The sequence below is a fragment of the Streptomyces sp. YJ-C3 genome (assembly GCF_053891275.1).
The window spans coordinates 8,783,059-8,835,979 of sequence record NZ_CM132685.1; the positions used below are offsets into that span (position 1 = coordinate 8,783,059).

At 70.3% G+C, this 52,921-nt stretch carries 62 protein-coding genes, 1 tRNA gene and 1 pseudogene (1 of these 64 cut by a window edge); 29 read left to right on the plus strand and 35 right to left on the minus strand.

Annotated elements, in window-relative coordinates; translation table 11 throughout:
- The first annotated feature begins 88 nt into the window (after positions 1-88).
- Complete coding sequence (locus ACVHNB_RS39895) at positions 89-1,105, plus strand: hypothetical protein (protein ID WP_456227042.1); 1,017 nt, start codon at positions 89-91, stop codon at positions 1,103-1,105.
- 120 nt (positions 1,106-1,225) lie between these two features.
- Here ACVHNB_RS39895 and ACVHNB_RS39900 read toward each other — a convergent pair whose 3' ends face one another.
- From ACVHNB_RS39900 to ACVHNB_RS39945, 10 genes are all read right to left on the minus strand, one after another.
- On the minus strand, positions 1,226-2,149 hold the full coding sequence (locus tag ACVHNB_RS39900) for a hypothetical protein (RefSeq protein ID WP_456227043.1): 924 nt from the start codon (positions 2,147-2,149) through the stop codon (positions 1,226-1,228).
- A 53-nt stretch (positions 2,150-2,202) separates the two neighbouring features.
- Positions 2,203-2,640 (minus strand): hypothetical protein, encoded by a 438-nt coding sequence (locus ACVHNB_RS39905; protein ID WP_456227044.1) that lies wholly within the window; start codon positions 2,638-2,640, stop codon positions 2,203-2,205.
- A 17-nt stretch (positions 2,641-2,657) separates the two neighbouring features.
- On the minus strand, positions 2,658-2,843 hold the full coding sequence (locus ACVHNB_RS39910) for a hypothetical protein (RefSeq protein ID WP_456227045.1): 186 nt from the start codon (positions 2,841-2,843) through the stop codon (positions 2,658-2,660).
- Between the two features lie 69 nt (positions 2,844-2,912).
- On the minus strand, positions 2,913-3,164 hold the full coding sequence (locus ACVHNB_RS39915; RefSeq protein WP_456227046.1) for a hypothetical protein: 252 nt from the start codon (positions 3,162-3,164) through the stop codon (positions 2,913-2,915).
- A 141-nt stretch (positions 3,165-3,305) separates the two neighbouring features.
- On the minus strand, positions 3,306-5,492 hold the full coding sequence (locus ACVHNB_RS39920) for a cell division protein FtsK (RefSeq protein WP_456227047.1): 2,187 nt from the start codon (positions 5,490-5,492) through the stop codon (positions 3,306-3,308).
- An 81-nt stretch (positions 5,493-5,573) separates the two neighbouring features.
- Positions 5,574-5,957: an RRQRL motif-containing zinc-binding protein gene (locus tag ACVHNB_RS39925; protein WP_456227048.1), complete on the minus strand. Its 384-nt coding sequence runs from the start codon at positions 5,955-5,957 to the stop codon at positions 5,574-5,576.
- Positions 5,957-7,063 carry a conjugal transfer protein gene (locus tag ACVHNB_RS39930; RefSeq protein WP_456227049.1) on the minus strand — a complete coding sequence of 369 codons (1,107 nt, stop codon included), beginning with the start codon at positions 7,061-7,063 and terminating at the stop codon, positions 5,957-5,959. Before ACVHNB_RS39930 ends, ACVHNB_RS39925 begins: the two co-directional genes overlap by 1 nt.
- Entirely contained in the window at positions 7,060-7,659 is a 600-nt protein-coding gene (locus ACVHNB_RS39935; RefSeq protein WP_456227050.1) for a hypothetical protein, read from the minus strand. The genes ACVHNB_RS39930 and ACVHNB_RS39935 overlap by 4 nt, the downstream gene beginning before the upstream one ends.
- Positions 7,656-8,105, minus strand: a complete 450-nt coding sequence (locus ACVHNB_RS39940) for a Pycsar system effector family protein (protein ID WP_456227051.1) — start codon at positions 8,103-8,105, stop codon at positions 7,656-7,658. Before ACVHNB_RS39940 ends, ACVHNB_RS39935 begins: the two co-directional genes overlap by 4 nt.
- Positions 8,102-8,395, minus strand: coding sequence for a hypothetical protein (locus ACVHNB_RS39945; RefSeq protein ID WP_456227052.1), 294 nt, complete (start codon positions 8,393-8,395; stop codon positions 8,102-8,104). The genes ACVHNB_RS39940 and ACVHNB_RS39945 overlap by 4 nt, the downstream gene beginning before the upstream one ends.
- A gap of 502 nt (positions 8,396-8,897) precedes the next feature.
- On the opposite strand from ACVHNB_RS39945, the gene ACVHNB_RS39950 reads away from it, so the two are divergent.
- The 4 genes from ACVHNB_RS39950 to ACVHNB_RS39965 all read left to right on the plus strand — a co-directional run bounded on the left by ACVHNB_RS39950 (position 8,898) and on the right by ACVHNB_RS39965 (position 11,936).
- Positions 8,898-9,254: a GntR family transcriptional regulator gene (locus tag ACVHNB_RS39950; RefSeq protein WP_456229002.1), complete on the plus strand. Its 357-nt coding sequence runs from the start codon at positions 8,898-8,900 to the stop codon at positions 9,252-9,254.
- A gap of 233 nt (positions 9,255-9,487) precedes the next feature.
- Entirely contained in the window at positions 9,488-10,504 is a 1,017-nt protein-coding gene (locus ACVHNB_RS39955) for an AAA family ATPase (protein WP_456227053.1), read from the plus strand.
- Positions 10,501-11,088, plus strand: coding sequence for a guanylate kinase (locus ACVHNB_RS39960; RefSeq protein ID WP_456227054.1), 588 nt, complete (start codon positions 10,501-10,503; stop codon positions 11,086-11,088). The genes ACVHNB_RS39955 and ACVHNB_RS39960 overlap by 4 nt, the downstream gene beginning before the upstream one ends.
- Complete coding sequence (locus ACVHNB_RS39965) at positions 11,085-11,936, plus strand: DUF1932 domain-containing protein (RefSeq protein WP_456227055.1); 852 nt, start codon at positions 11,085-11,087, stop codon at positions 11,934-11,936. Before ACVHNB_RS39960 ends, ACVHNB_RS39965 begins: the two co-directional genes overlap by 4 nt.
- Here ACVHNB_RS39965 and ACVHNB_RS39970 read toward each other — a convergent pair.
- Complete coding sequence (locus ACVHNB_RS39970) at positions 11,933-12,577, minus strand: HAD family hydrolase (RefSeq protein ID WP_456227056.1); 645 nt, start codon at positions 12,575-12,577, stop codon at positions 11,933-11,935. The two genes, ACVHNB_RS39965 and ACVHNB_RS39970, sit on opposite strands and share 4 nt — an antisense overlap.
- Positions 12,578-12,712: 135 nt before the next feature.
- Between ACVHNB_RS39970 and ACVHNB_RS39975 the strand changes: the two genes are divergently transcribed.
- Positions 12,713-13,558: an SLATT domain-containing protein gene (locus ACVHNB_RS39975; RefSeq protein WP_456227057.1), complete on the plus strand. Its 846-nt coding sequence runs from the start codon at positions 12,713-12,715 to the stop codon at positions 13,556-13,558.
- A 256-nt stretch (positions 13,559-13,814) separates the two neighbouring features.
- On the opposite strand, the pseudogene ACVHNB_RS39980 reads toward ACVHNB_RS39975, so the two are convergent.
- Positions 13,815-14,168, minus strand: a pseudogene (locus ACVHNB_RS39980) (tyrosine-type recombinase/integrase); the annotation flags it as partial.
- 282 nt (positions 14,169-14,450) lie between these two features.
- On the opposite strand from ACVHNB_RS39980, the gene ACVHNB_RS39985 reads away from it, so the two are divergent.
- On the plus strand, positions 14,451-14,753 hold the full coding sequence (locus ACVHNB_RS39985; RefSeq protein WP_428953699.1) for an immunity 53 family protein: 303 nt from the start codon (positions 14,451-14,453) through the stop codon (positions 14,751-14,753).
- 778 nt (positions 14,754-15,531) lie between these two features.
- On the opposite strand, the gene ACVHNB_RS39990 is transcribed toward ACVHNB_RS39985, so the two are convergent.
- On the minus strand, positions 15,532-15,948 hold the full coding sequence (locus tag ACVHNB_RS39990; RefSeq protein ID WP_428953698.1) for an STAS domain-containing protein: 417 nt from the start codon (positions 15,946-15,948) through the stop codon (positions 15,532-15,534).
- Positions 15,949-16,410: 462 nt separating this feature from the next.
- Between ACVHNB_RS39990 and ACVHNB_RS39995 the strand changes: the two genes are divergently transcribed.
- On the plus strand, positions 16,411-17,097 hold the full coding sequence (locus ACVHNB_RS39995; RefSeq protein WP_428953697.1) for a sensor domain-containing protein: 687 nt from the start codon (positions 16,411-16,413) through the stop codon (positions 17,095-17,097).
- On the opposite strand, the gene ACVHNB_RS40000 is transcribed toward ACVHNB_RS39995, so the two are convergent.
- The 3 genes from ACVHNB_RS40000 to ACVHNB_RS40010 are packed head-to-tail and all read right to left on the minus strand — an operon-like array spanning position 17,080 to position 20,335.
- A complete protein-coding gene (locus tag ACVHNB_RS40000) occupies positions 17,080-18,975 on the minus strand; it encodes a propionyl-CoA synthetase (protein WP_456227058.1) in 1,896 nt (631 codons plus the stop codon). The two genes, ACVHNB_RS39995 and ACVHNB_RS40000, sit on opposite strands and share 18 nt — an antisense overlap.
- 40 nt (positions 18,976-19,015) lie before the next feature.
- On the minus strand, positions 19,016-19,342 hold the full coding sequence (locus ACVHNB_RS40005) for a cupin domain-containing protein (RefSeq protein WP_428953695.1): 327 nt from the start codon (positions 19,340-19,342) through the stop codon (positions 19,016-19,018).
- A gap of 42 nt (positions 19,343-19,384) precedes the next feature.
- Positions 19,385-20,335, minus strand: coding sequence for a LysR family transcriptional regulator (locus tag ACVHNB_RS40010; protein ID WP_456227059.1), 951 nt, complete (start codon positions 20,333-20,335; stop codon positions 19,385-19,387).
- Positions 20,336-20,499: 164 nt separating this feature from the next.
- On the opposite strand from ACVHNB_RS40010, the gene ACVHNB_RS40015 reads away from it, so the two are divergent.
- Entirely contained in the window at positions 20,500-21,261 is a 762-nt protein-coding gene (locus ACVHNB_RS40015; RefSeq protein WP_428953693.1) for a sulfite exporter TauE/SafE family protein, read from the plus strand.
- Positions 21,262-21,285: 24 nt separating this feature from the next.
- Here the strand turns inward: ACVHNB_RS40015 and ACVHNB_RS40020 are convergent, their stop codons facing one another.
- A complete protein-coding gene (locus tag ACVHNB_RS40020; RefSeq protein ID WP_456229003.1) occupies positions 21,286-23,907 on the minus strand; it encodes a GNAT family N-acetyltransferase in 2,622 nt (873 codons plus the stop codon).
- A 137-nt stretch (positions 23,908-24,044) separates the two neighbouring features.
- On the opposite strand from ACVHNB_RS40020, the gene ACVHNB_RS40025 reads away from it, so the two are divergent.
- From ACVHNB_RS40025 to ACVHNB_RS40035, 3 genes are all read left to right on the plus strand, one after another.
- Positions 24,045-24,632: an HhH-GPD-type base excision DNA repair protein gene (locus tag ACVHNB_RS40025; RefSeq protein ID WP_428957618.1), complete on the plus strand. Its 588-nt coding sequence runs from the start codon at positions 24,045-24,047 to the stop codon at positions 24,630-24,632.
- A 95-nt stretch (positions 24,633-24,727) separates the two neighbouring features.
- The gene (locus ACVHNB_RS40030; protein ID WP_456227060.1) at positions 24,728-25,063 is read left to right on the plus strand and encodes a hypothetical protein; all 336 of its coding nucleotides are present in this window, start codon (positions 24,728-24,730) and stop codon (positions 25,061-25,063) included.
- 63 nt (positions 25,064-25,126) lie between these two features.
- Positions 25,127-25,270 (plus strand): hypothetical protein, encoded by a 144-nt coding sequence (locus ACVHNB_RS40035; protein ID WP_456227061.1) that lies wholly within the window; start codon positions 25,127-25,129, stop codon positions 25,268-25,270.
- A gap of 88 nt (positions 25,271-25,358) precedes the next feature.
- Here ACVHNB_RS40035 and ACVHNB_RS40040 read toward each other — a convergent pair whose 3' ends face one another.
- Positions 25,359-27,179 carry a helicase HerA-like domain-containing protein gene (locus ACVHNB_RS40040; RefSeq protein WP_428953690.1) on the minus strand — a complete coding sequence of 607 codons (1,821 nt, stop codon included), beginning with the start codon at positions 27,177-27,179 and terminating at the stop codon, positions 25,359-25,361.
- A gap of 121 nt (positions 27,180-27,300) precedes the next feature.
- Here ACVHNB_RS40040 and ACVHNB_RS40045 point away from each other — a divergent pair, with 121 nt between their 5' ends.
- Both ACVHNB_RS40045 and ACVHNB_RS40050 read left to right on the plus strand, forming a co-directional pair.
- Positions 27,301-27,597, plus strand: coding sequence for a type II toxin-antitoxin system VapB family antitoxin (locus ACVHNB_RS40045; protein WP_003955420.1), 297 nt, complete (start codon positions 27,301-27,303; stop codon positions 27,595-27,597).
- Positions 27,598-27,695: 98 nt separating this feature from the next.
- A complete protein-coding gene (locus ACVHNB_RS40050) occupies positions 27,696-28,352 on the plus strand; it encodes a LytR C-terminal domain-containing protein (RefSeq protein ID WP_428953689.1) in 657 nt (218 codons plus the stop codon).
- Positions 28,353-28,435: 83 nt separating this feature from the next.
- On the opposite strand, the gene upp is transcribed toward ACVHNB_RS40050, so the two are convergent.
- The gene (gene upp, locus ACVHNB_RS40055; protein WP_428953688.1) at positions 28,436-29,071 is read right to left on the minus strand and encodes a uracil phosphoribosyltransferase; all 636 of its coding nucleotides are present in this window, start codon (positions 29,069-29,071) and stop codon (positions 28,436-28,438) included.
- A 122-nt stretch (positions 29,072-29,193) separates the two neighbouring features.
- Here upp and ACVHNB_RS40060 point away from each other — a divergent pair, with 122 nt between their 5' ends.
- The 5 genes from ACVHNB_RS40060 to ACVHNB_RS40080 all read left to right on the plus strand — a co-directional run bounded on the left by ACVHNB_RS40060 (position 29,194) and on the right by ACVHNB_RS40080 (position 31,624).
- Complete coding sequence (locus tag ACVHNB_RS40060; protein WP_456227062.1) at positions 29,194-29,400, plus strand: hypothetical protein; 207 nt, start codon at positions 29,194-29,196, stop codon at positions 29,398-29,400.
- A gap of 204 nt (positions 29,401-29,604) precedes the next feature.
- Positions 29,605-30,156: a tRNA adenosine deaminase-associated protein gene (locus tag ACVHNB_RS40065; RefSeq protein WP_428953686.1), complete on the plus strand. Its 552-nt coding sequence runs from the start codon at positions 29,605-29,607 to the stop codon at positions 30,154-30,156.
- Between the two features lie 78 nt (positions 30,157-30,234).
- Positions 30,235-30,693 (plus strand): tRNA adenosine(34) deaminase TadA, encoded by a 459-nt coding sequence (gene tadA / locus ACVHNB_RS40070; RefSeq protein ID WP_428957617.1) that lies wholly within the window; start codon positions 30,235-30,237, stop codon positions 30,691-30,693.
- A 10-nt stretch (positions 30,694-30,703) separates the two neighbouring features.
- Positions 30,704-30,788 (plus strand) — tRNA-Ser (locus ACVHNB_RS40075).
- A 131-nt stretch (positions 30,789-30,919) separates the two neighbouring features.
- Positions 30,920-31,624, plus strand: coding sequence for a TIGR02391 family protein (locus ACVHNB_RS40080; protein ID WP_456227063.1), 705 nt, complete (start codon positions 30,920-30,922; stop codon positions 31,622-31,624).
- Between the two features lie 41 nt (positions 31,625-31,665).
- Here the strand turns inward: ACVHNB_RS40080 and ACVHNB_RS40085 are convergent, their stop codons facing one another.
- The 15 genes from ACVHNB_RS40085 to ACVHNB_RS40155 form a co-directional block, all read right to left on the minus strand.
- Complete coding sequence (locus ACVHNB_RS40085) at positions 31,666-32,943, minus strand: tyrosine-type recombinase/integrase (RefSeq protein WP_456227064.1); 1,278 nt, start codon at positions 32,941-32,943, stop codon at positions 31,666-31,668.
- 76 nt (positions 32,944-33,019) lie between these two features.
- Positions 33,020-33,253 (minus strand): helix-turn-helix domain-containing protein, encoded by a 234-nt coding sequence (locus ACVHNB_RS40090; protein ID WP_360011973.1) that lies wholly within the window; start codon positions 33,251-33,253, stop codon positions 33,020-33,022.
- Between the two features lie 168 nt (positions 33,254-33,421).
- Positions 33,422-34,558 (minus strand): DUF3631 domain-containing protein, encoded by a 1,137-nt coding sequence (locus ACVHNB_RS40095; protein WP_456227065.1) that lies wholly within the window; start codon positions 34,556-34,558, stop codon positions 33,422-33,424.
- A gap of 193 nt (positions 34,559-34,751) precedes the next feature.
- Complete coding sequence (locus ACVHNB_RS40100) at positions 34,752-35,678, minus strand: bifunctional DNA primase/polymerase (protein ID WP_456227066.1); 927 nt, start codon at positions 35,676-35,678, stop codon at positions 34,752-34,754.
- Entirely contained in the window at positions 35,675-36,502 is an 828-nt protein-coding gene (locus ACVHNB_RS40105) for a deazapurine DNA modification protein DpdA family protein (RefSeq protein WP_456227067.1), read from the minus strand. Before ACVHNB_RS40105 ends, ACVHNB_RS40100 begins: the two co-directional genes overlap by 4 nt.
- Before the next feature lie 123 nt (positions 36,503-36,625).
- Entirely contained in the window at positions 36,626-37,093 is a 468-nt protein-coding gene (locus tag ACVHNB_RS40110; protein WP_456227068.1) for a hypothetical protein, read from the minus strand.
- Positions 37,094-37,300: 207 nt separating this feature from the next.
- Complete coding sequence (locus tag ACVHNB_RS40115; RefSeq protein WP_456227069.1) at positions 37,301-39,415, minus strand: FtsK/SpoIIIE domain-containing protein; 2,115 nt, start codon at positions 39,413-39,415, stop codon at positions 37,301-37,303.
- A gap of 89 nt (positions 39,416-39,504) precedes the next feature.
- Positions 39,505-39,690 carry a hypothetical protein gene (locus ACVHNB_RS40120; RefSeq protein ID WP_456227070.1) on the minus strand — a complete coding sequence of 62 codons (186 nt, stop codon included), beginning with the start codon at positions 39,688-39,690 and terminating at the stop codon, positions 39,505-39,507.
- A 2-nt stretch (positions 39,691-39,692) separates the two neighbouring features.
- On the minus strand, positions 39,693-39,863 hold the full coding sequence (locus tag ACVHNB_RS40125; RefSeq protein ID WP_456229004.1) for a pRL2-8: 171 nt from the start codon (positions 39,861-39,863) through the stop codon (positions 39,693-39,695).
- A gap of 2 nt (positions 39,864-39,865) precedes the next feature.
- A complete protein-coding gene (locus tag ACVHNB_RS40130) occupies positions 39,866-40,183 on the minus strand; it encodes a hypothetical protein (protein WP_456227071.1) in 318 nt (105 codons plus the stop codon).
- Positions 40,184-40,185: 2 nt separating this feature from the next.
- Positions 40,186-40,533 carry an RRQRL motif-containing zinc-binding protein gene (locus ACVHNB_RS40135; RefSeq protein WP_456227072.1) on the minus strand — a complete coding sequence of 116 codons (348 nt, stop codon included), beginning with the start codon at positions 40,531-40,533 and terminating at the stop codon, positions 40,186-40,188.
- Positions 40,533-41,432, minus strand: coding sequence for a DUF2637 domain-containing protein (locus ACVHNB_RS40140; RefSeq protein ID WP_456227073.1), 900 nt, complete (start codon positions 41,430-41,432; stop codon positions 40,533-40,535). The genes ACVHNB_RS40135 and ACVHNB_RS40140 overlap by 1 nt, the downstream gene beginning before the upstream one ends.
- The gene (locus tag ACVHNB_RS40145) at positions 41,429-41,875 is read right to left on the minus strand and encodes a Pycsar system effector family protein (protein WP_456227074.1); all 447 of its coding nucleotides are present in this window, start codon (positions 41,873-41,875) and stop codon (positions 41,429-41,431) included. The genes ACVHNB_RS40140 and ACVHNB_RS40145 overlap by 4 nt, the downstream gene beginning before the upstream one ends.
- Positions 41,872-42,144 carry a DUF6284 family protein gene (locus ACVHNB_RS40150; protein ID WP_456227075.1) on the minus strand — a complete coding sequence of 91 codons (273 nt, stop codon included), beginning with the start codon at positions 42,142-42,144 and terminating at the stop codon, positions 41,872-41,874. The genes ACVHNB_RS40145 and ACVHNB_RS40150 overlap by 4 nt, the downstream gene beginning before the upstream one ends.
- Before the next feature lie 88 nt (positions 42,145-42,232).
- A complete protein-coding gene (locus tag ACVHNB_RS40155; RefSeq protein WP_435614486.1) occupies positions 42,233-42,661 on the minus strand; it encodes a protein kilB in 429 nt (142 codons plus the stop codon).
- A 398-nt stretch (positions 42,662-43,059) separates the two neighbouring features.
- Here ACVHNB_RS40155 and ACVHNB_RS40160 point away from each other — a divergent pair, with 398 nt between their 5' ends.
- The 7 genes from ACVHNB_RS40160 to ACVHNB_RS40190 all read left to right on the plus strand — a co-directional run bounded on the left by ACVHNB_RS40160 (position 43,060) and on the right by ACVHNB_RS40190 (position 48,739).
- A complete protein-coding gene (locus ACVHNB_RS40160; protein WP_164142736.1) occupies positions 43,060-43,818 on the plus strand; it encodes a GntR family transcriptional regulator in 759 nt (252 codons plus the stop codon).
- Positions 43,815-44,492 (plus strand): AAA family ATPase, encoded by a 678-nt coding sequence (locus tag ACVHNB_RS40165; protein ID WP_456227076.1) that lies wholly within the window; start codon positions 43,815-43,817, stop codon positions 44,490-44,492. The genes ACVHNB_RS40160 and ACVHNB_RS40165 overlap by 4 nt, the downstream gene beginning before the upstream one ends.
- 665 nt (positions 44,493-45,157) lie before the next feature.
- Positions 45,158-45,346, plus strand: coding sequence for a hypothetical protein (locus ACVHNB_RS40170; RefSeq protein WP_428953685.1), 189 nt, complete (start codon positions 45,158-45,160; stop codon positions 45,344-45,346).
- 29 nt (positions 45,347-45,375) lie between these two features.
- Positions 45,376-45,669, plus strand: a complete 294-nt coding sequence (locus tag ACVHNB_RS40175) for a Dabb family protein (protein ID WP_428953684.1) — start codon at positions 45,376-45,378, stop codon at positions 45,667-45,669.
- A gap of 174 nt (positions 45,670-45,843) precedes the next feature.
- Positions 45,844-46,665, plus strand: coding sequence for an RNA polymerase sigma factor SigF (locus tag ACVHNB_RS40180; protein WP_428953683.1), 822 nt, complete (start codon positions 45,844-45,846; stop codon positions 46,663-46,665).
- A 247-nt stretch (positions 46,666-46,912) separates the two neighbouring features.
- Complete coding sequence (locus ACVHNB_RS40185; protein ID WP_428953682.1) at positions 46,913-47,851, plus strand: RNA polymerase sigma factor SigF; 939 nt, start codon at positions 46,913-46,915, stop codon at positions 47,849-47,851.
- Between the two features lie 261 nt (positions 47,852-48,112).
- Positions 48,113-48,739: a hypothetical protein gene (locus tag ACVHNB_RS40190; RefSeq protein ID WP_428953681.1), complete on the plus strand. Its 627-nt coding sequence runs from the start codon at positions 48,113-48,115 to the stop codon at positions 48,737-48,739.
- Between the two features lie 53 nt (positions 48,740-48,792).
- Here ACVHNB_RS40190 and ACVHNB_RS40195 read toward each other — a convergent pair whose 3' ends face one another.
- Positions 48,793-49,005 (minus strand): hypothetical protein, encoded by a 213-nt coding sequence (locus ACVHNB_RS40195; RefSeq protein ID WP_428953680.1) that lies wholly within the window; start codon positions 49,003-49,005, stop codon positions 48,793-48,795.
- Between the two features lie 194 nt (positions 49,006-49,199).
- On the opposite strand from ACVHNB_RS40195, the gene ACVHNB_RS40200 reads away from it, so the two are divergent.
- The 3 genes from ACVHNB_RS40200 to ACVHNB_RS40210 form a co-directional block, all read left to right on the plus strand.
- Positions 49,200-49,700 carry a MarR family winged helix-turn-helix transcriptional regulator gene (locus ACVHNB_RS40200; RefSeq protein ID WP_428953679.1) on the plus strand — a complete coding sequence of 167 codons (501 nt, stop codon included), beginning with the start codon at positions 49,200-49,202 and terminating at the stop codon, positions 49,698-49,700.
- A 19-nt stretch (positions 49,701-49,719) separates the two neighbouring features.
- Positions 49,720-52,269 (plus strand): MFS transporter, encoded by a 2,550-nt coding sequence (locus tag ACVHNB_RS40205; protein ID WP_428953678.1) that lies wholly within the window; start codon positions 49,720-49,722, stop codon positions 52,267-52,269.
- Positions 52,270-52,483: 214 nt separating this feature from the next.
- Positions 52,484-52,921: the 5' portion of a YceI family protein gene (locus ACVHNB_RS40210; RefSeq protein WP_428953677.1), read on the plus strand. It continues 381 nt past the right edge of the window; 438 of the gene's 819 nt are visible here — the first part of the coding sequence; its start codon is at positions 52,484-52,486; its stop codon lies beyond the right edge, outside the window.

A 52,921-nucleotide genomic window follows, 5' to 3' on the forward strand; every position in this document is an offset into this window, starting at 1 on the left:
CGCGGCTTGTGGAAGAGACGGCGCCCGCCTCGGGCGCATTCTGGGGGTGGTAGTGCTGTTGTCAGTGGTGCCGGATAGGTTCCGCGGCATGGCGATTGATGACCTTGCTCCGGGCACGATCACGAACCGCACCGAGATGAAGGCTCGGTTCGGTGGGGGGATCCAGGGAGGCATTCAGACCCCGGCAAACGGGGAGACGGTGTTGGCGTACTCCGATCCCTCACAGGGCGTGAAGTACGGCTATACCTTCGACGGCCACGCAGAGGACGACGAACACGGGCCGCTGTTCCACTACACCGGTGAGGGCGTAGTGGGCGATCAGAAGATGACGGACGGCAACAAGGCGCTGTTGGACAGCGTCACGGATGGCCGTGCGGTCATGCTGTTCGTCGCGGCGAGCAAGAAGGGCACCCCGGGCGGGGTGAAGCAGTGGTTCGTGGGACAGAGCGTGGTCGACCCTGTGCTCCCCTACGAGGAGCGGTGGGCCCCGGGCCAGGACGGCGTCATTCGCCGCGTCTTCGTCTTCCGGCTGCGCCCCGCGGAAGGAGTCCAGTGGGCCCTTCGTGACGAGGACGCGCTGCCGGCGGCAACGGTGGATCACATCGTGGAGTTGCCGGCCAGTCCGAAGCCTGCCGTGCCCGCTCCCACGCCGAAGAAGCCGGGGGCGAAGTCCAAGAACACGGAGAAGCACTCGACTGCTACCACCGTCGCCAACATCATCGGCGGGGAGCGCGAAGTCGTGCGCCGTGAGGGCCAGTTGGTGACGGCGTTCGAAGCGTTCCTGACCGCGGAAGGCCACCAGTTTATGGGCTTTCAGATCACCGTCGAGGGCGAGAAGGGTGCCCTCGTGCCGGACCTGTACGACGTGACGGACAACGTGCTCTACGAGGCCAAGGGCAACTCGACGCGTAACGCGGTGCGCATGGCGATCGGCCAGCTTCTCGATTACCGCCGGCACGTGGCGAAGAAGGTGCCCAAGGGGATGCGGCTCGCGGTCTTGCTGCCTGAGCCTCCCAGCGACGACGTGCGCGAACTGCTGGCCGCGGAAGACATCGCGCTCGTGACCCAGACCAAGGAAGGCTTTGCCGGCTTCCCGCTCTCGTGAGTTTGGAGCAGGTGCGCCCTGGGCTCTCTCGTGCTCAGGACGCACCTGCTCTCTTGGAGGGATGCGAGAACCCGGGGCGGGCGCGGCTTGTGGAAGAGACGGCGCCCGCCTCGGGCGTAGCTACAGGTCGTCGGTGTCGGGCAGGTGGCGCAGGATCTGCGCGCGCTCGCGCTCCCCTTGCTCGCGGGCCGCGTCCAGTGCCGTCAGGTCGATGGCGGCTTCGAGGGCGGCGCGCACTTCGGCGGTGAGTTCGGTGGGGCTCATGGCTTCGGCCTGCACGGTGTGCCGCATGTGCTCGCCGCGTCGGTCGGTGGCCTTCTGCGGTGCGGAGGGGAGCCGGTAGCGAGCGATCTGCTCGGGTGTCACAGCAAGCCGGGTGAAGACGGGAGCGGGCCCGCCCATGTCGTCGATGAACGCGGTGATGTCCGCGGCCGCCGAGTCCAGGATCGATAACCCGCTGGGGTCGTGGTCCCCCAGGTGCAGGACCGTGGTGGGGGTCTCGCGCCAGGAGATGCGTTGGGCGGCGTCGTACTTGACGGTGACCGAGTCGAACCCGCCGGAGCTGTAGGTGTTCACGCCGTACTCGCGGGCGACGCGGGCGACCATGGGCACCATGCCCGCGGCCTCTACCCACAGTTCGACCGTGATCGGCTGGCCGTCGTCCAGCGCGTGGCTGTAGGTCTCGGCGGTGCGGCGGACCGAGCGCCAGAACTGTTCGGGGCTGTCCCAGCCGCCGGCGCCCATCGAGGTGCCCCCGTCGTCCCGGATCGAGCGCATCGGGATCATGCGGGCTCGGCGGGCCCGGTTCAGGGTCTCCAGCAGGCGGGCGTATGCCTGCTCCGTCTTGTCGTAGCCGTGCGCGCCCACGAGCCGGTAGAAGACCTGTCGGGCGGTCATGGGCAGGAACGCGCTGTTCTCATCGAGAACGTGACGAACCCGGTCGACCAGGTCCAGCACGTGGGGGCGGGGCGCCCAGTCGGCGAACCCGCGGACCCGGGTGCGCTTGTAGGTGCGGCCCGAAACGGTGCCGCAGGGTGCAGTCATCAACGTCTCCTCTCAAGGTCACTGAGTGGTGCCACGGCATGCCGTGTGTTGCCTCATCCGTGGAAGTTGTTGCGCTTGAAGACGGCTTTGCCGATGTTGACCGTGGTCCCGCCGCGCGATCCGGCGACGAGCTGGACGGCGATGAAGCCACCGAAGATGACCGCGGCGAGGATGATGAGTTGCTGGATGAGCGCGGCGAGTGCGGCGATGAACGTGGTGAGCATCAGCAGGCCGCCGCACACCGCGGCGAAGCCGACGCCGCCGAGCGCGATGTTCACCGCGGCCCGCGATACGGGCGGCTTCACGGCGACGGGCTCCGGCTTGGCGGGCTCGATGGCGTAGCCGGTGACCACCCGACCGTCGGGGAGCACGATGGATGCCACGCCGGGGACGTGGCCGCTCTGGATGGGGGCCAGCGGGGCCGGTATCGGGGCGGGGTGGTGGACGATGCCGGCCGTCGGGGCCGGGCGGTAGGTGGTGGGCTCGTTCACGGCCTGCTCCTCTCGGGTCAGGTGTTGGGGATGGCGCTGATGAGCGCGCCCATGAGGCTGTCGATGGTTCCGGCGGCGCCGGTGCTGGCGAGGTAGAAGCCGAACAGCGCGGCCACGATCGCGGTGCCGTAGCCCTTGTTGGCGCGCAGGAGCAGGGCGAGGATCAGCCCGAAGAGCAGGACCAGGGAGATGTGCACGGCCATGTCGATGTCTCCGTAAGGAAGTTGGGTGAGGGCGCCGGGAGTGCGGCGGCATGGTCCGAAGGGCGCCCTTCAGCGGGTGCCGTCGCGGTGGACGCCGAGCCAGAGGTTGTAGAGGTGGCGGCCGAAGCGGATGCGCTTGCCGGTGGCCTTGCAGTGGCGGCAGTCGTGGCCGCGCTTCTGCCTGCCTTTGCGGTCGGTCTTGATGTCGTGGCCCATGCCGTGGCAGCGCGGGCAGTCCTTGAACGGGACCGCGGCGCACGTTCCGATGTAGCAGAGGGTTACGACGAGGATGAGAGCGATAGCGAGCAGGGTGGAGCTCATAGCGGGCCCTCCCAGGCGGTTTCTAGGGGTTTTCGCAGGTGGGCCGCTATCCGCTAGCGGCCTGATCAGAGCCGGTTTGGGGCGCTAGCGGGGCCGCTAACGTTAGCGGGGTGTGCCGCTAGCGCTAGCGGCCCCGGATGGTCAGGACGCGTCCCGCTTTCCGTCACGCTCCGCAATCGCGGTGGTGAGGTGGGAGCGGTCGATGCCGCGCCGGTTGACGACCTTGCCGTTGACGCGGCGGCCCACCTGGATGGTGGTGATGCCGTGCGGCTTCAGCGCCGCGGCGAGCGCGTCCGGGTCCCAACCGTCGTAGACCTCGGGCCGGAGTTCGGCCAACCTGGCGACGACCGTCTCGGACCAGACCTTGGCCTCCTTGGCGGGGACCACGGCGAGGATGTCGGCGAGCAGGTCGTACGCGCTCACGGCCAACTCCGGCTCTTCACCGAGCGCGTAGCCGGACAGCAGGCCGGCCTTCTCGCGGGCGGCGCGGGCGCGGGCGGCGATCCGCTCGGCGCCAGGGGCGTCGACGAACACGGCGCCGACGATGCGGGCGTCGGAGCCTTCACCGATCAGGTAGTGGATGCCCTTGTCCCCCCAGGCGAACATCGTCGCCCGCACCCCGCGCTTGTACGAGGACGTGCCGAGCACCATGTCGTTCTCGGTCTGGCCCATGACCTTCAGGCACGCGCGCAGTGAGGCGTTCGCGCTGATACCGGTGGGCAGCGACTTCGCGTCCGGGCGCTGGGTGGCCAGGAACAGGACCATCCCGGTGGCCGGGCCGCGCTTGACCAGGTCGGTGGCGTGCTCCTCGAACTCCTTGCCGTGCTCGGGGTGCTCGAACAGGACCTGGCACTCATCCACCCCGATGACGATCGGGTGCAGCCCCAACGAGCGCTTGGAGGCGAGTTCGCTGGTCACCTTGGACTCCGGGCAGATGTCCCGCGGCAGGGACCGGATCACCTTGGTCCGCCGGCGCAGCTCCTCGCGCAGCGCGCGGAAGTCGTTCAGGACGTACTGGATGGTCTCGTCGTCGTCGCCCGCGGCGTGGCGGTGGGAGACGGCGTTGCCGACCGGGTCGAGGTCGCCGGTGCCCTTCATGTCGTACGTGTGCAACTCTGCCCGCGGATCGAGGCCGGCGATCAGCAGCCACAGCCGCAGCAGGAACGTCTTGCCCATACGCGGGATGGCACCGATCAGGCCCGCGATGTACATGAAGGTGAGTTCCACCCAGCGTCCCCGCTGGTCCGTGCCGTACGGGATGGGCTTGAACAGGTCGACCGTGCCGGACTTCAGCAGCGGCCACGTGGGCTTCTTCGCCTTGGACATGTCCTGATCCCCGACCCACAGCACCAGGCGCCCGGTGTGCTCATCGGCGACCGCCTCGGGCCACACGCAGCCCAGCGGCCGACGCAGACCGGAAGCCAGCTTCTCGCGCCGCTCGATCACGTCGGTGACGGTGACGCCGAAGGGCAGGTTGCCCTCCGCACGCCACCCGGGCCCGTCGCGGGTGATCGGGGCGGTGAACTCGAACCCGTCCCGCCCCTTGGCCTGCGCCTGACTGATCGCGGGGATACCGAGCGCGCCGAGGGCGCGGAGGACGATGTCCGAGGTGAGCTTGGTCGCCTTGGGCATCTCCACCGCCCGGTGGATGACCGGGGCGTCGGCGCGCCGGCCGTTGAAGCCCAGCGCCATGACCAGCGCGGACACCGAGACGGCCTGAAGCCATCCGGGGGCGAGGACGTACATGGCGAGCGCGGTGCCGAGCCCGACGAACATCGCCAGGACCGTGACCAGGGTGCGCAGCCGCACCCGTCCGTCGCGCTGCCGCGACAGCTTCAGGTACTCGGCGGCGTCCTCGCGGCGCACCGCGGCCAGCCGGACGGGCTCGCCCTCGCGGTCGGCCACCCATCGCATAGTGGAGCCGATGAACTTCGCGGCCCCGGTGGGCGCCTGGAGGGCGAGGCGCAGGGCGTAGACCGGGGAACGGAGTGCGTGATACCCGGCCGCGTGCGCGTAGTGGCCGGCCACCCATGTGGTGGCGGTCTTCAGCTCGTCGATCGAGCGCAGCCAGATCGGGACGACTTCACGGCGCTTGGCGTTGATGAGGCGGCCCAGGTAGCCGGGGCCGGTGGCCTTGGTCGGGGAGTCGACCATCACGGCCGTCTCCGGGTCGATCGGCTCAGCACCGGTCGAGGGCTCACCTGCGGTTTCGGCGCGGGCGGATCGGGCCTTGTCGAGGTCGACGACCGTGCCGGCCGAACCGTCGTCGGTGGTCATCTCGGCTTCGAGTCGGGCGAACAGCTCCGGGTCGTCGTCGGGGTGCTTCACTGGTGGTTCCTCCGCTTCAGGGTGTGAGGGATGGCGGGCCCGATCGCGTGCTGTGAGAGGTGAGCGATCGGGCCCGCGCGTTCATGCAGCGCGCTGTTCTTCGGGGTAGGCGCAGGGCACGCACATGCCGAGCGAGCCGGGGATGACGTATCCGGCATCGCGCCGGCAGACCGGGCAGGTGCGGCGAGCGCGCATCGCCTTGGCGAGCGCGGCCCGCTTGCCCGGCGTCATGGGCCGCACCGGCTTGGCGCGGTCGACGCGGTAGAGGTAGGCGACCAGCGGGCCGCGCCGGTAGCGCGGCCGCAGCACCTGCGCGGACACCTCCTGACCACCCGGCCGAAGACCGAGGGCCCGGAGCTGGCGACGGGTGGCGAGCCCACTCGGGGCGTAGCGCCAGGGGTAGGTCGGTATGCCGAACTGGCCACCCGACGGGCAGTAGCACTTGGCGAGCGTCAGCGCCGACATCAAGCGGCCTTGTCAGCGCGTTCGGCGCGCAGGGTGTCCCGCAGCGTCCGGGCGTTCGCCGGGGACGTGTGCAGGGCCTTGCGGATGCCCTCACCGGTCAGCTTGGCGTCCGGCCAGTCGGCCGTGACCGTGCGCGCCTCGGTGAGCAGTTCCGCCGGAGTGCGCTTCGGCCGGGGCGACTTCGCAGCCTCCGGAACACGCCCCGTCACGCCGCGCGGACGGGGCGACTCAGCGGCCACAGTCCGTTCCTCGATCGGTCCGGCCGGGGCCGACTCGATCGCCTTCACGGGCTTTGTCGGAAGGGTCGATTTGATGAACCCGACGGCGACCGGTCGGGGCAGTTCCTTCACGTTCGGCGTGATCGGCGCGGGAGTCGATTCCGGCAGATCAGCCATAGACCGTTTCATCTCGGTCTCGGTAGATTCCTCCGCATTCGTGCTCTCGATCGGATCGGGGCCCGCACCGAGTCCGAACATGTCGGCCAGTGCGGTGTCCGCGCCGATCGTGACGCGCTGGCGCTGCACATCGAGCAGCGTCGATCCGAGCGCCAGGTCCCCGACTCCGACCCTGCGCGCCAGTCGCCAGGAAGCCCGATCGGAACGGGTGCGGGTCCACTTGCCGGGGTGGTTGGCGGCGCGGGCCCGGTGATAGGCGAGCCGCTGCACGACCTCGATCGCGCGGCGCTCGCCCTCAGCGTCGCGGCCCTCGGTGTGGACCACGATGCGACGGGCTAGGAACGCCATGCCCTCGGCAGAGACACACATGCCCATCGGGGTGATGGCGTAGATGACGGTTTCCCCGGACGTATCGGCTGCCTGCGCGGCCATCACCGACGCGGCAGCGGGCAGGGCCCACAGGCCGAGACGGATGACGCGCGGGGAGGACTGGCCCAGCATCGTCAGACCGAGCAGCACGAGCGCGAGCACGGCCGTTGCGCCTTCACCTGCGGCCACGGCACCGAGCGCGGTGCCCTTGCCGTACGCGCCGCTGATGTTGGAGTAGGTACCGATCCCGCCGAAGACGCCCGTGCCGAGCATCGGCACGAACGCCGCTCCCAACACCACCTTCTGCGTCTTCGATAGCGGCTTGCGGGTCGTCGCGGTCATGCCGCTACCCCCTCAACCACGTGATGGCGCAGGCCGGTCAGGGCGGCGATGGCGTCGCCGGTGAGCTTGGTGTTCTCGTCCATGGCGTGCGCCACGGTGCGGATCTCGCGCCACAGGTGGGCGACCTTGCGCCGCGCCATGCCGCGCACCATCGGCCACGACTTGCCGCCGTCGGGCACGTGGTCGCGAGCGACCGTGACGCCATGGGCGGTGAGAGTGTCGATGGCCTGTTCGCGGTCGTGGTCGGCGGCGCAGGCCAGAGCCCGTTCCGGGGTCCACAGGCCGTAGGCCATCAGGTAGTCGACGTGGGCAACCTGCCCTCCGGCGCACATCGCGGCGAAGTGCCACGGCGGGGTGTTGTTCTCCTGCCACGTGGTGTTTCCGGTGACCGCCCAATGACCCTTGGCGGGCTCCCAGGCGATGACCTCAACGGAGTGCACCGTCATGCCGTAGGCCATGGCCAGCACGGCGTGACCAGCCTCGTGAAAGGCCATCCCCAACCGGGCCTGTGCGTAGGAGAGCGGCATGTCGCGGAACGGGCGCGGACGGCCCTTGTGGTCCTTCAGGACCTCGGGGGCGGGAGCGGTCGCCATCATGCGGCACCTCCGAACGCGAGGGCGAGCGCGGACAGAATGAGTAGGGCGCCACCGATGCGGGCCAGGTCGATCGCGCGGCGCAGCGCGGTGAACTTGGTGACGGCGATGCGGGACAAACCCGCGATGTCCGCGGCGATGTCGGTGGCCACCGCGTCGCGGATCTGGTCGGCGGTGAGGGTGGCCCACAGCGGGAAGCCGTGCCGGCCGGACAGGTTCGGCCGGACCGTGGACAGCAGCAGCGCGGCAGCCCCGATCAGCACAGCGATACCGGCGAAGCCGGGAACGAGGGCGTAGGCGTTGAGGGGCGCGTCCTTGCCCGCGCTCCACACGCCGGCCAGGACGGCGCCGATGAAGGCGAGTAGGAGGCTGGCCTTGCTGTCGGTCCGCGTGATCTCCGCCTTGACCTCAGCGTGTGCTGCGGCCAGGTCTCGGGTCGGGGCGCTCATGCCGCCGCCCCCTTGCGCACCGGACGGCGACGGGAGACCGGGCGGGCGAGCGGCACGACGTTGAACAACTCCGCCGCGTGGTCCTCGATCGCGGCCGCGGCGACGCGGATCGCGTCGTCCGGCATGCCGGGGTCGTCCGCGAGGATGTCGCGGGCCGCGTCCAGACGCGCCGCGCGCTCCATCTCGCTCTCGCCGTCCACGCCCAGCCACAGTTCGACCGGGGTGCCCAGAGCCAGTTCGATGAAGTCGTTGATGGTCACGGCCTGACGGCCATTGATGTACGAGCGCATGGCGAAACTCCTGATCACTGGAGGGATGGGAGAGACACCGGAGCGGGCGCGGCTTGCGGAAGAGACGGCGCCCGCCCCGGGCGGAAGAGTGAGTGCCTCGGTCGGGAGTCGAACCCGGCCTACGACCATCGAGGCGGTCTTGCAGTGCCAGTCACCGCCCCGAAGGACGGCTCATGGGCAGGTCACCCGGCCCGACATGGGCGGTCGGGATGGTGACCCGCACCCATCGACCGCACCTGTTCATGCGGCTGGGTCGGCACTCTGTTGAGTTCTCCACAGCGCTCGCTCCGGGCGGTGCATCCGGACGCTGTTTGTGCAGGTCAAGCAGGTCGATCAAGCGCTTTGCCCTTCCGGGCTGAGCCGCTTTCCCGACTATGCCTCAGAGTGCACTGTGAGGCAGAGTGCGTCAAGTCCCCCTGTGGAACAAGCAGCGTGGGGCACTGGTTCTACCTCTGCGGCACAGGCACTATGAGGCAGAGACCAAACGAGACTTGGGGTGCAGATGGTCGAGTGGACCGGTAAGCAGTTCGCCTATCAGCAGGTAGCCGATGACCTGCGGCGACGCATCGCAGCGGGCGAGTTCGCAGAGACCGGACAGCTCCCCTCGTACGGGGAGCTGCAAAAGGCTTACGGAGTCACGGTGACCGTGGCCCGAGCCGCCATCAATCAGCTCAAGGCCGAAGGGCTCGTCGTCAGCCACCAGGGCAAGGGTGTGTTCCTGACCGCCGACGCCGGCAACTCCGCCGCGCAACTCGCCGACCCGGTCAGGACCATGGCGGAGCTGCGCGAGGAAGTTGACAAACTGCGAACCGAAGTCGGGGAGCTGCGCCAACGCGTCGCGACCTTGGAAGGCATCTAGCCTTCCGGCAAGCCGGTGTGGGGCCTGAACAGCCGCGCCGTGGGACATCAGAACCTCCTCGTTCGGTGTGCCACAAGTTCACTGCCACGGCGCGAAAACCGGTATCACGTCCCGCTACCTGAGAAAGTCCGAGCGGTTTTATACATCCGCTTACACATGCGCTATCACGAATTTCCACAGCGCTAGTCGGACCGCTACACTCGCGTCTCCGACTAGCTATCTAGGAGGGGCAGATGGCTCGGAAGCACTCAGATTGGAAGCCCGAACTCCTGCGGATGCACCGCGAGGAGATAGGGCTCACTCTGGAAGACACGGGGGAGAAGCTCCGCGAAATCGCGGAGCGGCACGGCTTCAACATTGCCGCGAACTTCCAAACGATCTGGGGCCACGAAAAGGGTTCGGTGTATCCCGGTCCTCATTACCGCCGGGCATACTGTCGCCTTTATCGTCGCAATGAGGCCCAACTCGGCTTCCGTAAAGCCCTGCCCGGAGAGGATGCCCCTGTGGAATCCGTACCGGCGCCCGCTTCCGCTGAGCGAAAGCTCCCCGACCAACCGGACGCAGTACGTAAAGCGCTGAGCAGCATCCGCGAAGGTACCGACGACGTGGACAGCGAGGCTCTGCGCAATCGTGTGGTCAACGCATGGAGCCGCCACACGGCAGGGGCAAGCACTGATGGGCCAACCGTGATCCTGGTTGGGGGGTACGCCGGATCGGGGAAGTCGGAGTTCGCGAAGTTCTTGGGAGGGCTCACAGGGTGGCCGATCCTCGACAAGGACTCACTGACGCGCCCGCTGGTCGATCAGCTCCTCGTCTCACTGGGAGGAGAGGCGCACGATCGGAGTTCGGACCTCTACCGCGAGAAGGTTCGACCGCTGGAATATCGGTGCCTCATGGAAGCCGCATGGGACAACTTGGATTGCGGGATATCGGCGATTCTTGACGCCCCGTTCATCGCCGAATTCTCTCAGGCTGACTGGATGCAGCGCTTCCAGAATCGATGCCGGTCAAAGCGGGTCTCCGTGGCGACCATTTGGGTTGAGTGCGACGTCGAATCAATGCGCGAGTACATCGAATTCCGGGGAGCGGCGCGAGACGCCTGGAAGATGGAGAAGTGGGATGAGTACGCCTCGGGGCTCGATCTGAACATGCGCCCTCAGGGCCCGCACTTCGTCGTCGACAACCGGCTTGGCGCCGCCGTGGCCCTGGTCGACGAAGCCCGTGACGTGCTCAGCGGTGGTGGGCTGTGAGCCCCTCCGGCATCATCCTGTACGGCCCCCCGGGGTCCGGCAAAGACACGATCACAGGTGAACTCTCCAATTTGCGGGCGGATTTCACGCTCTTTCAGCGGCTGAAGGCGGGACCGGGTCGCACCACCGGATACCGACTGACGACCCCCGAGCACATCGAGGAACTGGCTCAGGCGGGGGAGGTTCTCTACCGCAACAGCCGGTACGACGCGGAGTACGCCATCGACCGCGGCCAGGTCTCCACACTCGTCGCCTCCGGCCACATCCCCGTTCTCCACATGGGACAGGTTGTGGGTGCCCTAGCTGTCGCGACCTTCCCCATCAACTGGGTGCGGGTCCTCCTTTGGTGCCCAGAGGACGTAACGCGCCAGCGCTGCCAGGGGCGCGGGGACAAGGACTTGGAGACCCGGCTCAAGGTCTGGCACGAGACCCGGCAGGACCTCTTGGACCACGCCACCGAACCCTGGTCGCTCGTCATCCGTACCGAAGACGTCAGTGCGGCTGAGGCAGCGCGCACCATCGACGAAGCACGATTGGCCGGCGCATCCGCCGAAGTTCGTGACATTCGCGGGTTGGTCGGATGACCGTCGTCGGGGTGCTGCACCCGGGGAGCATGGGCGCCGCTGTGGCCGCTCAGGCCCGGCTCGGCGGCGCTGAGGTTCTGTGGTGCCCGGCTGGGCGCAGCTCGGGGACCAAGGAGCGGGCCCTGAGGCACGGGCTCACCGCGACGGACAGCCTCGGGGAGTTGGTCGAGCGCGCCGACGTCATCCTCAGCATCTGCCCTCCGGCTTATGCGGAGGACGTCGCTGTCGAGGTCTCGGCGTACCCGTTCGCAGGGATCTATGTGGACGGTAACGCCATCGCCCCAGCGACCATGGCACGCGTATACGCCATCATGTCCCGCACTGAGGCGACCGTCGTAGATGGCTCCGTCATCGGCTCGCCTCCGTCTGCTTCGAAGTCCGCCCGCCTGTACCTGTCCGGCCCCGGAGAGTCCTTGTTGACCGTTGCAGCGCTCTTCGACGGGACGGCGGTACAGGCTCATACGCTGACCGGTGGCATCGGTCGCGCCTCGGCTCTGAAGCTGTCGTACAGCAGCTACCAGAAGGCGAGCCGCGTACTGGCCGCCGTCTCGTACGCCCTTGCGCGGGACTACGGAGTAGAGGGCGAGCTACTCGATATCGCGGAGAGACGCAGCACTAGCTACCTCGCGGAAACGGCGTACATTCCGAAGATCGCTGCGCGGTCATGGCGCTGGGGCCCCGAGATGGACGAAGTCGCCTCCGCACTCCGTGAGGCCGGTCTCCCGACCGACCTTGCGTCGGCGTCAGCCTCCGTCATGAGCCGCTGGGACAGCCTCAGAGACGCACCTCTGAGCGTTTCCGAGGCGCTTGAACATCTGCACGCCGCGCCGGAGGCCGACGCCGACTAGCCCGGCAGCTCTCGCAGTACCTCGATGGCCTCCACTGCACTCGACACGACGACGTCGGGTTCGTGGGGGCCATCAGCCCATTCGCAGGCGCCGGCCACCCACACAGTCCGCAGCCCTGCCGCTCTCGCCCCCACCATGTCCGTGTCGAGGCTGTCCCCGACCATCCATCCCCCGGCAGCCAGCGAGACGCCGCATGCCGCCGCGGCGGCGTCGAAGAGGGCAGGCTCCGGCTTCCGCGCTCCCACAGCTTCCGAGACGGTCACGCCGTCGAAGAGAGGAACGAGTCCGGTCGCGTGGAGCTTGGCACGCTGGATGTCGACTGCCCCGTTTGTCGCGATGCCGAGCGTCCATCCCGAGCGCCGAAGCTCGACGAGTCCCTCCGGCACGCCGGGAAAGCACCGGACCGACCGGGCCACACCATCGACGTACTCCCGCCACAGCGCGTCAGCGGCGTCCCTGAGCCCCAGCTCCTCGCGTAGGTAGACGAAGTCCTCGGGGCGCGCCCGGGCCCTCAGCCGAGCGCTTACGAGCGATGCGATGTCTTCCGGCAGGCCACGCGAGCGGGTGAAACTCCCCGCCCAAGTATCCAAGCCACCCTGTCGGTCGATCAGCGTGTTGTCGAGGTCGAAGAGTGCCAGCACGGGATGACGCTATCCCCGTTCAGCTCTCTGGGTACGCCCCGCGTCAGCTGCTGATCTCAAAACGGCCTCTCGGGATTCACACACTCCTATGATCGGACTGCATGCAATCACCGTGGCGAGTCGTAATGGGGGACCATGGCGCAGTCAACGACCGCGGCCGAAAGGGCGATTGAGGGGACCCTTTCCCATGACAGGGCGATCCTTGCTCTGCGGGCCGAGATCCGTGAAGCCCGGCTTAAGCGATTTCTACTGGTTTCCACCTATCTCTCTGCGCCTGCGCTCCTGCTTTTCCTGTTCATCGGGAACATCGCCGCATGGCGCCGCATCGACCTCGCCCGCGTCAACCTGACGTGCATCCCGCTCCTCATCGCTCTACTCATCCTGTGCGCAGTCGTCCGTATCAACAGCACTGTCGACTGGCTTGACGGTCCCGTCCGAGACGAGTGGGAATCGGGGCACGCGGCAGAGAAAAAGATCGACCTTGCGTTAGCCATCGAGCGCAAGCGTCTCTCCGCAGCATCTATCGACCTGCCAACAGAAGACCGCCGCCACATCTACCGAGAGACCGTCCCTGGAGCCATCGAGCAGTACCGCTCCGACGGCCTTCGCTACAGGCGAGTCCACAATTTCTTCCAAAGCGTCATCATCATCGGCTCGCTTGCGACATCGACAGCAGCGAGCCTCGCGGAAACGCCAGCGCCCTACAAGTGGATCACCGTTGGCACCAGCTTCTCTGTCGGTCTCGCGGCAGGCTTCACGGGCTACTTCAAGTTCCGTGAGCGCAGCTTCTACCTCCAGCAGACAGCCGACGCCATCGAAGAAGAGTACGACGCTGTCAATCTGAAGGTTGGCCGCTACAAAGGCAGCGCGGACGACGAAGCCGCTCTTCTGGACTTCACCGAGCGCGTTGAGACCCTCAAGAACGACCAGCGCAAGCGGCAACAGCAACTCGACCAGCCTACGGAGACGCCCGAGAGCTAACGCCGTTGTCCTGATCGTTGTCCAGTTCACTGACGGACGTCATGGTCCACTGCCATACGCGCACGCCTTCTGACCTGCCACTCGAACGCCCATGAACGACCCCGAACGATCATGCGCACAGTTGGAAAGCGTGTTGGGGGCAACCCCTCACGAGTTCGAATCTCGTATCCTCCGCCAGTGCCTCACCGGGCACGATGTCGAAGGGCCCCGCTGCTAGCAGCGGGGCCCTTCGACGTTCTCCGTCTCAGTTGTCGTCTCAGTTGAGTTCTGAGGCCGCCGGGGACGGCTCCCAAAGCGCGTCTCCCACTTGCTGCGCGACCTTCCGCAGCATCGGCCCCGTGATGTGCATGTACCGAGCGCGCATCCGGGCCGCTCCCCCGGGCTCCCAACCCATGATCGCGTCGACCACAACGTCCGGGACACCGAGAAGCAGGAGCACGGTCGCAGCGGTGTGACGTGCGTCGCGAAGTCGGCCGTCCCGTACGCCCGCGTCCCGAAGGAGCCGCTTCCAGAGGTGATAGTCGGTGTTGGGGCTCAGCGGCCCACCGGCAGGAGACGCGAAGACGTATCCCTTCTCCTCCGAGTCGGATCCGGCGATGGTCCTCTCCCGGTCACCTTTGGCTGGGCAGATTGGATCACGCCTTAGCTCCGTGCCCCATCCGTGCCCGATAGACCGGGAACTCACGGGGAACCACGGTTACGAGCGGGCAGCACTCAGGACGAAGGCCCCGACGAGTGTTCTTGGTCAGGGGCCTTCAACAACTGCGGTGGGTGTGGGATTTGAACCCACGGTGACTCTCGCCACGACGGTTTTCAAGACTGCTCGGAGGCTGAGTCAGCCTGATGAGCACCGCAGAGCACGCGACCCAGTGCCGCGCCTAGGATCCCCGCTATGGACAGCGCAGAGCACCCCTTCGACTGGCTTCAGCGGTGGTACACCGAGCAGTGCGACGGAGACTGGGAGCACTCATGGGGTGTCAAGATCGGCCCGCTAGACAATCCTGGGTGGACGATTGAGATCGACCTTGAGGAGACCTCGCTCGAACGCAAGAGGTACGCGGCAGAGCGCATCAGGCGAAGCGACACTGACTGGATCTTCACCCATGTCCAGGCGCTACGTTTCACAGCCTCATGCGGACCGGGCAACCTCACCGAGGTACTTGCCATCTTCCGCAAGTGGGCCGAGGGCGCATAGCTGTACAGCAGCGAAGTACCGCAACTGCAGCAACCGATCATGTTCGCCTGTGGCCCACAAGAGCCGCGCGACGGCCGGAATGAACGCTGCTGACCGCTCTGCATAGAGCTACGGATCAGAAGGCATAACCTGTTGAGTGGTGAGGTCGTCCGCAGGGTAAAGGCCGGGACCCGGGGTGCGACAAGGCTCGGCTGCCTCACTGCTCAAGCCCGTGCCAGATCCGTGCCAGGTTGGCCGGGGAGCCACGGGGAACGCCGGGCAACGGAGCGTCAGCGACGAGGGCAAAGTAAGCCGCTCCCCCGCAAGTCAGACGCCTAACTCCCCCTGAATCACCCGAGCTTCCCAAGCTCAGAGCGTTCTCTGACAGATCAACCGCTGCCGTCTTGAGGGCCAAACCAGCCGCTCACGCATCCTGCCCGGGGGCTGCTCCTGACGTTGGCAGTGGAGCCCTTGGATGAGCGGTTCCTGGAACTCACGATCCAGGACGACACGTGGATCAACGAACTACCCCCACCGTCGAAGCCAGGCGCCGCGACGTCCCAGATCCACGACTGGTGGTGGCACCGGCGCCCTGACCCGCTCCCCTGGTAGACGCCCTGCCGGCGGGGCCAGAGGCAGGCGCAGGCCCCGCTGCGAACAGCGGGGCCCTTCGACGTCGGGCGTATCCGTTCGGGTCAGCGGCGGCGCAGTCGGTGGCGGTTGGCTGTGGGTGGGTGCTCGGGCCAGTGCAGGAGCAGCACGGACAGCACGAGGGGGGTCACGGTCAGGATCGTGAACGTCACCGGTGTACTCCCTCGGTGGTGGGCCGGCCGGCGCAGCGGGCGGCTTCCATGAGCCGCTGGACCGCGGGTGAGCTGGTGCGCAGGTGGAGACTCCGCCCGTGGCGGCTCCAGCGGTCGAGGACGTTCAGCAGGGCGGAATCGGCGAAGGTGACCCGCCGTACGTCGAGGCTGAGGTGCCGGTAGCCGTGGACGGCTCCCGCGGCCAGGACCGTCCGGAGCGGTCTCGCGCTGTGGTGGTCGATCTCGCCCTGGAGCTCGATCCACAGTGCGGGCCCCGCGGTGGTGCAGGAACGGATGATTATGTCGCCGGGCGTACTGGTGCCCGCCTCCTTCATGCTCTCGGCGTCGCTGCCGACGGCGAGGGAGGCAGAGGCGGAGGTGGACAGTATGAGAGGGGTGCTTTCGGGACTCACGCCGTGATCAACCCGCGAGCCGGGGCACAGGATGCGGCGGATCACCCGGCTGTGCGCACGGGCCCCTCGGCAGGGGGAAAGCATTCAGTCCAGCGGGTGGAGTCCGGCATGGGATCCGTCACAACGGTGGCAGCCGGCTCCCGGGTCCGGATGCGCCGTCATGCCTCCGGCGGGGTCGAACCGGTCTCCGGATTCTTCAGTGCGGCCAGGACCTGCCGTTGCCTCCGGCGGAGCGGGGGGATGTGGACCGGGTCGTGTCCCGGGTGCGGGGTGCGCTCGGGGCGGCTGTGTTCGGCGAGCTCTTCCTTGAGGGGGCCCAGCTTGATCCTGACGCCGCGCTCGAGCGTGCCGTCCCGGGGCTCCGCTCCTCGATCGCCGGGGGGGCTCCATAGGGGTAACCCCACCCTCAAGACACCGAGTTGCCCCATGTCCCGGCCCGGCGCCGGGCGCGACGCTTGAGGCATGACCTCGACGACGACGCTCCCCTACGCGGACACCCACCGCACCGCCTCGGCCGCCGCCCCCGCTCCCGCCTTCTGGCGCGGCCCCTTCGCCCGCTCCACCTACCGCGAGATCGGCCACACGCTCACGTCGCTGCCCGTGGCGGTCGCCGGGTTCGCTTTCGCCGTGACGATGTTCGCCCTGGGCGCGGGCACGCTCGTCGTCTGGATCGGGCTGCCGGTGTACGCGGCCATGCTGGGCGGCGCCCGTGCGCTCGGTGCCGCCGAACGCGGCCGGGCCCGCGCCCTCCTCGGCCTGGACGTGCAGGCCCCGGACGCGCCCGCGCCGGGGCTGCGCGGGCGGCTCGCGGACGCCGCCGGGTGGAAGGCCCTGCTGTTCCACACGGTGATGTTCCCGTGGCGGGTGCTGTCCTTCACCCTGTCCGTGACGTTCCTGGTCACCGGCTGGGTGGTCGCGCTGTTCCCGGCGTACTCCTGGGTGTTCCACCGCTACCTGGACTGGCCCGGCTACCGCGTCTACGACTTCACGACCGACGCGGGCGCGCACCACGCGTACTACATCGAGTCGCCCGCCCAGATCGCCGCGGTCTCCGCGATCGGGTTCGTCCTCGTCTTCCTCACGCCGCTGCTGGTGCGCGGCCTGACGAACGTGGACCGCGCCGCGATCCGCTCACTGCTCTCGAAGTGAACCGCGCCGCGTGAGCACCGGCCGCAGCGCGTCCAGCACAGTCGCGTCGTCGACGGTCGACGGCACCGGTTCGTCGAGCCCGTCGGCGATGCCGCGCATGGTCCTGCGCAGGATCTTCCCGGACCGCGTCTTCGGCAGCGCGGCGACGACCGCGACGTCCTTGAGCGAGGCGACGGCCCCGATCCGGTCCCGTACGAGCTGGACGAGTTCGGCCTCGACGACGCCGGGGTCCGCGTCGACGCCCGCCTTCAACACCACCAGCCCGCGCGGCACTTGGCCCTTGAGCGGGTCCGCGACCCCGATGACGGCGCATTCGGCGACCGCGGGGTGGGCGGCGAGCACCTCCTCCATGCTGCCGGTGGACAGCCGGTGCCCCGCGACGTTGATGACGTCGTCGGTCCGGCCCATCACGAAGACGTAGCCGTCCTCGTCGATGTGCCCGCCGTCGCCGGTCAGATAGAACCCGTCGTACGCGGACAGGTACGAGGCCACGAACCGCTCGTCGTCGTTCCACAGGGTCGGCAGCGCCCCGGGCGGCATCGGCAGTCGCACCACGATCGCCCCGTCCTCCCCCGCGGCCACTTCCTTCCCGGCCGCGTCGAGGACCCGCACGTCCCAGCCGGGCAGCGGCCAGGTCGGAGAACCCGGCTTGGCGGGGGCCGCCTCGATCCCCACCGGGTTCGCGACGATCGGCCAGCCGGTCTCGGTCTGCCACCAGTGGTCGACGACGGGGATCCGCAGCAGCTCGCCCGCCCAGTGGTACGTCTCCGGGTCCAGCCGCTCTCCGGCGAGGAAGAGATACTTCAGGCCGCTCAGGTCGTGGCCCCGCGCCAGCTCCCCCTCCGGATCGACCTTCTTGATCGCGCGGAACGCGGTCGGCGCCGTGAACAGCGTCTTCACCCCGTACTCGGCGGCCACCCGCCAGAACTGGCCCGCGTCGGGCGTCCCGACCGGCTTCCCCTCGTACAGCACGGTCGTCGCGCCGGCCAGCAGCGGCCCGTACACGATGTACGAGTGGCCGACGACCCAGCCCACGTCGGACGCGGTGAACATCACCTCGCCGGGGCCGACGTCGTACACGGCCTCCATGGTCCAGCGCAGCGCGACGGCATAGCCGCCGCAGTCACGGACAGCTCCCTTGGGTTTCCCGGTCGTTCCGGACGTGTACAGGATGTAGAGCGGGTCGGTGGCGGCCACCGGCACGGGCGCCGCCGGGCTCGCCGTGCGCACGGCCTCCCGCCAGTCCACGTCCCGCTCGCCCAACTCGGCCGGCGCCTCGGGCCGTTGCAGGATCACGCACGCGTCGGGCTTGTGCCCGGCCAGGCCGACGGCCCGGTCCAGCAGCGGCTTGTACTCCACGACGCGCGCGCCCTCGATGCCGCAGGACGCCGAGACGACGACCTTCGGCGCTGCGTCGTCGATCCGTACGGCCAGCTCGTGCGCGGCGAACCCGCCGAACACCACGGAGTGCACCGCCCCGATCCGCGCGCAGGCCAGCATCGCGACGACCGCCTCCGGCACCATCGGCATATAGACGACGACCCGGTCCCCGCGCCCCACCCCGAGCCCCGCGAGCACCCCGGCGAAGGCGGCGACCTCACCGGTCAGCTCCTCGTACGTGTACGTGCGGCGCGTGCCGGTCACGGGCGAGTCGTACACCAGCGCGGCCTGCGCCCCGCGTCCCGCGGCGACGTGCCGGTCCAGCGCGTTGTGGCACACGTTCAGCTCGCCGTCCGGGAACCAGCGGTAGAAGGGCGCCCCCGAGGAGTCGAGCGCCCGGGCGGGCGCCACGTCCCAGTCGATCCCGCCGGCGGCGGCGAGCCAGAACCCCTCGGGGTCCTCGGTGCTCGCGCGGAAGACTTCGTCGTACGTCGCCATCGGCCGTACTCCCCTCGGTAGAGACGGGAACACGATCCGGTCAGGCCGTCACCGCAGTCAACAGCACCACCGCGTCCGTCAGTGCCGTGAGCCCGTGCCGTTCCTGCGGGATCGCGCGGATCTCGCCCTGGGCGAGGGTGACGTCGCCGGAGACCGCGGTGAGGCGGACGCGGCCGCGCAGGACCTGGAGGGTCGCGGCCGGCGGGGCGTTGTGCTCCTCCAGGGCACTGCCCTCCGTCAGCGCGATGACGCTCTGGCGCAGCGGGTCCTCGCGGATGAGGAGTTCGGCGCTGCGGCCGTGGGCGGCGTCATGGGCGGCGGAGAGGTGCTCGTCGGCGAGGGAGGTGAGGTCGTACGTCGTCGTCATGCGCCCAGCGTGGACCGGCCGCCCGCCGGGCGCGACGCGGCGTCAGCCGATCGGTTCACGGTGTTCGGGCCCGGCGTCCTCGGGCCTGACGCCCGGGCAGCTGCGGCCCACGAAGTCCGCGAAGGTCCTGGCCAGCGGGGACAGCGCGGACCAGCGGCGGACCGCCCAGCCGACCTGGAGGGGCGGCAGGCAGGGGACCGGGAGCAGGGTCAGGCCGGGCGAGGGAGCTCCGCCGGGGCGGCGCAGGCCCGGCAGGTCGGGGACGACGGCGTGGCCGAGGCCCAGTTCGGCGAGGTGCACGGCGGTGTCCCAGTCGGCGATGCCGGTGCCGGAGGCGGGCCCCTTCGTGAGGCCCAGCTCGGCGAACCGCTCGTCGAGATGGGCGCGGGACGTGGAGTGCTCGGGCGGCAGGATCAGCTGGGCCGAGGCCCTCAGGTCCTCGGGCCCGGCCGAGGATCCGGCGGCCAGGGGGTCGTCGTCGCGCACCGCCAGGACCCAGGGCAGCTCGACCACCGGGCGCAGCTCGATGCCGCGCTCGGGGGCGCCCATCGTGATCCAGGCCAGGTCGAGGTCGTGCGCGGCGAGCGCCTCGAAGCAGCTGCGGCTGGAACTGACCGTCTGGAACTCCAGGCTGACCTGCGGGTGGGCGCGCCGGAACTCGACGATCGCCGCCGCCATGAAGTGCCGCACCGAGGTGGCGCCGGTCGTCACCCGGACCGAGCCGCTCTCGCCGCGTGCCAGGTCGCCGAGGCGGCGCAGTGCCTGGTCGAGGGCGCCGATGCCGTCGGCCGCGGCGGCGCGCAGGATGCGGCCCGCGGGGGTGGGCACGACGCCGCGCGCGTGCCGTTCGAGCAGGCCGAGACCGACCTCTTTCTCCAGGCGCTTGACGTGCTGGCTCACCGCGGACTGCGTACAGGACAGCTCACGTGCGACGGCGCTGAGGCTGCCCGCGCGGCAGACGGCGACGAAGACGCGGAGGTCGTCGAGGGTCACGCGGGCCAAGCTACAGCTTGGGTATGTGCAAGAAAACCCGAGGATTGACTTGGGTGGGGGATCCGAGCACGATCATCGATGGGACGGCCCAGGGCGGCAACCCGTCGTGGAGGTCGCGAACTTCCGGCGGGTGCCGACCCGTTGAGCGCGGGGAGAGACGGTCTGTGGACGTAGGGGAAGCGGTGGCGATCGGTGCCGCCGGGGTCGCCGCGGGCGGGATGAACGCGGTGGTCGGCTCCGGCACCCTGATCACGTTCCCGACGCTGCTCGCCTTCGGCTACCCGCCGGTCCTCGCGAACGTCTCCAACAACGTGGGCCTGGTGCCGGGCGTGCTCAGCGCCGCGTACGGCTACCGCCGCGAACTGCGCGGCCAGCGGCGGCGGTTGATCAGGTTCGGCGCCGCCTCGCTGCTCGGCGGGCTCGCGGGCGCGCTGCTCCTGCTGCGGCTGCCGGACGCCGCGTTCCGCGCCGTCGTGCCGGTGCTGATCCTCACCGCGTGCGTACTGGTCGTGCTCCAGCCCCGCCTGAACCGCTGGATGAAGAACCGGCCCGGCGCTGGCTCGCGCACCGACGGCGGCGTCCCCATGTGGCTCGGCGTCCTCGGCACCGGTGTCTACGGCGGCTACTTCGGCGCGGCCCAGGGCGTGCTGCTCATGGGCATGTTCGGCGCGGTGCTCCGCGACGACCTGCAGCGCCTGAACGCCGCGAAGAACGTCCTCGCGTCCCTGGTCAACGGCATCGCCGCGGTCGTCTTCATCGCCGTCGCCGACATCGACTGGACGGTGGCGGCACTGATCGCGGCGGGCTCCACCGCGGGCGGCCTGCTCGGCGCCCGGCTCGGCCGGCGGCTGCCGCCGGCCGTGATGCGGGGCGTCATCGTCACGGTCGGCGTCACGGCGTCGGTCCTGCTGATCGCCCGCTCGTGACGCCGCCCCGCGCGCACCCGTGAACTACCGGCTGTAGACGGCGAGTTGCGCGCGTTTCTTCGGCAACTGCACCTCGGGCAGGTCGATCTCCGGCAGCACGATCTCCCCGACGAGCTCGAACCCGCTGCGGGCGAACAGCGCGACGGCCTTGTCGTTGCGGGCGTCCGGCTCGACGACGATCCGCTTCCGGCCGAGCTCGTCGAGCGCGTACGAGACGAGCACGCCCACCAGCGCCCCGGTGAACCCGCGCCGGGCGCCCGCCGCCCCGGCCGGGCCGACCAGCAGGTGGGCGCCGATGTCGCCGTCCCGCACCTCGTAGCACTCGCTGACCCGGTCGGCCTCGGGCTCGTAGGTCTGGAAGAGCGCGACGGGCGTGCCGTCGAGCCGGACGAGATAGGCGTGGTGCGTGTCCAGGGAGTCGAGGTGCGCGTATATCTCGCGCACGTCGTCCCGGCCGAGGCCCGTCATCCCCCAGAACCGGGCCCGCTCCTCGCTGACCCACGCGTACAGGACGTCGATGTCGGCGCCGGCGGGGTCGAGGCGCGTGAGCCGGAAGGTGCCGAACCCGTCGACGCTCCGCTCGTACACAGGGGACAGGCCGGGGGTCGCTTCGGTCACGTCGGGCTCCTTGGTGAGGCGGTCGAAGTCGGTGACGACAGGGGCGAGTTCACCGCGCAGCCACAGCGGCAGCTGGTCCCGGTGGTGGGCGGATCCCGGTGTCCCGGACGCGCCGAGCGGCACGATCCAGCGGCTGTCGTCGCGCCGCGCGAGATCCCATACGTAGCGGGCGGCCGGGCCGCGCGCGCTGAGGTCGGTCACTCCGGGCACGCTCGACGTGGACAGCACGCAGTCGTGGTCGCCGTCGAGGCCGGGCCGGTCGGCGTCGGGGTCGGGCAGCGCCTGCCAGGGCGCGAGCCGGTGCCGCTCGCCCCAGGTGCCCTCGGCGGCGCCCGCGGCCTCCTCGACCGCCGCGCGGACGGCGTCGAGCCTGTCCCCGTCCGGTATCCGAGGAGTCGTCAGCAGGTTCTCCAGGCCGTACGCGATCCGCGGCACGAGCGCGAGCCACGGCCGGAACACCTCCGGGTAGGCGGGGGCGAGGTCCGTGAGCGGCGCGAACAGTTCGTGCCGGGCGAGCCGCCGTACGACTGCGGAACGCACCCGCGCGTACGCGGCCGCCCGCACACTGCCCGCGGCCATCCGCCGGTCCCAGGTCAGCAGCCGCTCACGCAGCGCGGCCGCCGCCGGGGTCAGCCCGTCGAGCCGCTCGACGAGCGCCAGCAGGGGCGCCGCGGAGGCGAGTTCGGTGTCGGTGTGCACGGCGCTCATGTCGTCGGGCCGCCAGTCCGCGCGCTCCCCGAGCAGTTCACGGATGCGGCGGGCCCGGTGCGGCGGCGCGAACTCGACGCCGAGCGGCGCGGCGAGGGACCGCTCGTTGGCCATGACGGCGACCCCGTCGACGTCGGCGCGCGGCAGGGGCGTGTACGTGCCGCGCCAGGCGTACCGCTCCTCCCAGGCGGGCACCACGCGCAGCATGTTCTCCGGGTCGCGCACGGGCACGGTGCCGGCGACGCGGTGCAGCAGCCCGCCCGCGGTGTCGGCGGCGAGCACCACGTTGACCGGCTCGGCCCAGCGGTCGAAGGCCCGGTCGACATCGGCGACGGTGCGGGCCCGCAGCAGCGCGGGCAGCGCGCCGAATCCCAGGTCGGCGCGGACGCGTGCGGGCTGGCGCAGACTGATGCCCTCGCCCTCGTCGGGGCCGCCGATCACGACGACCCCGCGCTCGGTCTCGACGACCTCGACACCGTCCGAGCCGTCCGAGCCGTCCCTGCCGCCCACGCCTTCCTCGACGTGCGCGTGGGCCGCCCGCCAGCCGTCCGGCCCGAACGCCTCGACGCCGCCGTCCGCGGTCCGGCGCAGCCGCTCCCGGTACAGGTCCTGGTAGTCGGCCATGGCGTTGGTGATGGCCCAGGCGACGCCGCCCGCGTGCCCGAAGTGCCCGATGCCGGGCACGCCCGGCACGGCGAGCCCGACGACGTCGAACTCCGGGCAGGAGAGACGGATCTGCTGGTACACGCCCGGGTCCTCGATGAACCGGTGCGGGTCCCCGGCGATCAGCGTCCCCCCGGCGGCGGCGCGCGCCCCGTCGACCAGCCAGCCGTTGCTCCCCGTGGTCCCGGGCCCGTCGGTGGCGAACAGCCCGACGGCGTCCGCCCCGAGCCGCCGCACGACCTCGTCCCGCCACAGCTTCGCCGGGAACCCGGCGAACAGCACATGCGTCGACAGCCACACCCCGAGCGGTATCCATCCCTCCCAGCGCCCCGGCTCGACCCCGGCCCGCCCGAACTCCGGCGCGCTCCGCCCCCGCTGCGCGAGCCCCCGGTTGACCCCGTCGACGTAGGCGTCCACCCACGCCCGGGTCTCCGCGTCCAGGGCCTCGTAGCAGCGGCGCGCGGTGTCCGCGAGCCGCGCCCGCCGGGCGAACCGGTCCCAGCCGAGCTCGCCCGCCCCGAGCGCCCCGGCGGACGTGCCGAGCAGCCGGTGCCGCTCGACCTCGATCTGCCAGGCGCGGTCGGCGGCGGTCACCCGGCCCTGCGCGTACGCGAGCGACAGCGCGTCGCCCGCGCGCAGGTGCGGTATCCCCCACATGTCACGGAAGACCTCGAAGCGCACGCTTCCCCCACCCCACCTTCACGATTTATTAGGCGAGCCTAACCTAATCTTTCGCACGGATGGGCCGACTAGCACCCCGGACCTCCGGGCGCGATCATCGACGTATGAGCCGTATGGACGTCACCCTCCACCTCGCCCAGGACCCCGCCGCCGACGAACTGCTCGGCCGCAGCCCGCTCGCCGCGCTCGTGGGGATGCTGCTCGACCAGCAGGTGCCCATGGAGTGGGCGTTCGCCGGCCCGCGCACGATCGCCGACCGCCTCGGCTCCGACGACCTCGACGCGCACGAGATCGCCGCCCACGACCCCGAGGCCTTCGCGGCGCTGCTCTCCGCCAAGCCGGCCGTGCACCGCTACCCCGGTTCGATGGCGAAGCGCGTCCAGCAGCTGTGCCAGTACCTGGTCGAGCACTACGACGGCGACGCGAGCGCCGTCTGGGAGGGCGTCGGCACCGGCAAGGAGCTCCTGAAGCGCCTGAACGACCTGCCCGGCTTCGGCAAGCAGAAGGCCCAGATCTTCCTCGCCCTGCTCGGCAAGCAGCTCGGCGTGCGGCCCACGGGCTGGCGCGAGGCGGCGGGCCCCTACGGCGAGGCGAAGTCGTACCGCTCGGTCGCCGACATCACCGGGCCCGAGTCCCTCACCAAGGTCCGCGCGTACAAGCAGGAGATGAAGGCGGCGGCGAAAGCGGCCAAGACGGCGTAGACCGCGTCAGCACACCGGCCGTTCCGTAGCCCAAGAGAGCGGATCTGGCGGCCCGGAGAGCAGGTCACGGGCGTGTCCGGGGGACAAGACCTTGCATGAGCGCCGCCACGTCCACCGCAGCCCCGGGCCTCCGTGCCCGGAGCTGGGCCCGTGCGCTCGTCCTGGTGCTCGCCCTGCTGCTCGCCCCGCTGGCCGCGGCGCCCGCGGAGGCCTCGGCCCCGCCCCCGGCCGCCGCGTCGTCCTGCGAACCGGGCGAGCTCCAGCAGGAAGCCCCCGAGGCGGCCCTGCGCCTGCCGACCGGCCATCCCACGCGGCTGCCCACGACCCCGCGGCCGCGTCTCCTCCGGGCGCCCGCCCCCGGCCCCGTCCCGGCCGACCCTCCCGCACGCCCGTCCCACCGCGCCCTGCGCACCGTCGTCCTGCGCTGCTGACGGACCCGGCTCCGGCCCGGCCCCGCCATGTACCGACGCACGACTTCGGAAGGACACCCCCTCATGCCCAAGGACCCGTACGCCCTGCTGCGCGCCCTGCTGCGCGCGGAAGCCGCCCGTGACAGCCGGGCGGACAAGACCCGGCGGCGCCCGGACGAACGCAGCCTCCGGACGTCCCCGGCCCCGCAGGAGAAGGACAGCCGCTGACAGCCGCTGACGGATACAGCAGGCGGCGGGCCGGCGGACCTCTCGATCCGCCGGCCCGCCGCCTGCCGGTGCGGGTCGCCCCTGGGGCTCAGCGTCTGCGCGTCCCGAAGATCGACCGGGAGATCTCGCGCCCGAGCTGCGTCCCCACGGACCGGGCCAGCGACTTGAAGATCCCGCTTCCGACCACCTGGTCGACCATGGACGCGTCGTGCGCGGGCTTGCCCCGCGCGGCCGCCTTCGCGGCCTTCTCCGCCTCCGCGGCCTCCGCCTCCGCCTGCTTGCGCGCCGCGGTCTCCGCCTCCTGCGCGGTCAGCCGCTCGTACGCCGACTCACGGTCCACGGCGTCGGCGTACCGCGAGTACAGCAGCGATCCCTTCACGGCGGCGTCCAGCGCCCCCGCCTCCACCGGCCCCATCAGCGACTCGGGCGCCCGCAGCCGGGTCGCCGCCACCGGGGTCGGCGCGCCCTTCTCGCTCAGCACGGTGATCACGGCCTCGCCGGTACCGAGCGAGGTGAGCAGCTCCTCCAGGTCGTACGAGGAGTGGGGGAAGGTCTTGACGGTCGCCTTCAGCGCTTTCTGGTCGTCGGGCGTGAAGGCGCGCAGCGCGTGCTGCACCCGGTTGCCGAGCTGGGCGAGCACGTCGGAGGGCACGTCCTTCGGCGTCTGCGTCACGAAGAAGACGCCGACGCCCTTGGACCGGATCAGCCGCACGGTCTGCGTGATGGCCTCGAGGAACGCCTTGGACGCCCCGTTGAACAGCAGGTGCGCCTCGTCGAAGAAGAAGACGAGCTTCGGCTTCTCGACGTCCCCGACCTCCGGCAGCCGCTGGAACAGATCGGCCAGCAGCCACATCAGGAACGTCGAGAACAGCTGTGGCTTGTCCTGCACCCCGGGCAGTTCCAGTACGGAGACGAGGCCCCGCCCGTCCGGCGCCGTGCGCAGCAGCTCGCTCGTGTCGAACTCGGGCTCCCCGAAGAAGTCGCTCATGCCCTGCGCCTCGAAGGCGGTCAGCGCGCGCAGGATGACCCCGGCGGTGACGGTCGACAGCCCGCCGATCTCCTTCAGCTCGGGCTTGCCCTCGTCGGACGTCAGGAAGGTGACGACGGCCCGCAGGTCCTTGAGGTCGACGAGCTCCAGGCCCTTCTGGTCCGCGTAGTGGAAGATCAGGCCGAGGGACTGCTCCTGGGTCTGGTTGAGCTGGAGCACCTTCGACAGCAGCACCGGGCCGAAGCTGGTGATGGTGGCCCGCAGCGGAATGCCGGAGCCGATCCCGCCCAGCGCGTAGAACTCGCAGGGGAAGCCGGTCGCCGTCCACTCCTGGCCGACCTGCCCGGCGCGCTCGCGCACCTTCTCGCCGTCCTCGCCGGGCGCGGAGATCCCCGACACGTCGCCCTTGACGTCGGCGAGGAAGACCGGCACGCCCTGGGCGGCCAGCTGTTCCGCGATGAGCTGCAGGGTCTTGGTCTTGCCGGTGCCGGTGGCGCCGGCCACCAGGCCGTGCCGGTTCAGCATGGGCAGCGGGATGCGGATCTGGGCGTCGGGGTGGCACGCGCCGTCCCAGAGCAGCGCGCCCAGGTCGAGCGCGGGCCCCGTGAAGGCGTACCCGGCGGCGATCTCCAGGGCCTCGGCGGGCAGCGCGGCGCCGCCGGTCACGGTCTCGGGGTGCGCGTCGGCGTCCCCAGAAGGGGCCGTCGGGGCTGCCAGGGTCTCCGAGGCCTGTGGGGTCTGTGGGGCGTCGGGCGCGGGCGTCGCCGCGGGAGCGACGGGCGGCACGAACCGGCCGCGTGCCCGTGCGCCGGCCCCCGCCGCCGCGGGCGCGCCCGCGCCCGTCAACGCGGCGCCCGGCTCTCCCCCGGACGAGCCCGCCGCACTCTCCGACCCGGCCGCCATCGGCTCGCTCTCACTCATTTCAGGCCCCTGTCCCCGGCTTGAGTGTTCCCATTTCACCCCACTTCAGGGCGTTATTTCCCAGAGTCGCACTCCGTCTCCATGGCTGCGCCCGGAGAGCCTCGCCCGGTAGGCTTTCCGTGTGATCTTCAAGCGCATCGGAAACGGCCGGCCGTACCCCGACCACGGCCGGGAAAGCACCCGGCAGTGGGCGGACGTCGCGCCGCGCCCGGTCCGCCTCGATCAGCTGGTGACGACCAAGGGCCAGCTCGATCTGGAGACCCTGCTCGCCGAGGACTCCACGTTCTACGGCGACCTCTTCGCGCACGTCGTGAAGTGGCAGGGCGACCTGTACCTGGAGGACGGCCTGCACCGCGCCGTCCGCGCCGCGCTCCAGCAGCGCCAGGTGCTGCACGCCCGCGTACTCGAACTGGGCTGACGGCCCGCCAAGTCCGCATTGGCCCTTTTGGGTTGGACTGGGCACCGGGCCGTGATCATTTAATAGGCATCGCCGCCGAGCGGCACTACGCTGCGCCCATGAGCATGCTCACTCCCCCCGGCATGGGCGGCAAGTACCGCATCACGGGGGACAAATACCCTCGTATGCGTCGTGGCCGCCCGCGCAGCAGGATCGTGCTCGCGGTCGTCGCGTCCGTCGCCGCGGTCGCCCTGATCGGCTGGGGAACGCTCCAGCTCGTCCACGTCTTCACCGGCGGCGGCAAGTCCACCGCCGCGGGCCCGGGCGCCGCGGACTGCGAGAAGCGGGCGAGCGCGTCGCCCACCGGCACGAAGCCCGCGGACGCGAAGAAGCTCCCCGCCCCCGCCCAGATCAAGGTGAACGTCCTCAACGCCACGCCTCGCGGCGGCCTGGCCAAGGAGACCGCCGCCGAGCTGAAGAAGCGCGGCTTCGCGATCGGGGACGTGGGCAACGCGACGAAGGCGTACGACAAGAAGGTCAAGGGGCCCGGGATACTGCTGGGCGCGAAGACGGCGACCGACGCGGCGCTGCCGGTGCTCGGCACGCAGCTGTCCGGCGCCGAGCAGAAGACGGACGCCCGCACGAAACCGGCCGAAGTCGACCTGATCATCGGCACCGGCTTCAAGGAGCTGACGGCCAAGCCGGCCGCGGACAAGGCCCTGGCGGCCCTGACCCACCCCAAGCCCGCGCCCTCCGCGTCGCCGAGCTGCGCGTAACCGCACACGACAAAGAGCCGCGGTCGCGTCCGCTCACCGGGTGAGCGGACGCGACCGCGGCTCTTGTGTGACGGGCGGAGCCGCTATTCGGCGGCGCCGTACATGCGGTCGCCGGCGTCGCCGAGGCCCGGCACGATGTACCCGTTCTCGTTCAGCCGCTCGTCGACCGACGCGGTCACCACGGTGACCGGCGTCCCCGCCAGCTCCCGCTCCATGATCTCGACGCCCTCCGGCGCGGCCAGCAGCACCACGGCCGTGACGTCGTCCGCGCCGCGCTTGATGAGCTCCTGGATCGCCGCGACGAGGGTGCCGCCCGTGGCGAGCATCGGGTCCAGGACGTAGACCTGGCGCCCGGAGAGGTCGTCCGGCATGCGCGTCGCGTACGTGGAGGCCTGCAGCGTCTCCTCGTTGCGGACCATGCCCAGGAAGCCCACCTCGGCGGTCGGCAGCAGGCGGACCATGCCGTCGAGCATGCCGAGGCCCGCGCGCAGGATCGGCACCACGAGCGGGCGCGGGTACGACAGCTTCACGCCGGTCGTCCGGGACACCGGGGTGTCGATGTCGACCTGCTCGGTGCGCACGTCCCGGGTCGCCTCGTACGCGAGCAGGGTGACCAGCTCGTCGGCCAGGCGCCGGAAGGTCGGGGAGTCGGTGCGCTGGTCGCGCAGTGTGGTGAGTTTGTGCGCCACAAGAGGGTGGTCGACGACGTGGATCCGCATGTCCTCAACAGTAACCGGGGCCCACGGCCACGGCTCCCCCGCGCAGTGGCATCAAGGGCCCCCACGGAGGGAAAGTGGAAAGAACTCGTCGACCGCGGGGGGACTGGGGTGGTGGTGTCGGGATGACCGACCAGAAGCGCCGAGAAGGGCCGGACCGGGGCCCCGAGCCCGGTGAGCCCATGGAGTCGGACGCCGAACGCAGGCGGCGCCGCGCCGTGTTCCTGCGCGAACTGACCGAGGCGCGCGAGCTGCGCGACCGGGTCCAGCCGCGCCGCGCGCGGGCCGCGCGGATGCGCCAGCAGATGCGGATGCGCACCTTTCGCTGGTGACTCGGCGGTCCCGTACAGGTGACGCGCCTCACATCGGACACTCTCCCCGGAGACGCGACGCGAACACAGCGCGCGGAAGACCTCTCTTGAAGCCGTTCTTTCTGCCACGATTCCGAGTGGGCGGGGCTTGAACTGCACTCCCCGCCTCCAAGACTCCGCCGGGGGGACCCCCGACCGGCACCTGAGACCAGTGGGAGAGTCACGGTGTACTTCGCCGCACTGCTCGCGCGCACCGAAGACGGGTGGGAAGCGAGCGATACAGAGCTCGACGACGTGGAGACCCTGTCGGACCTGTCCGACCTGGCCCGCGAGGCGCTGGCCGAGGCCGGCGCCGAGGACGACACCGTCCTCGTCTTCATCGAACAAGAGGATGTGTGGTTCGGCGTCGTCCGCGTGGACGGCGAGGACGACCCTCGCATCTACATCTCGGACGCCGCGGCCGCCGCTCGCAGCAGCTACGGCGAGATCCTGCTCACCGACGAACTGCTCGGCAAGGATCCGGACGCCGACGACGATCTGGATTCCCTCGACCTGGACGGCACGGAGGACGGCGAATCGGAGGCACCGGACGACGACGAGGAGAGCGACGACGGCGCGGGCGCCGAGGCCGTGCCCGCCGGGCCGATCGGGGACACCGAGATCCTCGCCGACCTGGGCGTCCCGGAGAAGGAGCTGCTCGCTCTGGACGGTTCGGACGCGCTGAGCGAGATCGCGGACGCGCTGGGCGCCGCGGAGGTGCTCGAGACCGTGCGCTGAGCGGGCGGGGATAGATTCCTGGCCGTGACACCCACCGAGCCCGAACCCGATCCCGTACGAGACCCCTGGAAGCCGCCCATGCGGCAGGCCCTGGCCGAGGCCGGGCTCGCCGCGCGGGACGGCGACGTACCCGTCGGCGCCGTGCTCCTGGCGCCCGACGGGACGACCGTGCTGGCCACCGCGCACAACGAGCGGGAGCTGACCGGCGACCCCACCGCCCACGCCGAGGTCCTGGCCGTCCGCCGGGGGGCCGAGGCCGTGGGCGAGTGGCGGCTCACCGGCTGCACGCTCGTCGTCACCCTCGAACCGTGCACGATGTGCGCGGGTGCCATCGTCCAGTCCCGCCTCGACCGCGTCGTCTACGGAGCCCGTGACGACAAGGCCGGAGCGGCCGGCTCCCTGTGGGACGTGATCCGCGACCGGCGGCTCAACCACCGGCCCGAGGTCGTCTCCGGCGTCCTCGCCGAGGAGTGCGCGAAGCCCCTCACGAGCTTCTTCAGGGATACGGATTTCAGACCAGGGCCCACCTTGGGCTAGAGTTCCTCTCGGTAGCGTGTCCGAGCGGCCGAAGGAGCTCGCCTCGAAAGCGAGTGTGGCGCAAGTCACCGAGGGTTCAAATCCCTCCGCTACCGCAGGTAGACGAAGGGTCCGGCTCGATGAGCCGGACCCTTCGTGCATCTCCGTCTCAGTTTCCGTCTCAGTTGACCGTTCGAGCGCAGAAAAATCCCCATCGTCTGGACACCCTGCGCCCTACGCTCACGGTGTGGATCGCGACTGGATGCGTCAGCGGCTCGAAGCGTTCGCTGACCTCATCACCGAGTACTGGAACGTCCGGAAGGTCAACGGCGATACGTCGGAGACAACGATGCGACTGTACGAAGCTGAAGCCACAGTCGTAAGGATCTTGCGCTGCATCGATCCCCGCATGGCCGAGGCTGGCGTGCTGGGGGAGAGCGAGTGGGCAGGGCTGGCCATTAGCGAGCCCGAGGTCAGGCGCGGAATGGGCATCCTGGCGGACATGGACGAGTGGACGACTCGGTTGGCGCCTGATGCTCCGTCCCTTCCGGCCGACGGCTTTCACTCGTGGGTGTGGGATGCCGCTCGAACCTTTTGGGAGTCCAAGCACTACCGAGCCGCCGTTCACGCTGCCGCTACATCGATCAACGCTCACCTACAGGACAAGCTGGGTCGGCGAGACCTGTCGGACGCGAAGCTGATTCAGGAAGCTTTCAGCGACAAGGCACCGGAGACAGGCAAACCGCGGCTTCGGGTACCTGGCGATCAAACAGACCCCGGGGTACAGACACGGCAGCGGGGCGCTCTACAACTTGGTCAGGGTGCCTACTTCGCGCTCCGAAACCCTGCCGCCCATGAAACGGGTGACTTGACGGAGCAAGAGGCTCTGGAGCAGTTGGCCACGTTCAGCGTGGTCGCTCGGCTTATCGATCAGTGCCAGGTCGCAAAGTAAGCGGATGGGGGGGCAGGTCGGGAGACCTGCCCCCCCATCGCTTACCCGACAGGTGCGAACGCTCCGGTAGGTCCGCCTTGGCCGTCATCGGGTCCTTCTCGGTCCGGCTTCCAGATGAGCCCGTCAACCTGTCGGGCCACGTCCACCCGAACGGTGTCCACCATGTGTTGGTACCGAGCGGCCATCGCCGTTGTCGACCACCCCATGAGCCCCATGACGGCCCGTTCCGAGACTCCGAGGATTAGCAGCACCGTGGCTGCGGTATGCCGGGCGTCGTGCAGACGACCGTCCCTCACCTTGGCAGCAGTCAGCAGCTCCTTCCAGTCGTCGTAGTCGGTACGGGGCGAAGTGCCGCGCCCGTCCGGGGTAGCGAACAGCCATCCCTCATCCGCCCACTTCTCCCCCGACGCCGACCGTTCGGCATCCTGCTTCGCTCGGTGGACCCGGAGCAGGTCAACGAGCTGAGCGGGCAGGCCGACCGACCGCCGGCCCGCGCGGGATTTCGTGTCGGCCGTCTCCGGGTTGGTGCGTTGGCGCTGCGGGCAGTACCCGGCCTTTCGGCCGCACGGGTCGCCGCATCCGTGGGCGTAGCGCGGACGGCGCCGACTACGGCGGACCATCAGGACGCCACGCTCCATGTCCACATCGGCCCACTTGAGCCCCAACGCCTCGCCCTGTCGGAGGCCGAGGGCGAGAGCGACGGCCCAGCGAGCGGAGTTGCGCCGGTCGTCGGCGGCCCGCAGGAGTCGCTTGACCTCCTCGACGGTGAACGGCTCGATCTCCTCCTCACTGATGCGGGGTGCCTTGGCGAGCTGCACCGGATTGCGGGTGATGTGGCCACGCCGGACCGCCTCATTGAGCGCAGTGCGGAAGGTGCGGTGAATCTGGTGAATAGTGCCCGCACGTCGGCCGTCCGCCTGCATCCGCCCATAGAAGCGCTCGATGTGCTCCGGCCCGAGCTTGTCGAGACGGTGAGCCCCGAGCGCGGGGATGAGATGCTTCCGCACGGCGACGCCGTACCCGACCATCGTGTTCTCGTTGACGGCGAGCGGGGCGATGGTCTCGACCCAGTGAGTCAGCCACGCCTGAACCGTCCAGGCGCGGCCCACCTTGCGTACCGCCCCGCCATCGCGCTGCTTCTCCAGCTCACGGACAGCCGCCGTCACCTCGGCACGGGTCTTGCGTTCGACGTGGCGGCGGTCAGGTCGGCCGTCGTCACGAATTCCGACAGTGACACGGCCGTGCCACTTGCCGTCTTTGCCCTGGTAGATGGATGAGCGGCCGTTGGGCTGTCGGGTGCGCTTCTTCTCTTCCGCCACGGGCGGACTCCTTCGGATTCGGGGTGGAAACAGTCCGGGACGCCACCCGGTCGGGTGGCGTCCCGGTGTGCGGCGATCAGGCGGCGCGCTGCTCAGCGCGGCGGCGGGCGAGGTAGGCGGCGGGGGCATCGGCGGGAACGCGTCGGAGTCCGCCGATGGTCAGGGACTCCAGGTCTCCGGTGCGGATAAGGGCGAAGCAGGTGGTGCGACCGATGCGGAGGCAGCGGGCGGCCTCTTCGACGGTCAGGAGAACGGGGGCCGGTTCGTCGGCCTCAGCGCGCGGTGTGATCTCCACGGCGGCGGTGCTCATGGAAGGTCTCCTCTAGGACTATCCGTCGGGGGTCCCTCTGAGGTCCGCTACTTCCGCTACCGCCGCTACCGTGCAGGTCAGGGGTCTGATCGAGGTAGCGGGAAGGGGGAGCGGTAGCGGATGGGTAGCGGCAACCGACCCCGGTTGCCGCTACCGTGTTGGTGCAGGTCAGGCCACGTTTTCAGTGCCAGGTAGCGGAGGTAGCGGACTTTCCGGGGGTGGGGGGCAGTAGCGGGCCCACGCGTCGGCGAGATCGGCGGCGTAGTAGCCCTTGAGGACGCTCCCGGCGGTCTTGATGTTGCGGGAGGCGATCGGCTCGTTGTCCGCCGTCATGTACTCCGCGAGCATCTTGGACAGGCGCCGGTTGTCGAGCGGCTTACCGTGCAGGTCCGCCCACGGCGCATCGTCCAGGGCGTTGAGCCGGTCCAGGAGCGCGACGGTGGGCAGGCGGTCGATGCCCGTCATGACGTGGTCGCGCAGGTCGGTCAGCAGCCGCACGCCCAAGCTGCCCTTGTCGTTGGCCTTGGACGCGGCGACCAGGGTCACGCACGCCTCCCGGGCCCGGTCGGGCCAGTCCCCACCGGCCGCGTCCGCGATGGCGAGCAGGGGTTCCCACACGTCCGCCGGCCGGTCGGTGACCCCGTCCGGCATCTCGGGCCAGGCCCCCATGACGGAGTCGCGTGCCTGTTCCGTCCACTGCGCGAGCCGGTCACGGAGCTTGTGCCCCTCGGCCTCATGGAGGCGGGCCCGGAAAGCTTCCACGCGTTCGTTGCGGGCCCGGCGTCGCATCCGGATGATGACCGACCGGGTCATGATCGTGTCCGGGAGGTTGCCAAGCCCGGCGACGGCGACCGCGCAGTACGAGGGGAAGGCTTGCACGGTCTGGTTGCCGCCGTCGCCGATGCACCGGTACGTGACGCCGGTGCGGCGGTGGCCGGCGTTGAGGAAGCCGCGCAGTTCCTCGTTGTCCCCGGCCTTGGGGCCGAAGATGGTGTCGATCTCGTCGAACAGGATCGTGGGCCGTCCGTTGGGGTTGGACACGGACCGGAACAGGGCGGCGGCGGACGCGTTGACGGCCGTCATCGGCTGCGGCACGAGGGTTTCCACCACCTCGAGCGCACGCGACTTCCCCGACCCCGGTTCCGGGGACAGGAAGGCCAGGCGGGGGGTGGAGTCGAAGCAGTCGAGCAGATGGGCGTGCGCGTCCCACAGTGCGACGGCGATGTAGGCGGCCTCGTGCGGGAAGACGTTGAACCGTCGGTGGAAGGCTTCCACCTCGTTGAGCAGAGCGGCCCCGTCGGTCATGCGGCGGCCCTCCCTTCCTGGGGGGTGTGGCGCGGGCGGGCGGTGCGCGGGTCAGGGCGAAGGGCAGTGACGACGCCCTGTCGGGCGGCGCCTGTCGGCTCGCCCACGGCCGCGCGGTCCACAGGCTGTGGAGCGGCGTGCGGCCAGTTGCGGGAACCGGTGGGGCAATCCAGGCGGGGGGAGTTGGGGGCGGTCATGAGGCTGCCTGCCGCGGAGTGGCGTGCGCGAGGATCCAGTCCATGGCGCTGCGGATGGTCGTGCGGCACTCGGCCGGCGGCAGGCCGGTAGCCTCCCCCGCCCCCTGGATTGCTCGTTCTGCCACGTCCCGGGGGAGGTCTCCCCACGCGACGAACCGGGCGACCTTGCAGGCGCTTCGGTGCAGGGTGTTGTTGCGGCCGTCCGGCCCGCCCTCGACCGCCGCCGCCACGACCGCGCATTCGCGTTCCAGCGCCACCCGGGCGGCGCGGCTGCCATCCCGGACCGGGGCGAGGGCAACGACGGCGGGCCGGTCCGGGACGGTGAGCCGCTTGGTCAGCCACCCGGGCAGCGGAGCCACGGGCGCGTCGTCGGCCACCTCGTACGTCCCGTCCGGGGTGGTGCTGCCGGGGGCAACGACGTAGCCGCCCCACGCGCGGGTGTCGATGTGCGGCCCGAGACGGTTCGCGCTGCACTTCAGCCGCACCCCGGCCGGGGCGGTGAAGTACAGGTGCTCCCCGCCGCGTGCGGTCCGCACCCGGTAGGTCGCGGGGAGAACCTGGGCGGCGCGCTCGCAGAGCGCTTGCAAGGAAGTGGCGCCGTCAGGCGCTCCTTCTGGTTCTTCGGGCTTGCACACGTCCAGGTCGACGACCAGCAGACCGGCCGGTCCGGTCGCGATCCCCACGTTGTACGGGCGCATCGCCCAGGTGGCGTGGATGAGGTCGGGGTTGGTGGTGGCGCGCTGTTCGGGCTTGCGGTGCCCGCCCGCGCACCGGCCCGTGCCGGGGCAGTCGCGTTCGGCGTGCCCGGCAGGCCGCTTCGCGCGCGGGTGTAGGGGGATAACGGGCCAGCCTCGCTCCGCGCTGGTGAGCGCGGAGGCGAGCAGCGGCAGGCAGGTCAGATCGGCGGTCAGGGGGTAGTTCATGCTGCCCTCCGATCGGTGAGCAGCGTTTGGCGGTGGGTGGGGATGGCGGCCAGGACGCGGGTACGCCAGCGCAGGGCGTAGTCGATGCAGTTGGCGCAGTTCTTGTGCGGGTGGCCAGGCAGCGGGGGCCGCTTGCGGGCGTGGTAGCTCCAGGCAGCGGAGTCCGCGGAGGCGAGCAGGTGCTCGACGCGTTCCAGGCCGAGGATCTTGAATCCGAAGCCGTGCAGGCGGTAGCCGCGGGCGGCCATGGCGGTGACGATCGCCGCTCCTTGCTTGGTGGACTGCAACCGGCACACGGACCCGAGACCGACGGTGGGCTCTTGGCGCAGGTTGACGCCGTAGCTCTCGTAGAGGTCCGCGCACGCGTGGTATTCGTCCACGGTGCTGCCTTGAAGGGTGGGGATGATCCGCAGGGTCGGGGCGAGGGAGCGCAGGTCCAGGAAGTTGTGCACGGTGCGCCGCTGGTGCTCCGGCACGCTCAGCTTGGTCCCAGTGAAGGTGAGGGGGCCTGCCGTGCCTCCGTGGATGATGAGGTCTTCGCACATCCAGTCCTGTCCGGCGGCCCAGTCGTAGGGGCCGACGTGTTCCCAGATGCGGCGCAGGTCGTCTACGTACTGGCGGGGGGTGCGGGTCCAGCGGCCGTGGCGCTGGAGTTCCGAGAAGCCGCCGGAGTCGACCGCGTACCGGCCGCGGGCCGGGTACAGCTTGGCCGCGGCGGCGAAGTGCTCGGACTTCAGGAACAGCGGCACGTCGGTGAGCTTGATCCAGTGCCGTTTGTGGGTGGTCAGGTAGAACCGCATCCCGCTCGCGGCGGGAGCTCCCACCGCTAAGGCTCGCGGGAGGGTGATGGGTTGCGTCATGCTGGGGTATCTCCAGTTCCTTGGTTGGTTCTGGTTGGCAAGGGCGGCCCCGTGTCTTGGCGGATCCGGGGGCCGCCCTTGGCGTAGCTAGCCGCGGAAGTGATTCCGCTTGAACACGGCCTTACGGATGTTCACCGTGGTCCCGCCGCCCTGGTGGCCGTGGGCGCTGAAGATCTGCACGGCGATCCATCCGCCGAAGATCACGGCGGCGAGGGTGATCAGTTGGGTGATGAAGGCGGTGAGTGCGGCGATGAACGAGGTGAGCAGGACCAGCCCGCCGCACACCGCGAAGAACCCTGCACCCCCGAGGGCGACGTTCACGGCCGTGCGGGACACGGCCGGTTTGGCGGCGACCGGTTCGGGCTGGACGGGGTTGATGGCGTAGCCGGTGACGACGCGGCCGTCGGGCAGGACGATGCTCGCCACCGCCGGGACCGTGCCCGGCTGGACCGGCCCGAGGGGTGCCGGCACGGCCACAGCGGGCGGGTACGGGGTGGGCTGGTGGACTTCCACGGCCCGCTGTACGGGCACGTGCGGGGTGTGCTCGGGGTACATGCGGAATCCCTTCCGGCCGATGGCCAGGGAGGCAGAGACACCCCCTCCGGGGTGCCCTGCAGAGGGGTGTTCGGGGGGTGTGACCTGCGTGCCTCCCTGACTCCCTGAACGATCATTCGTGCAGGTCAGAGCCAGGGAGGCGGGTCAGGGAGGCAGTCAGGGAGTTCTCCCTGCCTCCCTGCCCCGCCGGTCGTTCGCTCCCTGCCGTCATTCGGCGGAAGCGGAACCCTCGGTGTCGCGGTTGGCGAGGGCGCGGGCCACGCGGTCGCGGGCCACGCACATGACGCCGTCGGACTTGTACGGGCTGGCGCCGGCGTCGTCGAGAACGCGCTTGAGGTCGAGGAACGACCAGCCGCCGTACGCGTCCGAGTTCCGTCCGGCGAGCCGGGCCAGCACGTCCTTGGTCCGCACCCGCGAGGCGTCGCCGACGGCCGCGGCGATGTCGGCAAGCGGGTCATGCTCCGCACCGCGGTCGATGGCGTGCAGGGTGGTGACGCCGTCGCGCAGGGCCTTGGCCCGGTCGGTAATGACCTCGGCCGCGTCGTCGTCGATGTAGTGCGTGCGCACCGTGATGGACGACTGCCCCGCCGGAATGTCGATCCCGGAGGATGCGACGACCAGGGTTCCCTGGTCCAGCCCCGAACGCAGCAGGTTCGGTGCCGCGCCGCCGTCGACGGCCTTGTCCCCCAGAGCCATGCGGGCCTGGGACTCCGTGCCGAGGGCGAGGGAGGCGCGGGTGTGGGCGCCCTCGCGCACCAGCTTGGGCAGGTTCTCGTTGGTCGGGTCCTGCGTGCCCTGCCACATCAGCACGTTGACCGCACGGCCCTGGTTGTGAATCTTGCGGACGGCCATGAAGTACCGGGAATCGGCCTTCGCGCCGCCGTACGGCCGCTTGTCCTTGCCGGTGCCCTTGGCGGGGCACATGAACGCGACCTGCGCTTCGTCGACCAGCACGATCAGCGGCGGGAACACCGTGCCGGGCGGCGCCTGAATCCGCCGGTTCATCTCGTCGACCGCGCCCTCGACCATCTCGGTCACCTGGATCACGTGCTCATCCGTCGGACCCTGAATCAGCGTCGTGGCCAGACCGTCGAACATGGCCCAGTCGCCCACGCCCTTGAGGTCGCCCATGAGGAACTGCACGGACTTGTCCAGGGACAGCCACAGGGCCAGGGAGCGCAGGGCCACGGTCTTGCCCTGGTTCGACAGCCCCGTGATGAGCAGGTGCCGCTGGTAGAGGGACAGGGCGGCGGCGTCCCCGCGCAGGTCCTGCCCCCACGGCGCCTTTCCCTTGGTGTAGTCGGCGGTCATCGTGTCGTCGGTGACCAGCGGCGACGGCCCGATCGGCTCATCCAGCGCGCCCGAGTCGGCCACCCACAGCCGCACCGTCCGCGCCGCCTGGGGGATGGTGATGAACACCTCGTGCTCGTGCCGGGTCAGGTTCTCCGCGAGCTTGCGCCGCTTGCCCTGCACCTCGTTCGTGGCCACCCCGGAAGGCAAGGTCACGTCGACCTCGACACCGCATCCGGCGATCCGGATCGGACCGAGCATCGAGGCGCCGGCGTCGCCCATCTCCTTGATGGCACGCGCCAGGGCGGGTACGCCGAGGTCGCGCAGGGCCTTGACCACGATGGACGGGGTGATCGGCTCCCCCTCGCCTGACCGAACGTTGGCGGGCAGGGCCCAGTTCGGGGCGGCGTGCTGCTTGCGGCCGACCGACCACAGCGCGAGCAGGGCGAGGAACGGGCCGATCGACAGGGCCGGACCCCACACCACCTGCACGATGCGGATCAGCAGGGCGATGAAGTCGACCGTTGCCGACAGAGGCGTGACCACGTCCCCGACCTGGCCCGTGTTCAGGGCCATGACGACGCCGAGGGCGACCAGGACACCGATGCTCATCCCCGCGCCGACGGCCACGCCCTTGGCGGCGTCGACCGGGGAGTGGAGGAGGTCCATGCGGCGGTGGTGGCGGGCGGCGCGGAAGCGCTGCAACCGCTCCTCCCACTCCTGCGCCGCTTCCAGGTTCCCCGCGGCTTCCGCCGCGCGGATCATCCGCTCGTACCGGGACCCGGTACGGCCGTCCCACGCCCGGCGGGCCACGATCCGGCCCCCGTTGACGGTGTAGAGGCCGTGCCGGGCCGCCGCCCGGACCGTGGCCCGAGTCGACTCGTGAGTGGCGGCAGACTTCACCGCGCGGCCGGAGCGCACCCACAGCGGCACCGGCTGGGCCGGGGGCGCGTCGGGGACCACGGTCAGCGTGGTCACGTTGTCGGCGGGCGAGGCGGTGGGCTTGTGCAGGTGAACGACGTTCTCAGACATGCCGGAAGTTCTCCTGACTGCCCCGAACGGGGCGGGAAGACGAGAAGGGGGCGCCGACCGGGCAGGAAGGGGCGGCGCCCCGGAAGGGTTCAGCGGCGGTGGCCGGCCCTGTGGGCGCGCAGGGCCGCCTTGCAGGCCGGGCACCTGCGCTCCGGGCCGTTGCCGGCGACCGGGGCGGGGATCACCTGACCGCAGACGGCCCGCGTCGTGCCGAACACCAGCGGCCCGCAGTCCGGGCAGTGAAAGTGCGAGACCAGGGCAGCAGTGCGCGCCATGCTCACCACCAGCCCTTCGACCGCTTGGGCACCAGGTAGGGGCAGCCGTTGACCATGTGGTCAACGCACTGCGGGCAGTCCTCGCGCGGCTTGAGCTTGCGGTGGATGCGCCGGTCGTGGGCGTGCTGCCAGCACTGCGGGCACTCGCCCGGCGGCGTCTCGCGGGCGGCCATGGTCACCACCACCCCGACGACTTCTTGGCGGCCTTGCCCTTGGCAGCCTCGGTGACGATGCGCTGACGCTCGGTCTGCAAAGCGGTGATCTCGGCGGTCAGTCGCGTCTCGGCAGCCTGCCAGGCGGTGTCCATGGCGGTCTCGGCGCGGCCGGTGCTCTCGCCCCGGTGGAGCCGGTAGCCGCCGCCCGCGGCGGCGCGCATGACGGCGCGGCGCTCGCGGCCGTCCAGCGGCCACAGCTCCCGCTCGCGGACGGCGGTCAGCTTGCGATTCGCCTGGGCGATGGCGCGGTCCAGGCGGCGGGTGTCGGGCTTGCCCATGGTCAGGTGCTCCCTTCCGGCCCGCCGGGGCCGGGATAGGCGCAGGGCACGCAGGTGCCCAACGAGGTGGGGATGACGTAGCCCGCGTCCCGACGGCAGGCCGGGCAGAAACGGCGGGCGAGGTTGGCCTTCGCGAGCGCCGCCCACCGGCCCGGCGTCATCGGACGCACAGGCTTGGCGAGGTCGACGCGGTACAGGTGGGCAACCAGCGGCCCGCGACGACGGCGCGGCCGTTCGAGCGTCGCGGCCACCCCCTGACCACCGGGCCGCAGCCCACGGGCACGCAACTGCCGGCGGGTGGCGTAGCCGTCGGGGGCCAGACGCCACCGAAACACCGGCAGCGCACCCATCACGCGGCCCCAGCCGCCGTAGCGGCACGCTCGGTGAGCAGGGTGTCACGCAGGGACCGGGCGTTCGCCGGCGAGGTGCGGATGGCGCGGCGGATGCCCTCACCGGTCACCTTCGCGTCCGGCCAATCGGCCGTCGCCTTCCGTGCTTCGGCGAGCAACTGATCCGGCGTGCGCTTGGTGCGGGTCGACTTCGCCACCGCCGGGACACGGCCCGTGGCGCGGCGCGGCCGGGTCGACTCCGCGGCCACCGCGCGCCGCTCGATCGGCGCGGCGGGGGCCGGGGCGATCGAGGGGGACGGCTTGGCGGGCAGGGTCGACTTGAGGAAGCCGACGGCCACCGGACGGGGCAGCACGGTCGTGTTCGGGGTGATCGGCGCGGGGGTCGATACCGGCAGGTCAGCCGTAGACCGTTTCATTGTGGTCTCGGTGGATTCCTCCGCATTCGTGATTGCGGCCGGAATCGGGGCGGGGCGGTGGTGCAGGACCTTGGCCACGAGGTCGGAACCGAAGTAGATCGACCCGACCGGCAACGAGGTGGCGAGCAGGACCAGGGCCCAGTTCGCCGGGTCCCAGTCCGCGAGTCGACCCCAGTCGACCGTGCGGCCGTGGAGCTCCGGGACCAACCCGTGCACGTAGTTGAGGACCAGCGACGCGACCGTGTACGCCCCCAGCACGCGCAGGGCGAACGTGCGGTCGCGGTCGGCCAGGACCAGGGTGGCGATCAGGGCGAGGGCCATGAGGCCGTCGACCACGAACGGGTACAGCATCGCCGCCGTGGCGTCCGCCCCGACGGCGCCGGCGATGTCCCGCAGCGCGTTCCACGACACCCGGAACGCCATACCGACCACGGCGACCAGAGCGAGCACCAGGGCCGCGCGGCCCTTTCGGTGAAGGTTCATGCGGCACCCCCGGCGGTGAGCAGGGCGGCGAGGATGAGCAGGGTGCCGCCGGTCAGGGTGAGGTCGACCGCGCGGCGCAGGCAGGTGAACTTGGCGACCGCGAGCCGGGAGAGTCCGGCGATGTCGGCGGCCAGGTCCCGGGCGACGGCGGCGCCGATTTCGTCGGCGGTGAGGGTGGCCCACAGGGGGAAGCCGTGCCGACCGCGCAGATTCGGGCGCACCGACCGCAGCAACAGACCGGCCGCGCCAATCAGCAGCGCCAGACCAGCCCCGCCCGCGACGATGGCGGGCGCGGTCAGCGGCAGGCCTCGGGCGACCGTCCACGTACCGGCGAGCACGGCGCCGACGAACGCCAGCAGCAGCGCCGTCTTGGTGTCCGTCCGTGCGATCTCCGCCTTCACCTCGGCGTGCGCGGCGATCAGGTTCCGGTCGGTGGCGTTCACGCGGCACCCCCGGACAGGCCCGTCGTGCCGGCCGTGCGGTTGACCAGCGCGACGCGGGCAGCGAGCGCACGGCGGCGGGCTCGGCGGATGCGGCGCTTGTCGACCTCGGTCGGCGTGCGGTCCAGCGTGATGATCTGCGCGTCCAGCAGGTCGACGTCCGCGAGGATCACGGGAATCTCCTGCTCGATCGCGTCCAGCTCCGCGTTCGTCGGCTCCATGAAGTCGGCGAACGCGGTAACAGCGTCCTGAACAGTGACGATGTGGTTCATGGGTCGTGGTCTCCCTAGACGGTGAAACGGCCCGAACAGCGCCCCCGGAGTTGCCGCTCCGGGGGCGCGCGCCGTTGGGTGGAATGGTTCAGAAGGTCTTGGAGGCTTCGCGCGTCAGCCGCTCGCAGGCTGCGATGGCGGCGGCCCGCGCGGCGTTCAGCGCCTGCGGTGACTCAGCACCCCGCAGCTGGTAGGTGGCGGTGGCGGCGTCCTGTGCCACCGTCGCCAGTGCCGGGGCGAGGATGGACAGGGTGGTCAGGGGCGCGGTGATCGCGCTCCGGGTGGCGTGGCTCTCGGCCCGGGCCGCCTCACGGGCGGTGGCGTCCGCGCCGATCAGGCGCAGGTCTTCGCGGACCCACATGGCGCGGCGGTGGTCGGCCAGCGCCACCGTCAAGGCGGTCACCGCCGTCAGACGGTCACGCCGAAGTGCCGCACGGTCAGCCCCGCGCTGTTGCAGCAGATACGTGCTCACGGACCCAAGCAGGGTCCCCACCACCGCGATCACGCTTGCCCACATGAGCAACCCCCTTCGGGTTGGAGTACCGGCGTCTCCGGCTCCCCTCGGCGCTGCACGTGCGAGACGTGCAGCGGAGGCAACCGGCCGCAGCGGGGAGCGCTGCGGAGAGGCTGAACTGTCGCTGTCTCCTTCGGGAACACGGGCTCCCGTTTCAGGCGTATGGAGAGGTGACCTTTCGGTCTAAGCCCTCCGGTTGACCAGGGGTCCGGGTCCCTCGGCCCGCTCTGTCCCGGGCCCCTTGACCCCGAATGAGCCCTGAATCAGAGCGCATTGAGGTCCTGCACCCACCTGCCGGACGAACCGACCGCGGGCACATCCCTAAGGTTCCCTAGGGTTCCCTGCGGTGTCAAGCGGTAAGCTAGGGAACCCCAGGGAAGTGACGAAAAGGAGCAAGCGACATGGCAGGCCAGGCCGACAATCGGGCCCCGTACGCGAAGATTGCCGCCCACTACATGGAGCTGATTTCGTCCGGTGAGCTACAGCCGGGAACGCTCCTGCCGAGCATCAAGAACCTGTCGGAGGAGTGGAAGGTCAGCACCGCGACCGCCGAAAAGGCGCTTCGCAAGCTTCGCAACGAAGGGCTTGTGCGCGGCATCCACGGCATCGGCACCGAAGTACTGGACCGACCGGCCCCAATGTCTTCGGGTGCCCAGCGACAGGACCGCGGGCGCCGTACCGGGTCGAGCTGGGGGGCGGGCGAGCGTTCCGACTCGCACCAGGGCGCCGTGGTGCCGGCGCCCGCCGAAGTGGCGCAGGCACTGGACATCGAGCCCGGCTCGGACGTTGTACGGCGTAGCCGGGTGTACAGGGACCGGCACGGCATCGTGGCTCACAGCACCTCTTGGATCCCCGACCGGTACGGCAAGCTGATCCCCCAACTAGCAGCGAGCGAGCGACTGACGGGGGGAACCTCGCTTCAGCTCATCGCCCAGGCGACCGGTCACCCGATCAGCCACCGCATCGACACGGCGTCCGCCCACACACTGACGCCGGAGTACGCACGGCTTTTGGAACTGGACCCGGACAACCCGCCGACCGAACCGGTGGTCGTGATGACCGCGAAGTTCGTCGACAGCGAGGGCAGCATCGTGGAGTACGGCGTCGACCTCGGTGGGCCGGGCCGGACATGGCGCACAGAATCGGAGGTCACCCCGTGACGGTGGTGGATGACACGCTCGTGAGCGTGCTCGAAGACCGACTGGATGCGCTGCTTGCGGCCCGGCGGACTGGCACAATCACACCGGAAGCCGAAGCAGAGGTGGCCACCATCTCCCGAGCCATGACGGGTGCCATGCCCCCACGCCCCCCGTTCTGCGTCCTGATGGCCGGACTTCCCGGGTCAGGCAAGACGACGCTTTCCCGTGCCCTCACGGACCGCGGGTTCGTACGGCTGTGCCCGGATGAGGAGATGTACCGCCGGCACGGCGTCTACGGGGTCGACTTCCCTCGGGGCACTTTCCCCACCCTTGAACGGCCGGTGCTGGAAGACGTGGCGGCTGAACTGCGCGAGCACCTCAAGGCCGGACACGATGTCGTCGTTGACCACGGTTTTTGGACCCCCGAGGACCGGGCCAAATGGCAGGCGATCGCCACCGACGCGGGGGCTGTCCCCCTACTCGTCTACCTTGCCGCCAGCCATGAAGAACTGTGGGCGAGGATCAGCAAGCGCAACGAGTTCCACGCGGACGATCCGAACTCGATCTACTTCGCGGAGAGCGACCTCCAGCGGTACCGGGGCCGGTTCATACCTCCCACGGCAGATGAGCCCCACTTGTTGTACGAGGATGACCCTGCCGTCGTGATCGCGGCCGTGGAAGGGTCCGACCACTGACACTTTCAGGGGTAGACGCGCAGGTCAGCCGGGCCGCTATCCGTCTCAGTTTCCGTCTCATTCAACCCCGTTCGGCATCGTCCGGAGCCGTTCACCTGACGGGCGAGGGACCGGGAACGAACGGGGTTGAACGACGCTGAACAACCCCCCGACCAGCGCGAACAGACCTCGAAAGCGAGTGTGGGGAAACTCACCGAGGGTTCAAATCCCTCCGCTACCGCTGACAACGCCCCTCTTCCACGGGTTCACCGAGGAAGAGGGGCGTTCTGCATGTTCAGTTGTGCGCCCGATGCGGTGCGCACACGAAGAGCCCCGGCGCCTGACCAGTGGCGCCGGGGCTCTACTCCCGCTTGGTCGGGGGAAGCGGCATCGGGGGGACAAGCCGCTTCCCCCGATGAGGACGGAATCCCGTAAGTCCGCGCCGCGTCAGGGGGGAAGCGAGCGGCGCGAACCCCGCAGTCGGGGACCGTCCCTGCCCTTCGGATTCCTGCCAGACCCTCCGGGCTCATCACCCATCCTGCGCCACTTCCACACTCCCCGGTCACGGCAAAGGACCTGTAGCCACGGGCCGTTGGTCCTTAAAGGTCAGGTGAGCTGATGACCGGGATAGACTCGCGCCCGGCAACAGGGGCCACACGGTGAACAGCGGTGGCGCAGGCGCGGGCATGGGGAGGCCGAACGTAGTGCAGCCGAAGAAAATCGCTCTGTTCGTCGTGGTCGTCTTCGTGGCCTACGTGATCATCACCGACCCCGCCAAGGCCGCCGACTACGTGCAGATAGGGTTCGAGGGCGTCTCGACCGCCGCGCAGTCCATCGGCGACTTCATGACCTGGGTCGTCAACGGCGGCAAGTAGTCCCGAGCCCTTCGAGGGAGAGCACAGCCGTGATCCGCCATCTGGTCCTCTTCAAGCTCAACGACGGTGTGAGCCGTGACGAACCGCGCGTGGTCGAGGGCGTCGCCGCCTTCCGCGCGCTGGGCGAGCAGATCCCCGAGCTGACGTTCTGGGAGTGCGACTGGAACATCACCGACCGCCCCATCGCGTACGACTTCGCGATCAACTCGGCGGTCGAGGACACCGACGCGCTGCAGCGGTACCTCGAACACCCCGCGCACCAGGCGGGCGTCGCGCTGTGGCGGGAGTTCGCCACCTGGGTGATCGCCGACTACGCGTTCTGAGCCGCTCGCACGACTGAACGGCCCCTCACCGGAACGGTGGGGGGCTTTTTCGCGTCCCGATCCATCGAATGCCCCAACTTGCCCGTCAACACGTAGTTATGCGGTGCTTGCACACAGTGCACATGTCTTGTGATGCTATGACCGCTTTTGACCGATGAGTTGACGGAGACAGAGGTGGCGTTGACCGTGCCGGCCAGTACTGCGCCTCAAGCGCCGCCCGCGACGAAGACCACCCGCGGCGCCGACACCCGCGCCCTCACCCAGGTCCTCTTCGCCCAGCTCAAGGACCTGCCGCCGGGCAGCCCCGAGCACTCCCGGGTGCGCGGCGCGCTCATCGAGGCGAACCTCCCGCTCGTGCGGTACGCGGCGGCCCGCTTCCGCAGCCGCAACGAGCCGATGGAGGACGTCGTCCAGGTCGGCACGATCGGGCTGATCAACGCCATCGACCGGTTCGACCCGGACCGCGGCGTGCAGTTCCCGACCTTCGCGATGCCCACGGTGGTCGGCGAGATCAAGCGGTACTTCCGCGACAACGTGCGCACCGTGCACGTGCCACGGCGGCTGCACGAGCTGTGGGTGCAGGTGAACGCCGCGAGCGAGGACCTGACCACGGCCTTCGGGCGCTCCCCCACCACCGCCGAGATCGCCGAGCGGCTGCGCATCGGCGAGGACGAGGTGCTGGCCTGCATCGAGGCCGGACGCTCGTACCACGCGACGTCCCTGGAGGCCGCGCAGGAGGGCGACGGGATGCCGGGCCTGCTCGACCGGCTCGGCTACGAGGACCCCGAACTCGACGGCGTCGAGCACCGCGACCTCGTCCGGCACCTGCTGGTCCAGCTGCCCGAGCGCGAGCAGCGGATCCTGCTGCTGCGCTACTACAGCAACTTGACCCAGTCTCAGATCAGCGCCGAACTGGGTGTCTCCCAGATGCACGTGTCAAGACTCCTCGCCCGCAGCTTCGCCAGACTTCGATCCGCAAACAGGATCGATGCGTAGCTGAAACGGGTAGACCCACCCTGCGGGGATTTCCCGACGGGAAATGTCGTCCGCCGGGCCCGCACCCCCTGTTTCCTGCGCGGATTCGCCCCTTCCATGTCGACATGTCACTACAGCGTGTTGCCGACATGTGACATTCTGCTGGAACCGCGTTTGGCGCAGCCTCACGTCCGGTATTCAGGTGGAGGCTGCGCTCTTACCTGACGGGAGCGTCCGCCGCGACCGTCCGCGACCTCAAGGGGGTGGCATGTCCGTAGACCAGGGCAGCTCGAAGGTGCTCACGCTCACGCCCGGCGCGTCCGATGACGTGAACGCGTCCACGACCGCCGCGCTGATCGACACTCCTGTCCCGGCCTCCGTTCCGGCGCAGGCTCCGCAGACCCCCGAAGCGTCCACAGCGCCGGAGACCACCGGGTCGTCGGGGTCCATCGACACCCGCACCCTGTCCCGCTCCCTGTTCCTGCGCCTTGCCGCACTCGACGAGGACAGCCCCGAGCGGGCCTACGTCCGCGACACCCTCATCGAGCTGAACCTGCCCCTGGTGCGGTACGCGGCGGCACGCTTCCGCAGCCGCAACGAGCCGATGGAGGACATCGTCCAGGTCGGCACGATCGGGCTGATCAAGGCGATCGACCGGTTCGACTGCGAGCGCGGCGTCGAGTTCCCGACGTTCGCGATGCCCACGGTGGTGGGCGAGATCAAGCGGTTCTTCCGGGACACCTCCTGGTCGGTGCGGGTGCCGCGGCGCCTGCAGGAGCTGCGGCTCGCCCTGACCAAGGCCAGCGACGAGCTCGCGCAGAAGCTGGACCGCTCGCCCACCGTCCCCGAGCTCGCCGCGGTGCTGGGCGTCTCGGAGGAGGACGTGGTCGACGGCCTCGCGGTGGGGAACGCGTACACCGCGTCCTCGCTGGACTCGCCGACCCCGGAGGACGACGGCGGCGAGGGCTCGCTCGCGGACCGGCTCGGCTACGAGGACACGGCGCTCGAAGGCGTCGAGTACCGGGAGTCGCTGAAGCCGCTGCTGGCCAAGCTTCCGCCGCGCGAGCGCCAGATCATCATGCTCCGCTTCTTCGCGAACATGACGCAGTCGCAGATCGGCGAGGAGGTCGGCATCTCGCAGATGCACGTCTCCCGGCTGCTCACCCGGACGCTGGCCCAGCTGCGCGAAGGCCTGATCGCGGACTGACGCCGACCCCTCCGCGGCGTACCGCCCCGTGGCCCTCCGTCGATCAGGAGGGCACCCGGGGTTCCTAATTGACGGACCGTCAGACACACTGGCGCGATGGTACGGACGTGGGTGCGAGGGCGTCGTGGGGCCGCTGTAGGGGCCGCCTCTGTCGCTGTGGTGTGTCTGGGTGCCGTCGCCGCCTTCGGCGGGGGCGACGGGCCGGCCGGGTACGTCGCCGTGGGAGCCGCGGGAGGATCCCCCGGTGCGCCCGGGTCGAGCGTGGCGCCCACCGGAAAGGTGCGGCTCGTACCGCTGGACTCGGCCGAGCCGGACGCCCCCGGGGCATCGAGCGGCTCACCGGACGCCGGCGGATCGAGGACCGAGGGCACGGACGGTTCGGCGGCGGCCGGAAGCGGCGCTGAGCAGGGAGCGTCCGGCAGCGGTTCCGCCGCGGACACCGGTGCGGACGGCGGCGGGGCCGCCGGCGAGGACACGGGCCAGGGCGCCGGCCAGGGCGGTGCCGCCAACTCACCGGACACTCCGAGCAGTTCGGCGCCCGGCGGATCGTCCGGCGGCAGCGGGACGCCGGCTCCGGCCGGGCCGGCCGCCCTCAAGGTGAGCGAGCCCGAGCTCAAGGACGCCGACCAGCGCTGGTGCCAGGACGTGACCCTGGTGCTGCGCAACTCCGGTGGCAGCGCGGTGCGTTCGGGCACGGTGACGTTCGAGACGCACATCATCGGCTCGCTCGGGGTCGACTGGGCGACCATCGAGTCCACCGAGAAGCTCCCCGTGCCCATCGGGGCCGGGGAGGAGAAGAAGAAGACGTGGACCGTGTGCGTCGAGTCCTGGCGGGTCCCGCTCGGGATGCACGTCGAGACCCGTGACGTCTCCGTCGACTGGAAGTAGCCGACGGAGCGCACACGGCGCGCGGCGCGGCCTCGACTACGGCCGCATACCTGCTACTTGAGCGCCAGCCACGCCACCGCCGCGATCACGACGACCGCGACCACGATGCCGATGACCAGACCGGCGCCGGGGCCGGACTTCACCGGGGCCGCCTGCGCGCGCGGAGTGGGGGTGCCGCCCTCGTCGACGAAGGCGCGGAACATCTGGGTGCTGCCCGCGGGGTCGTTGTTGCCTTCGGGGCCCGGGCCCTGGGGGTTGTGTGCCATGGGGCAGGACCCTAGCGAATCGGCGCGACAGGCGCCACAGCCTGCCCATAGGTCACTTGAGCTGCGACTTTACCCGCCCACACCTTGCCTTTGCCGTGATTTTAGGGTCGAACGTCCCTTTTAGTTTGCCTGCGGCAACCAACTGCTTCTATGGTTGCCCTAAGCAACAAATAAGGTTTCGGTCAGGAGGTGCTGTGGCCGCACAGCGTCATTACGACGAGTTGGCCCGACAGCTCAGCGCCTTCGGCGCCGTCAAAAGGGATATGGCGCGCATCCTGCCCCATGACTGTCCGGCAGGTTCGGCTGCCGTCCTCACTCTCCTCAAGCGCTACGGCGACATGCGGATGAGCAGGATGGCCGAGCTGATGGCCGTCGACATGTCCGTGGCCAGCCGGCACGTGACCCACACCGCCGACCGCGGCTGGATCGAGCGCCGTCCCGACCCCGCCGACAAGCGCTCGCGCATCCTCACCCTCACCGCCGAGGGGCACGAGCAGATGGACGACCTCAACGTGCGGACGACACAGCTGCTCGCCGACCGGCTGAGCGACTGGTCCGACGACGAGGTCAACCAGCTGATCGCCCTGATGACGCGACTGCGCGACAGCTTCGGGGACTGCCGGACGACGGCGTCCCGCGGACAGTTCCCCGTCGCCGCGCAGACTTCGACACAGACCACCCGTACACCCGCGTAAACGTAAGAAAAGGATTCCCATGGCAACATCCACACCGTCCGGTGTGCGGGGCAGCCATGCCGCCAAGCACGGAGGAGCGGCCGCCGACGGCGCTTCGATGACGCACCGGCAGATCATGGAAGCGTTGTCCGGGCTGCTGCTCGGCATGTTCGTCGCGATCCTGTCGTCGACGATCGTCACCAACGCTCTGCCCGAGATCGTCGGTGACCTCGGCGGCGGCCAGTCCGCCTACACCTGGGTCGTCACCGCCTCGCTGCTCGCGATGACCGCGACCACGCCCCTGTGGGGCAAGCTCGCCGACATCTTCAGCAAGAAGGCGCTCGTCCAGATAGCCCTGATCGTCTACGTGGGCGGCTCGGTCGTGGCGGGGCTCTCGCAGAGCCCCAGCATGCTGATCGCCTGCCGCGTGGTCCAGGGCATCGGCGTCGGCGGTCTGTCCGCCCTCGCGCAGATCGTGATGGCCGCGATGATCTCCCCGCGCGAGCGGGGCCGCTACTCCGGCTACCTGGGTGCGACCTTCGCCGTCGCCACCGTCGGCGGCCCGCTGCTCGGCGGTGTCATCACCGACACCTCGTGGCTGGGCTGGCGCTGGTGCTTCTACGTCGGCGTGCCGTTCGCGATCATCGCGCTCATCGTCCTGCAGAAGACGCTGAAGCTCCCCGTCGTCCGGCGCGACAACGTGAAGGTCGACTGGGCCGGTGCCTTCTTCATCACCGCCGCGGTCTGCACCCTGCTCCTGTGGGTCACCTTCGCCGACGACAAGTACGACTGGCTGTCGTGGCAGACCGGCGCGATGGTGGGCGGCGCGGTCGTGCTCGCCCTGATCTTCATCCTCGTGGAGACCAAGGCCGCCGAGCCGATCATCCCGCTGCGGCTCTTCCGCAACCGCACCATCACGCTCGCCTCGATCGCCTCGCTCTTCGTGGGTGTCGCGATGTTCGCGGGCACCGTGTTCTTCTCGCAGTACTTCCAGCTGGCGCGCGGCAAGTCGCCGACGATGTCCGGTGTCATGACGATCCCGATGATCGGCGGCCTGTTCATCTCGTCGACCGTCGCGGGCCAGGTCATCACCAAGACCGGCAAGTGGAAGGCGTGGCTGGTCTCCGGCGGCGTCCTCATCACGGCGGGCCTAGGCCTGCTCGGCACGATCCGCTACGACACCCCGTACTGGCGCGTCGCGGTCTTCATGGCCCTGATGGGTCTCGGCGTCGGCATGATGATGCAGAACCTCGTGCTCTGCACCCAGAACCAGGTCGCCCCGCAGGACATCGGCTCGGCCAGCTCCACGGTCACCTTCTTCCGCTCCCTCGGTGGTGCGATGGGTGTCTCGGCGCTCGGTTCGATCATGTCCACCCGCATCACGCACTACGTGAAGGACGGCCTCGCCGACCTCGGTCCCAAGGGCGCGGCCCTCGGCCACGGCGGTACCGGCGGCGGCGCCATCCCGGACCTGGACAAGCTCCCCGCGCCGCTGCGCACGATCATGGAGAGCTCCTACGGGCACGGCATCGCCGACGTCTTCCTGATCGCCGCGCCGATCGCGCTGCTCGCCCTCATCGCCACGCTGTTCATCAAGGAGGTTCCGCTGCGTACGTCGGGCGGCCTGGACCAGGCCAAGGAGACCGAGGCGGCCGCTTCCGGCGCCCCCGCCGGCATCACCGCCACCCCCGCCCAGGCCCCGGCCCAGGGCGAGAACGAGCGGGTGCCCAGCCTGGTCGGTGCGGGTGAGCCCGCCGCCGACACCCAGACCCAGCGTCTCGCCGCCATCGCGTCCGTCGCCGGTGACGTCCCGACGCAGAGCACCGGCGGCGGCACCCCGGTCCGTGGCTACGTCCGCGGCGCCGAGTCCGCCCCGGTCCCGCGGGCCGCGGTCACGCTGATCTCGCTCGGCGGACGGCAGCTGGGCCGCGCGGTGGCCCAGGGCGACGGCTCCTACGGGGTCGACGCCCCCGGCGCCGGCTCGTACGTGCTGATCGCCTCGGCGGACGGCTACCAGCCGCAGGCCTCCACGGTCGTCGTCGGCGAGGAGCCGGTCGCGTACGACATCCTGCTCAGCGGCACCAGCGGGCTGAGCGGTGTCGTCCGGGCCGCCGAGTCCAAGGCCCCGGTCACCGGCGCCATGGTCATCGTGACGGACGTGCGCGGTGACGTGCTCGCCACCGGGATGTCCGGCCAGGAGGGCGAGTTCACCTTCGCCGAGCTGGTGCCCGGACCGGTGACCGTCGCGGTGAACGCCGCCGGACACCGTCCGATGGCGCTGCCCGTCGAGGTCGGCGGCACGGGTGTCACCCGCGTCGAGATCGACCTGAGCTCCGGCTCCCAGGTGCAGGGCACCGTACGGGCCGCGGGCCGGTCGCTGAACGACGCGCGGGTCACGCTCATCGACGCCGCGGGCAACGTCGTCGCGACGTCGACGACCGGTGAGGACGGCGCGTACGCCTTCACCGACCTGGACGGCGGCGAGTACACGGTCATCGCGACCGGCTACCCGCCGGTGGCCACGCACCTCAGCGTGCAGGGCAGTGGCGTCGACGGACACGACATCGAACTCTCGCACCCCGGCGAGTAGTCCGAGCGGTTCCTTCAGGACCCCGGACCGGGCGGCCCGCGCTTCGAGCGGAGACGCGGACCTCCCGGGCCGGTTGTGGGAAATGGGCCCCGGACCCGGTGGCGTCGTTAACGGCAGGGGACGGCCGGAGACGTCACGGGCCGGGGCCCGTTCGCGTCGGGGGTGCGACCAACTCCCCCACGTATGTGAGAACTTGAGCTAGGAGATGTGAACGATGGGACTCAGTGCGCGGATCCGTACGCGGGACGGGTGGGCTCTGCCGCACGCCGTCGTCACGGTGACCGACATGACGGGCGCGCAGGTGCTGCGGGCCGAGGCCGACGACGAGGGCGCCGTGCACGACGCGTCCGCCCTCACGCCCGGCCCCTACACCGTGATCGTGACCGCCGTCGGGTACGCCCCCGCGGCCTCCACCGCGCTGGTCACGGCGACCGGCCGCGCCGAGGTCGGCACGGTCGTGCTGGCCCGGCAGGGCGGCGCCGAGCTGCCGCCGCCCGGGCCGTGGACGGTCGACCCGGCGCACTCCACGATCGCCGCGACCGCGCAGCACCTGGGGATCACGTCCGTGCACGGGCGGTTCACCGACTTCGCCGCCCGCGTCGACATCGCGCAGGACGTCGAGAAGTCCCGCGTCGAGGCCGTGATCCGGTCG

What these genes read in the sequence shown, in the direction of transcription:
- ACVHNB_RS40140 (WP_456227073.1), bottom strand. Translation starts at nt 41,432, where the DNA reads ATGAACCTTCACCGAAAGGGCCGCGCGGCCCTGGTGCTCGCTCTGGTC.
- ACVHNB_RS40060 (WP_456227062.1), top strand. Translation starts at nt 29,194, where the DNA reads ATGACCGACCAGAAGCGCCGAGAAGGGCCGGACCGGGGCCCCGAGCCC.
- ACVHNB_RS40205 (WP_428953678.1), top strand. Translation starts at nt 49,720, where the DNA reads ATGGCAACATCCACACCGTCCGGTGTGCGGGGCAGCCATGCCGCCAAG.
- ACVHNB_RS40020 (WP_456229003.1), bottom strand. Translation starts at nt 23,907, where the DNA reads ATGTGGGGGATACCGCACCTGCGCGCGGGCGACGCGCTGTCGCTCGCG.
- ACVHNB_RS40050 (WP_428953689.1), top strand. Translation starts at nt 27,696, where the DNA reads ATGAGCATGCTCACTCCCCCCGGCATGGGCGGCAAGTACCGCATCACG.
- ACVHNB_RS39995 (WP_428953697.1), top strand. Translation starts at nt 16,411, where the DNA reads ATGACCTCGACGACGACGCTCCCCTACGCGGACACCCACCGCACCGCC.
- ACVHNB_RS39950 (WP_456229002.1), top strand. Translation starts at nt 8,898, where the DNA reads ATGGTCGAGTGGACCGGTAAGCAGTTCGCCTATCAGCAGGTAGCCGAT.
- ACVHNB_RS39925 (WP_456227048.1), bottom strand. Translation starts at nt 5,957, where the DNA reads ATGTCGGCGCTGACGCTCGCCAAGTGCTACTGCCCGTCGGGTGGCCAG.
- ACVHNB_RS40160 (WP_164142736.1), top strand. Translation starts at nt 43,060, where the DNA reads ATGGCAGGCCAGGCCGACAATCGGGCCCCGTACGCGAAGATTGCCGCC.
- ACVHNB_RS40125 (WP_456229004.1), bottom strand. Translation starts at nt 39,863, where the DNA reads ATGGCCGCCCGCGAGACGCCGCCGGGCGAGTGCCCGCAGTGCTGGCAG.
- ACVHNB_RS40120 (WP_456227070.1), bottom strand. Translation starts at nt 39,690, where the DNA reads ATGGCGCGCACTGCTGCCCTGGTCTCGCACTTTCACTGCCCGGACTGC.
- tadA (WP_428957617.1), top strand. Translation starts at nt 30,235, where the DNA reads ATGCGGCAGGCCCTGGCCGAGGCCGGGCTCGCCGCGCGGGACGGCGAC.
- ACVHNB_RS40195 (WP_428953680.1), bottom strand. Translation starts at nt 49,005, where the DNA reads ATGGCACACAACCCCCAGGGCCCGGGCCCCGAAGGCAACAACGACCCC.
- ACVHNB_RS40185 (WP_428953682.1), top strand. Translation starts at nt 46,913, where the DNA reads ATGTCCGTAGACCAGGGCAGCTCGAAGGTGCTCACGCTCACGCCCGGC.
- ACVHNB_RS39935 (WP_456227050.1), bottom strand. Translation starts at nt 7,659, where the DNA reads ATGATGGCGACCGCTCCCGCCCCCGAGGTCCTGAAGGACCACAAGGGC.
- ACVHNB_RS40155 (WP_435614486.1), bottom strand. Translation starts at nt 42,661, where the DNA reads ATGTGGGCAAGCGTGATCGCGGTGGTGGGGACCCTGCTTGGGTCCGTG.
- ACVHNB_RS39900 (WP_456227043.1), bottom strand. Translation starts at nt 2,149, where the DNA reads ATGACTGCACCCTGCGGCACCGTTTCGGGCCGCACCTACAAGCGCACC.
- ACVHNB_RS40090 (WP_360011973.1), bottom strand. Translation starts at nt 33,253, where the DNA reads ATGAGCACCGCCGCCGTGGAGATCACACCGCGCGCTGAGGCCGACGAA.
- ACVHNB_RS40025 (WP_428957618.1), top strand. Translation starts at nt 24,045, where the DNA reads ATGGACGTCACCCTCCACCTCGCCCAGGACCCCGCCGCCGACGAACTG.
- ACVHNB_RS39945 (WP_456227052.1), bottom strand. Translation starts at nt 8,395, where the DNA reads ATGCGCTCGTACATCAATGGCCGTCAGGCCGTGACCATCAACGACTTC.
- ACVHNB_RS39965 (WP_456227055.1), top strand. Translation starts at nt 11,085, where the DNA reads ATGACCGTCGTCGGGGTGCTGCACCCGGGGAGCATGGGCGCCGCTGTG.
- ACVHNB_RS40110 (WP_456227068.1), bottom strand. Translation starts at nt 37,093, where the DNA reads ATGTACCCCGAGCACACCCCGCACGTGCCCGTACAGCGGGCCGTGGAA.
- ACVHNB_RS40135 (WP_456227072.1), bottom strand. Translation starts at nt 40,533, where the DNA reads ATGGGTGCGCTGCCGGTGTTTCGGTGGCGTCTGGCCCCCGACGGCTAC.
- upp (WP_428953688.1), bottom strand. Translation starts at nt 29,071, where the DNA reads ATGCGGATCCACGTCGTCGACCACCCTCTTGTGGCGCACAAACTCACC.
- ACVHNB_RS39930 (WP_456227049.1), bottom strand. Translation starts at nt 7,063, where the DNA reads ATGACCGCGACGACCCGCAAGCCGCTATCGAAGACGCAGAAGGTGGTG.
- ACVHNB_RS40150 (WP_456227075.1), bottom strand. Translation starts at nt 42,144, where the DNA reads ATGAACCACATCGTCACTGTTCAGGACGCTGTTACCGCGTTCGCCGAC.
- ACVHNB_RS39895 (WP_456227042.1), top strand. Translation starts at nt 89, where the DNA reads ATGGCGATTGATGACCTTGCTCCGGGCACGATCACGAACCGCACCGAG.
- ACVHNB_RS40115 (WP_456227069.1), bottom strand. Translation starts at nt 39,415, where the DNA reads ATGTCTGAGAACGTCGTTCACCTGCACAAGCCCACCGCCTCGCCCGCC.
- ACVHNB_RS40040 (WP_428953690.1), bottom strand. Translation starts at nt 27,179, where the DNA reads ATGAGTGAGAGCGAGCCGATGGCGGCCGGGTCGGAGAGTGCGGCGGGC.
- ACVHNB_RS39975 (WP_456227057.1), top strand. Translation starts at nt 12,713, where the DNA reads ATGGCGCAGTCAACGACCGCGGCCGAAAGGGCGATTGAGGGGACCCTT.
- ACVHNB_RS39955 (WP_456227053.1), top strand. Translation starts at nt 9,488, where the DNA reads ATGGCTCGGAAGCACTCAGATTGGAAGCCCGAACTCCTGCGGATGCAC.
- ACVHNB_RS40035 (WP_456227061.1), top strand. Translation starts at nt 25,127, where the DNA reads ATGCCCAAGGACCCGTACGCCCTGCTGCGCGCCCTGCTGCGCGCGGAA.
- ACVHNB_RS40000 (WP_456227058.1), bottom strand. Translation starts at nt 18,975, where the DNA reads ATGGCGACGTACGACGAAGTCTTCCGCGCGAGCACCGAGGACCCCGAG.
- ACVHNB_RS39940 (WP_456227051.1), bottom strand. Translation starts at nt 8,105, where the DNA reads ATGAGCGCCCCGACCCGAGACCTGGCCGCAGCACACGCTGAGGTCAAG.
- ACVHNB_RS39915 (WP_456227046.1), bottom strand. Translation starts at nt 3,164, where the DNA reads ATGAGCTCCACCCTGCTCGCTATCGCTCTCATCCTCGTCGTAACCCTC.
- ACVHNB_RS40130 (WP_456227071.1), bottom strand. Translation starts at nt 40,183, where the DNA reads ATGGGCAAGCCCGACACCCGCCGCCTGGACCGCGCCATCGCCCAGGCG.
- ACVHNB_RS40100 (WP_456227066.1), bottom strand. Translation starts at nt 35,678, where the DNA reads ATGAACTACCCCCTGACCGCCGATCTGACCTGCCTGCCGCTGCTCGCC.
- ACVHNB_RS39985 (WP_428953699.1), top strand. Translation starts at nt 14,451, where the DNA reads ATGGACAGCGCAGAGCACCCCTTCGACTGGCTTCAGCGGTGGTACACC.
- ACVHNB_RS40095 (WP_456227065.1), bottom strand. Translation starts at nt 34,558, where the DNA reads ATGACCGACGGGGCCGCTCTGCTCAACGAGGTGGAAGCCTTCCACCGA.
- ACVHNB_RS40030 (WP_456227060.1), top strand. Translation starts at nt 24,728, where the DNA reads ATGAGCGCCGCCACGTCCACCGCAGCCCCGGGCCTCCGTGCCCGGAGC.
- ACVHNB_RS40170 (WP_428953685.1), top strand. Translation starts at nt 45,158, where the DNA reads ATGGGGAGGCCGAACGTAGTGCAGCCGAAGAAAATCGCTCTGTTCGTC.
- ACVHNB_RS40005 (WP_428953695.1), bottom strand. Translation starts at nt 19,342, where the DNA reads ATGACGACGACGTACGACCTCACCTCCCTCGCCGACGAGCACCTCTCC.
- ACVHNB_RS39910 (WP_456227045.1), bottom strand. Translation starts at nt 2,843, where the DNA reads ATGGCCGTGCACATCTCCCTGGTCCTGCTCTTCGGGCTGATCCTCGCC.